Annotated in this window: 53 protein-coding genes and 1 tRNA gene (1 of these 54 running past the window's edge); 31 read left to right on the plus strand and 23 right to left on the minus strand. The window is 67.9% G+C overall.

Annotated features, from left to right (window positions below; all coding sequences use genetic code 11):
* Positions 1-98: 98 nt before the first annotated feature.
* Positions 99-1,520 carry a basic amino acid/polyamine antiporter gene (locus AC5P5S_RS03100; protein WP_012480928.1) on the plus strand — a complete coding sequence of 474 codons (1,422 nt, stop codon included), beginning with the start codon at positions 99-101 and terminating at the stop codon, positions 1,518-1,520.
* Positions 1,521-1,593: 73 nt separating this feature from the next.
* On the opposite strand, the gene AC5P5S_RS03105 is transcribed toward AC5P5S_RS03100, so the two are convergent.
* From AC5P5S_RS03105 to AC5P5S_RS03140, 8 genes are all read right to left on the minus strand, one after another.
* Positions 1,594-1,670 (minus strand) — tRNA-Asn (locus AC5P5S_RS03105).
* 22 nt (positions 1,671-1,692) lie between these two features.
* Positions 1,693-2,163 (minus strand): 23S rRNA (pseudouridine(1915)-N(3))-methyltransferase RlmH, encoded by a 471-nt coding sequence (rlmH, locus tag AC5P5S_RS03110; RefSeq protein WP_062606137.1) that lies wholly within the window; start codon positions 2,161-2,163, stop codon positions 1,693-1,695.
* 64 nt (positions 2,164-2,227) lie between these two features.
* Entirely contained in the window at positions 2,228-2,638 is a 411-nt protein-coding gene (rsfS, locus tag AC5P5S_RS03115; protein ID WP_005410536.1) for a ribosome silencing factor, read from the minus strand.
* 58 nt (positions 2,639-2,696) lie between these two features.
* Entirely contained in the window at positions 2,697-3,365 is a 669-nt protein-coding gene (gene nadD, locus AC5P5S_RS03120) for a nicotinate-nucleotide adenylyltransferase (protein WP_005410537.1), read from the minus strand.
* Complete coding sequence (gene holA, locus AC5P5S_RS03125; RefSeq protein WP_043034740.1) at positions 3,366-4,403, minus strand: DNA polymerase III subunit delta; 1,038 nt, start codon at positions 4,401-4,403, stop codon at positions 3,366-3,368.
* A 9-nt stretch (positions 4,404-4,412) separates the two neighbouring features.
* The gene (locus tag AC5P5S_RS03130; protein WP_005410539.1) at positions 4,413-4,997 is read right to left on the minus strand and encodes an LPS-assembly lipoprotein LptE; all 585 of its coding nucleotides are present in this window, start codon (positions 4,995-4,997) and stop codon (positions 4,413-4,415) included.
* Between the two features lie 136 nt (positions 4,998-5,133).
* Positions 5,134-7,776 (minus strand): leucine--tRNA ligase, encoded by a 2,643-nt coding sequence (leuS, locus tag AC5P5S_RS03135; RefSeq protein WP_012480931.1) that lies wholly within the window; start codon positions 7,774-7,776, stop codon positions 5,134-5,136.
* Between the two features lie 105 nt (positions 7,777-7,881).
* The gene (locus AC5P5S_RS03140; RefSeq protein WP_043034739.1) at positions 7,882-8,484 is read right to left on the minus strand and encodes a DUF998 domain-containing protein; all 603 of its coding nucleotides are present in this window, start codon (positions 8,482-8,484) and stop codon (positions 7,882-7,884) included.
* Positions 8,485-8,608: 124 nt separating this feature from the next.
* Between AC5P5S_RS03140 and trxA the strand changes: the two genes are divergently transcribed.
* The 4 genes from trxA to AC5P5S_RS03160 all read left to right on the plus strand — a co-directional run bounded on the left by trxA (position 8,609) and on the right by AC5P5S_RS03160 (position 13,423).
* Positions 8,609-9,466: a thioredoxin gene (gene trxA / locus AC5P5S_RS03145; RefSeq protein WP_005410542.1), complete on the plus strand. Its 858-nt coding sequence runs from the start codon at positions 8,609-8,611 to the stop codon at positions 9,464-9,466.
* 153 nt (positions 9,467-9,619) lie between these two features.
* Positions 9,620-11,275 (plus strand): FecR family protein, encoded by a 1,656-nt coding sequence (locus AC5P5S_RS03150; RefSeq protein WP_231336610.1) that lies wholly within the window; start codon positions 9,620-9,622, stop codon positions 11,273-11,275.
* Positions 11,272-12,897 (plus strand): CHASE2 domain-containing protein, encoded by a 1,626-nt coding sequence (locus AC5P5S_RS03155; RefSeq protein ID WP_111687533.1) that lies wholly within the window; start codon positions 11,272-11,274, stop codon positions 12,895-12,897. The genes AC5P5S_RS03150 and AC5P5S_RS03155 overlap by 4 nt, the downstream gene beginning before the upstream one ends.
* Positions 12,898-12,970: 73 nt before the next feature.
* The gene (locus tag AC5P5S_RS03160) at positions 12,971-13,423 is read left to right on the plus strand and encodes a DUF4442 domain-containing protein (protein WP_010482929.1); all 453 of its coding nucleotides are present in this window, start codon (positions 12,971-12,973) and stop codon (positions 13,421-13,423) included.
* A 7-nt stretch (positions 13,424-13,430) separates the two neighbouring features.
* On the opposite strand, the gene AC5P5S_RS03165 is transcribed toward AC5P5S_RS03160, so the two are convergent.
* The gene (locus AC5P5S_RS03165; protein ID WP_231336611.1) at positions 13,431-14,747 is read right to left on the minus strand and encodes a hypothetical protein; all 1,317 of its coding nucleotides are present in this window, start codon (positions 14,745-14,747) and stop codon (positions 13,431-13,433) included.
* Positions 14,748-14,823: 76 nt separating this feature from the next.
* On the opposite strand from AC5P5S_RS03165, the gene AC5P5S_RS03170 reads away from it, so the two are divergent.
* The 9 genes from AC5P5S_RS03170 to rnfB all read left to right on the plus strand — a co-directional run bounded on the left by AC5P5S_RS03170 (position 14,824) and on the right by rnfB (position 24,099).
* Positions 14,824-15,519: a DUF502 domain-containing protein gene (locus AC5P5S_RS03170; protein WP_005414135.1), complete on the plus strand. Its 696-nt coding sequence runs from the start codon at positions 14,824-14,826 to the stop codon at positions 15,517-15,519.
* Complete coding sequence (locus AC5P5S_RS03175) at positions 15,516-16,301, plus strand: queuosine precursor transporter (protein ID WP_005414136.1); 786 nt, start codon at positions 15,516-15,518, stop codon at positions 16,299-16,301. Before AC5P5S_RS03170 ends, AC5P5S_RS03175 begins: the two co-directional genes overlap by 4 nt.
* A 95-nt stretch (positions 16,302-16,396) precedes the next feature.
* On the plus strand, positions 16,397-18,337 hold the full coding sequence (locus AC5P5S_RS03180; protein WP_231336612.1) for a DUF885 domain-containing protein: 1,941 nt from the start codon (positions 16,397-16,399) through the stop codon (positions 18,335-18,337).
* 16 nt (positions 18,338-18,353) lie between these two features.
* Complete coding sequence (locus AC5P5S_RS03185; protein ID WP_149501275.1) at positions 18,354-19,424, plus strand: serine hydrolase domain-containing protein; 1,071 nt, start codon at positions 18,354-18,356, stop codon at positions 19,422-19,424.
* Entirely contained in the window at positions 19,421-19,825 is a 405-nt protein-coding gene (gloA2, locus tag AC5P5S_RS03190; protein WP_005414138.1) for an SMU1112c/YaeR family gloxylase I-like metalloprotein, read from the plus strand. Before AC5P5S_RS03185 ends, gloA2 begins: the two co-directional genes overlap by 4 nt.
* A 533-nt stretch (positions 19,826-20,358) precedes the next feature.
* Complete coding sequence (locus AC5P5S_RS03195; RefSeq protein ID WP_005410552.1) at positions 20,359-20,802, plus strand: DUF2147 domain-containing protein; 444 nt, start codon at positions 20,359-20,361, stop codon at positions 20,800-20,802.
* A gap of 102 nt (positions 20,803-20,904) precedes the next feature.
* On the plus strand, positions 20,905-22,992 hold the full coding sequence (gene metG / locus AC5P5S_RS03200; protein ID WP_087803631.1) for a methionine--tRNA ligase: 2,088 nt from the start codon (positions 20,905-20,907) through the stop codon (positions 22,990-22,992).
* 78 nt (positions 22,993-23,070) lie between these two features.
* Complete coding sequence (locus tag AC5P5S_RS03205; RefSeq protein WP_032965934.1) at positions 23,071-23,661, plus strand: HAD family hydrolase; 591 nt, start codon at positions 23,071-23,073, stop codon at positions 23,659-23,661.
* A gap of 24 nt (positions 23,662-23,685) precedes the next feature.
* A complete protein-coding gene (gene rnfB / locus AC5P5S_RS03210; protein ID WP_005410555.1) occupies positions 23,686-24,099 on the plus strand; it encodes an Rnf electron transport complex subunit RnfB in 414 nt (137 codons plus the stop codon).
* Between the two features lie 151 nt (positions 24,100-24,250).
* On the opposite strand, the gene AC5P5S_RS03215 is transcribed toward rnfB, so the two are convergent.
* On the minus strand, positions 24,251-24,598 hold the full coding sequence (locus AC5P5S_RS03215; protein ID WP_005410556.1) for a RidA family protein: 348 nt from the start codon (positions 24,596-24,598) through the stop codon (positions 24,251-24,253).
* Positions 24,599-24,790: 192 nt separating this feature from the next.
* Here AC5P5S_RS03215 and mprF point away from each other — a divergent pair, with 192 nt between their 5' ends.
* On the plus strand, positions 24,791-27,355 hold the full coding sequence (gene mprF, locus AC5P5S_RS03220) for a bifunctional lysylphosphatidylglycerol flippase/synthetase MprF (RefSeq protein WP_005414230.1): 2,565 nt from the start codon (positions 24,791-24,793) through the stop codon (positions 27,353-27,355).
* Positions 27,356-27,453: 98 nt separating this feature from the next.
* Here the strand turns inward: mprF and AC5P5S_RS03225 are convergent, their stop codons facing one another.
* The 4 genes from AC5P5S_RS03225 to AC5P5S_RS03240 all read right to left on the minus strand — a co-directional run bounded on the left by AC5P5S_RS03225 (position 27,454) and on the right by AC5P5S_RS03240 (position 30,318).
* A complete protein-coding gene (locus tag AC5P5S_RS03225; protein WP_223846435.1) occupies positions 27,454-28,800 on the minus strand; it encodes a virulence factor family protein in 1,347 nt (448 codons plus the stop codon).
* A gap of 78 nt (positions 28,801-28,878) precedes the next feature.
* The gene (locus AC5P5S_RS03230; protein WP_043035448.1) at positions 28,879-29,496 is read right to left on the minus strand and encodes a DUF998 domain-containing protein; all 618 of its coding nucleotides are present in this window, start codon (positions 29,494-29,496) and stop codon (positions 28,879-28,881) included.
* Positions 29,493-29,666 (minus strand): oxidoreductase-like domain-containing protein, encoded by a 174-nt coding sequence (locus AC5P5S_RS03235; RefSeq protein WP_081113745.1) that lies wholly within the window; start codon positions 29,664-29,666, stop codon positions 29,493-29,495. The genes AC5P5S_RS03230 and AC5P5S_RS03235 overlap by 4 nt, the downstream gene beginning before the upstream one ends.
* Positions 29,667-29,715: 49 nt before the next feature.
* Entirely contained in the window at positions 29,716-30,318 is a 603-nt protein-coding gene (locus AC5P5S_RS03240; RefSeq protein ID WP_005410561.1) for an HD domain-containing protein, read from the minus strand.
* A 240-nt stretch (positions 30,319-30,558) separates the two neighbouring features.
* On the opposite strand from AC5P5S_RS03240, the gene AC5P5S_RS03245 reads away from it, so the two are divergent.
* Positions 30,559-31,710, plus strand: coding sequence for a transglutaminase-like domain-containing protein (locus AC5P5S_RS03245; protein WP_231336613.1), 1,152 nt, complete (start codon positions 30,559-30,561; stop codon positions 31,708-31,710).
* Between the two features lie 6 nt (positions 31,711-31,716).
* Here AC5P5S_RS03245 and AC5P5S_RS03250 read toward each other — a convergent pair whose 3' ends face one another.
* Positions 31,717-32,052, minus strand: coding sequence for a zinc ribbon domain-containing protein YjdM (locus AC5P5S_RS03250; RefSeq protein WP_005414225.1), 336 nt, complete (start codon positions 32,050-32,052; stop codon positions 31,717-31,719).
* Between the two features lie 182 nt (positions 32,053-32,234).
* Between AC5P5S_RS03250 and AC5P5S_RS03255 the strand changes: the two genes are divergently transcribed.
* From AC5P5S_RS03255 to AC5P5S_RS03265, 3 genes are all read left to right on the plus strand, one after another.
* Complete coding sequence (locus AC5P5S_RS03255) at positions 32,235-33,596, plus strand: Hsp70 family protein (protein WP_062606120.1); 1,362 nt, start codon at positions 32,235-32,237, stop codon at positions 33,594-33,596.
* 229 nt (positions 33,597-33,825) lie between these two features.
* Positions 33,826-34,119 (plus strand): YkgJ family cysteine cluster protein, encoded by a 294-nt coding sequence (locus tag AC5P5S_RS03260; protein WP_081113744.1) that lies wholly within the window; start codon positions 33,826-33,828, stop codon positions 34,117-34,119.
* 11 nt (positions 34,120-34,130) lie between these two features.
* Entirely contained in the window at positions 34,131-34,313 is a 183-nt protein-coding gene (locus tag AC5P5S_RS03265; RefSeq protein WP_005410566.1) for a hypothetical protein, read from the plus strand.
* 49 nt (positions 34,314-34,362) lie between these two features.
* Here the strand turns inward: AC5P5S_RS03265 and AC5P5S_RS03270 are convergent, their stop codons facing one another.
* The 3 genes from AC5P5S_RS03270 to AC5P5S_RS03280 are packed head-to-tail and all read right to left on the minus strand — an operon-like array spanning position 34,363 to position 36,363.
* Positions 34,363-35,244 (minus strand): DUF4097 family beta strand repeat-containing protein, encoded by an 882-nt coding sequence (locus AC5P5S_RS03270; protein ID WP_005410567.1) that lies wholly within the window; start codon positions 35,242-35,244, stop codon positions 34,363-34,365.
* A 10-nt stretch (positions 35,245-35,254) separates the two neighbouring features.
* The gene (locus AC5P5S_RS03275) at positions 35,255-35,788 is read right to left on the minus strand and encodes a hypothetical protein (protein WP_062606116.1); all 534 of its coding nucleotides are present in this window, start codon (positions 35,786-35,788) and stop codon (positions 35,255-35,257) included.
* The gene (locus AC5P5S_RS03280; protein WP_005414221.1) at positions 35,785-36,363 is read right to left on the minus strand and encodes an RNA polymerase sigma factor; all 579 of its coding nucleotides are present in this window, start codon (positions 36,361-36,363) and stop codon (positions 35,785-35,787) included. The genes AC5P5S_RS03275 and AC5P5S_RS03280 overlap by 4 nt, the downstream gene beginning before the upstream one ends.
* Positions 36,364-36,489: 126 nt before the next feature.
* Between AC5P5S_RS03280 and AC5P5S_RS03285 the strand changes: the two genes are divergently transcribed.
* Both AC5P5S_RS03285 and AC5P5S_RS03290 read left to right on the plus strand, forming a co-directional pair.
* Entirely contained in the window at positions 36,490-36,669 is a 180-nt protein-coding gene (locus AC5P5S_RS03285) for a hypothetical protein (RefSeq protein WP_005410570.1), read from the plus strand.
* 36 nt (positions 36,670-36,705) lie between these two features.
* Positions 36,706-37,299 (plus strand): mechanosensitive ion channel family protein, encoded by a 594-nt coding sequence (locus AC5P5S_RS03290; protein ID WP_081113742.1) that lies wholly within the window; start codon positions 36,706-36,708, stop codon positions 37,297-37,299.
* A gap of 512 nt (positions 37,300-37,811) precedes the next feature.
* On the opposite strand, the gene AC5P5S_RS03295 is transcribed toward AC5P5S_RS03290, so the two are convergent.
* Positions 37,812-38,078, minus strand: a complete 267-nt coding sequence (locus AC5P5S_RS03295) for a DksA/TraR family C4-type zinc finger protein (RefSeq protein ID WP_005414219.1) — start codon at positions 38,076-38,078, stop codon at positions 37,812-37,814.
* 170 nt (positions 38,079-38,248) lie between these two features.
* Positions 38,249-38,806, minus strand: a complete 558-nt coding sequence (locus tag AC5P5S_RS03300; RefSeq protein ID WP_005410573.1) for a DUF2058 domain-containing protein — start codon at positions 38,804-38,806, stop codon at positions 38,249-38,251.
* A gap of 62 nt (positions 38,807-38,868) precedes the next feature.
* Between AC5P5S_RS03300 and AC5P5S_RS03305 the strand changes: the two genes are divergently transcribed.
* The 3 genes from AC5P5S_RS03305 to AC5P5S_RS03315 all read left to right on the plus strand — a co-directional run bounded on the left by AC5P5S_RS03305 (position 38,869) and on the right by AC5P5S_RS03315 (position 41,838).
* Positions 38,869-39,369 (plus strand): M48 metallopeptidase family protein, encoded by a 501-nt coding sequence (locus AC5P5S_RS03305; RefSeq protein ID WP_005414217.1) that lies wholly within the window; start codon positions 38,869-38,871, stop codon positions 39,367-39,369.
* A gap of 47 nt (positions 39,370-39,416) precedes the next feature.
* Positions 39,417-40,115: an RNA pseudouridine synthase gene (locus tag AC5P5S_RS03310; RefSeq protein ID WP_049396640.1), complete on the plus strand. Its 699-nt coding sequence runs from the start codon at positions 39,417-39,419 to the stop codon at positions 40,113-40,115.
* 130 nt (positions 40,116-40,245) lie between these two features.
* Complete coding sequence (locus AC5P5S_RS03315; protein ID WP_062607879.1) at positions 40,246-41,838, plus strand: phospholipase D-like domain-containing protein; 1,593 nt, start codon at positions 40,246-40,248, stop codon at positions 41,836-41,838.
* A gap of 3 nt (positions 41,839-41,841) precedes the next feature.
* On the opposite strand, the gene AC5P5S_RS03320 is transcribed toward AC5P5S_RS03315, so the two are convergent.
* Positions 41,842-42,918: an HDOD domain-containing protein gene (locus tag AC5P5S_RS03320; protein WP_062607881.1), complete on the minus strand. Its 1,077-nt coding sequence runs from the start codon at positions 42,916-42,918 to the stop codon at positions 41,842-41,844.
* A 278-nt stretch (positions 42,919-43,196) separates the two neighbouring features.
* Between AC5P5S_RS03320 and AC5P5S_RS03325 the strand changes: the two genes are divergently transcribed.
* Positions 43,197-44,294, plus strand: coding sequence for a Glu/Leu/Phe/Val dehydrogenase dimerization domain-containing protein (locus tag AC5P5S_RS03325; RefSeq protein WP_019662147.1), 1,098 nt, complete (start codon positions 43,197-43,199; stop codon positions 44,292-44,294).
* 44 nt (positions 44,295-44,338) lie between these two features.
* On the opposite strand, the gene AC5P5S_RS03330 is transcribed toward AC5P5S_RS03325, so the two are convergent.
* Positions 44,339-47,185 (minus strand): autotransporter serine protease, encoded by a 2,847-nt coding sequence (locus tag AC5P5S_RS03330; RefSeq protein WP_062607883.1) that lies wholly within the window; start codon positions 47,183-47,185, stop codon positions 44,339-44,341.
* A 183-nt stretch (positions 47,186-47,368) separates the two neighbouring features.
* Between AC5P5S_RS03330 and AC5P5S_RS03335 the strand changes: the two genes are divergently transcribed.
* From AC5P5S_RS03335 to AC5P5S_RS03345, 3 genes are all read left to right on the plus strand, one after another.
* Positions 47,369-48,544 (plus strand): thiolase family protein, encoded by a 1,176-nt coding sequence (locus AC5P5S_RS03335; protein WP_033834339.1) that lies wholly within the window; start codon positions 47,369-47,371, stop codon positions 48,542-48,544.
* Between the two features lie 124 nt (positions 48,545-48,668).
* Positions 48,669-49,010 carry a hypothetical protein gene (locus AC5P5S_RS03340; protein ID WP_005410581.1) on the plus strand — a complete coding sequence of 114 codons (342 nt, stop codon included), beginning with the start codon at positions 48,669-48,671 and terminating at the stop codon, positions 49,008-49,010.
* Positions 49,011-49,167: 157 nt separating this feature from the next.
* The gene (locus AC5P5S_RS03345; RefSeq protein WP_005410582.1) at positions 49,168-49,578 is read left to right on the plus strand and encodes a hypothetical protein; all 411 of its coding nucleotides are present in this window, start codon (positions 49,168-49,170) and stop codon (positions 49,576-49,578) included.
* A 236-nt stretch (positions 49,579-49,814) separates the two neighbouring features.
* On the opposite strand, the gene AC5P5S_RS03350 is transcribed toward AC5P5S_RS03345, so the two are convergent.
* Positions 49,815-51,452, minus strand: a complete 1,638-nt coding sequence (locus tag AC5P5S_RS03350; protein WP_012480962.1) for an acyl-CoA dehydrogenase family protein — start codon at positions 51,450-51,452, stop codon at positions 49,815-49,817.
* Between the two features lie 113 nt (positions 51,453-51,565).
* Between AC5P5S_RS03350 and AC5P5S_RS03355 the strand changes: the two genes are divergently transcribed.
* The 3 genes in view from AC5P5S_RS03355 to AC5P5S_RS03365 are tightly spaced (each overlapping or abutting the next) and all read left to right on the plus strand, a layout consistent with a single transcriptional unit that may run on beyond the window.
* Positions 51,566-52,564, plus strand: a complete 999-nt coding sequence (locus tag AC5P5S_RS03355; protein ID WP_005414211.1) for a ligase-associated DNA damage response exonuclease — start codon at positions 51,566-51,568, stop codon at positions 52,562-52,564.
* On the plus strand, positions 52,561-54,168 hold the full coding sequence (locus AC5P5S_RS03360; protein ID WP_062607886.1) for an ATP-dependent DNA ligase: 1,608 nt from the start codon (positions 52,561-52,563) through the stop codon (positions 54,166-54,168). Before AC5P5S_RS03355 ends, AC5P5S_RS03360 begins: the two co-directional genes overlap by 4 nt.
* Positions 54,165-55,486, plus strand: the 5' portion of a protein-coding gene (locus AC5P5S_RS03365) for a ligase-associated DNA damage response DEXH box helicase (protein ID WP_062607888.1). 1,138 nt of this gene lie beyond the right edge of the window; the window shows 1,322 of its 2,460 coding nt (coding positions 1-1,322); it begins with the start codon at positions 54,165-54,167; its stop codon lies off the right edge, out of view. The genes AC5P5S_RS03360 and AC5P5S_RS03365 overlap by 4 nt, the downstream gene beginning before the upstream one ends.

A 55,486-nucleotide genomic window follows, 5' to 3' on the forward strand; every position in this document is an offset into this window, starting at 1 on the left:
GGCATCTGCCCGGGCCTTCGTCGTTGCGGCCCCTTGCGTGCATGTTCACGGGCACACCGCTACCGTGGGTCGGCGTCATCAGCGCCGCAGGGGACATCATGGCCGCGACATCACAACGCCTCGGGCTGCCCGCGTTGACCGCACTGGTGGTCGGCTCGATGGTCGGTGCCGGCATCTTTTCATTGCCGCAGAACGTGGCGCGCAGCGCCGGTCCGGCGGCGGCGCTGCTCGGCTGGGCGGTCAGCGGCGCCGGCATGCTGATGCTGGCCTTCGTGTTCCAGGCCCTGGCCAACCGCCGGCCGGATCTCGATACCGGCATCTACGCATACGCGCGCGAAGGCTTCGGCAACTACATCGGCTTCTCCGCCGCGTGGGGCTACTGGGTTGCCTCGGTGCTCGGCAACGCCAGCTTCTTCGTGCTGATCTTCAGTGGCCTCGGCCACTTCATGCCGGTCTTCGGTGAAGGCAATACCCCGGCCGCCGTGGCCGCTTCGTCGCTACTTCTCTGGACCGTGCACCTGCTGGTGCTGCGCGGCCTGCGCACCGCCGCCATCGTCAACGGCCTGGTAACGGTGGCCAAGCTGCTGCCTATCACGTTGTTCCTGATCCTGGCCGCCGGTGCCTTCCGCATGGATGTGTTCCGCGCCGATTTCCTGGGCGCGCCCGCACTCGGCGATCTCGGCCAGCAGCTGCGCGGCATGATGCTGGTGACCGTGTGGGTATTCATCGGCATCGAAGGTGCCAGCATCTACTCGCGGCGTGCGGCCCGTCGCGCCGATGTCGGCCGCGCCACGGTGATCGGCTTCCTCGGCGTCTGGCTGCTGCTGGTGCTGGTCAGCCTGCTGTCGATGGGCGTGCTGTCGCAGGCCGAACTGGCGGGGTTGCCCAATCCGTCGATGGCTTACGTGCTGCGCGCCATCGTCGGCGAGTGGGGCGCGACGGTGATCATCGTCGGCTCGATCATTTCGGTACTCGGCGCGCTGCTGGCCTGGGTGCTGCTGTGTGCCGAAGTGCTGTACGCCGCCGCAGGCGACGGCACCATGCCGGCCTTCCTGGGACGCGAGAATGCGCGCGGCGTGCCCGCCAACGCGCTGTGGCTGAGCAATGGCTTGATCCAGCTGTTCCTGCTGCTGGTGCTGGTCAACTCCGGCAGCTACACGGGCCTGGTGCTGCTGGCGGCCTCGATGAGCCTGGTGCCCTACTTCCTGTCCACCGCGTTCGGCGTGCAGTTGGCGTGGCGCGGGGACGCCTATGCGGGTGAACCGGGCGTGCGCTGGCGTGACTTCGCGGTGGCGCTGCTGGCCAGTGCCTACGCGTTGTGGCTGGTGTATGCAGGAGGCCTCGACAACCTGCTGCTGTCGGTGCTGCTGTATGTGCCCGGCGTCGTGGTGTTCGCACTGACCCGGCTGCAACGCGGTGAGCAGGTATTCACGCGTTGGGAATGGGTGTTGTTCGGCGCCATTCTGGTGGTGGCCATCGCTACGCTGGTGGCGTTCTCCAGAGGTGAGCTGGCACTGTAGAGTCGAGTGCGGGCTCAGCTCTACAACAACGCAAAAAAAAGACCTGCATCTTGCGATGCAGGTCTCTTTAAGGTGGCGCCCGAAGTTGGACTCGAACCAACGACCCCCTGATTAACAGTCAAGTGCTCTAACCGGCTGAGCTATTCGGGCAGACGACTAGTATAACCACTCTTCACGCGCGATGGTAGGGGTGATTCGCAATCATTGCGGCGGCCCGGTACAACTGCTCGGCCACCACCAGGCGCACCAGCATGTGCGGCAGCGTCAATGGTCCAATCGACCACTTTTCGTCGGCCAGCGCGGAAACTTCCGGCGAATGCCCTTCCGGGCCACCGATCAGGAAGGCAAGGTCCCTGCCCTGCCCACGCCAATGCTCCAGCCGCTGCGCCAGCTGTTCGGAACTGAGCTGGCGGCCCGGCACATCCAGCGCCACCACATAGGCATTCTTCGGCAGTGCGGCGATCACGCGCTTGCCTTCGTCTTCGGTGGCGCGGCGCGCATCGCGGCCCTTGCCGCGCAGGCCGGGCTCGATTTCCACCAGATCGAACGGCAGCCAGTGCGACAGCCGCTTCTGATACTCGGCGAAGCCCTGCGCCACCCAGCTGGGTGCGCGTTCGCCGGTAGCAATCAGGCGGGCTTTCATCAACGGTCCTCCAAAACGTCGACGGCGCCATCGGCGCCGTCGAAGGGATGCATCAACGTGCGGCTCAGGCCACTTCGTCGTCGCTGGACGGCGGCTGGTCGCCAACGGTCCACAGGCGCTCCAGGGCATAGAACTCACGCACGCGCGGCAGCATCACATGCACGATCACGTCGCCCAGGTCGACCAGCACCCACTCGGCTTCGCGCTCGCCTTCAACACCCAGCGGCATCACGTCGAGATTCTTGGCAAAGCGCACGACTTCATCGGCGATCGACTTGACGTGGCGGGTCGAGGTGCCCGAAACGACGATCATGTAGTCGGCAACGCTGGACCGGCCGCGCACATCGATCTCGACCAGGTCCTTGGCCTTCAGGTCTTCGGTGGCTTGGCGGACGCTGGCCAGCAGTTCCGGCACGGACGGCGGCGGGCTGGGCAGATCGACCTTGATGGTCTGGGGCTGGGTCTGGTTGCTCAAAGTGGATCGACTCGATAAACGTGGGGGCGATTATACGGGCAAGCCGGGGCGGCGGCATTCACGGCGTAGGGGAGCGGTACAGGCCATGGGCGGCCACATAGTCGGCCACGGCCGGCGGCAGCAGCGCCCGCCAGGGGCCGCCGGCGGCGATCTGCGCACGCACGGCACTGGCCGATTCCTCGCGCAGCGGATGATGCAGGCGCAGGATGCGCCCGGCCGGACTGGCGAACAGGGCCTGCTCGTTGTCGGCCCAGCGCCCTTCCAGGGCGCGGCCAAGTTCGCCATCCACCGAGGCCTGAAGGGGACTGCCCGGGCGCTCGGCCACCACGAAATGGGCCAGCCCGAACAGTGCCTCCCATTCATGCCAGCGGGTCAGGCCCAGCAGGCTGTCGGCCCCCACCAGCCAGGCCAATGGCCGGCTGGGGCCCAACTCGCCGCGCAGTTCGCGCAGGGTGTCGACGGTATAGGACGGGCGACCGGGAAAGCGTATGGCGCGGTCCAGTTCACGGTGGTCCAGCAGCAGGCCTGGCTCATCGCCGATGGCCAGCGAGAGCATGGTGAAGCGCTGGTCAGCGGTTGCGCCCGGCACCGCGCGATGCGGCGGATCAGCCGCCGGCAGCATGCGTACAGCGACCTGCAGTTCGTCACGGGCAGCACGCGCGATGGCGAGGTGCCCGAGGTGCACCGGATCGAAGGTGCCCCCGTAATAGATCCGCAGGCTCATCACTCAGGCCCGCGCCAGCAGGCGCACGGCACGCGGTTCGGCCACGGCCACCAGCAGGCGCTCCAGCGCCAGCCAGGCATCACCGTCGGCGCGCCCCTTGGCGATGCGGTCGACCAGTCCGGCCTCGGCCACGAAACGCTCCCAGCGCTTGCCCTCGGGGTGCCGCTGCAGCGCACGCTTGTAGGGCGCTTGCCGCGATTCCCAGATGCCGCGCGATTTCATTTCGGCGGCCAGATTGCCGCCACGCGCCTGTACCCGGGCCAGGCCGGAACCAGCCAACAGCTCGCGGATCACCATTGGCATCAGTGCGGCCACCGCCTCGCCTTCGCCACGCAGGCCCGCCAGCATGCGCAGCACCGCCGGCGGCTGGCCGGAGAACGTGGCTTCCAGCAGCCGGAAAACGTCATAGCGGGCGGCGTCGGCCACCAGCGACTCCATCCGTTCCACGTCCAGCGGCTGGCCGTCGGCCAGCAACGCCAGCTTGTCGATTTCCTGCGCAGCGGCCAGCAGGTTGCCCTCGACCCGCTCGGCCAGGCGCTGCACGGCGGCCGGATCGGCACGCAGGCCCTTGCCACGCAGGCGGCGCTCGATCCAGTCCGGCAGTTCGTGCGGCTTGATCGCCCACGCCACCGACAGCACGCCGATGCGATTGACTGCCTCGGCCCACTTGCCCTGGTGGGCCTTGCTCCATTCGTTGGCGGTAATCATCAGCACCACGTCCGGCGCCGGGTTGGCGCAGAACTGGCTGATCACCTCGGCCCCGTCCTTGCCCGGCTTGCCGCTGGGCAGGCGCACCTCGACCAGGCGGCGGGCACTGAACAGGCTGGGCGCGTTGAAGCTGGCGTCGAGCTGGTTCCAGTCGAAATCACGCCCATCGGCGTCGAACACTTCCCGCTCGGCGATGCCGGCGGCGCGTGCGCGTGCACGGATGGCGTCGGCCGCCTCAAGCACGCGCAGGGTTTCCGGGCCGGCAATCAGGTAGACCGGCGCCAGCGGGGTGTCAGCGCCCTGGCTGGCCAGCTGCTCCGGACGCAGTTCCATCGTCGCGACTCAGTGCTTGGCTGCGGGAACCGGCTCGGCCGGCTCCGCCCCTTCGATCGGCTTGGCCTTCGGCGCCGTCAGGCTGCCGCCCTTCTCGATCTCGGCGCGCACCACGCTGTCGATGCGGCGGATGATCGACGCGGACATTTCCCGTCGCAGCTCATCGGCCAGGATTTCGCGTTCGGTGGTGGTACCGGTGGCGTCGGTCGGCGGCGACACGTAGTCGCGCGACAGTTCGATCACCTGCTGCGGCACCAGCTCGCTGCCATCCTCGCGACGGAAGATGAAGATCACCGCATAGCGCAGGCTGTACTCCTGCGCACGGCCCTGCGAGTCGATGGCGATCGGCAGGTCGCCCCAGCGTTCGGACAGCACCTGGAGCTGGGTACTGGGCCCCTTGCTGTCCTCGTCGGCCAGCTTGGCACCGGAAGCCAGCAGGCTGCGATTGAGCAGCTTGACCAGTTCGCTGTATGGCGCGGTGGAGACCACCTTCACCGGCGCCGTGTCGGTCGGCAGCATCAGCTTGTTGCGCAGATGGAAACCGCAGCCGGCAAGGCCGAGGACAAGAACGAGGGCAAGCAGGATTCGGGTCATGGAGACAGTCTGGCGGAGCCGGGCGATCACGGCAACACACAGCCTGCCCGAAGCCGCGTGAATGCAGGGCCATCAAGTGCATGGCCCCACACCGGGAAGGTACCGGCCACCGCGTGGGTGACCGGCCCAGGATGCATCAGGCAGCGACGATGTTCACGATCTTGCCCGGCACGATGATGATCTTGCGCACGGTCAGGCCTTCCATGAACTTGGCCGCATTCGGCTCGGCCAGAGCCAGTGCTTCGACCTGCTCGCGTGCAGCATCGGCGGCCACCTCGATGGTGCCACGCAGCTTGCCGTTGACCTGCACGGCCAGGGTCAGCGCGTCGCGCACCAGCGCACCGGCGTCGGCCTGCGGGAACGGCTGGTCTTCCAGCAGCGTCTCGCCATGGCCCAGCACCTGCCACAGGGCGTGGCTGGCATGCGGGGTGATCGGGTTCAGCAGCAGCACGATGGCCTGCAGCGCTTCCTGGCGCACCGCACGGCCCTGCTCGCTGCCGTCCTCGAACTTGGCCAGCGCGTTCATCAGTTCCATCACCGCCGCGATGGCGGTGTTGAAGCTGTGGCGACGGCCATAGTCGTCACCGACCTTGCCGATCGTCTCGTGGGTCTTGCGACGCAGTGCCTTCTGGTTGGCGTCCAGCGCGGCCACGTCCAGCGCCGGGGCGGCACCGTCGGCGGCGTGCTTCTGCACCTGGGCCCACAGGCGGCGCAGGAAGCGCGCCATGCCGTCCACGCCGGCTTCGTTCCACTCCAGCGACTGTTCCGGCGGGGCGGCGAACATCGAGAACAGGCGCACGGTGTCGGCACCGTACTTGTCGACCATCGCCTGCGGGTCCACGCCGTTGTTCTTCGACTTGGACATCTTTTCAGTGCCACCGACCACCACCGGCTGGCCGTCGGCGATCAGCGTGGCGCCAGTGATGCGGCCGCGCTCGTCGCGCTGCACTTCCACATCGGCCGGATTGATCCAGTCCTTCGAGCCGTCCGGGTTCGGGCGGTAGTAGGTCTCGGCGATCACCATGCCCTGGCACAGCAGGTTGCGTGCCGGTTCGTTGCTGTCCACCATCCGCGCGTCGCGCAGCAGCTTGTGGTAGAAGCGGAAATACATCAGGTGCAGGATCGCGTGCTCGATGCCGCCGATGTACTGGTCGACCGGCAACCAGTAATTGCCGCGCTTGTCGACCGCATCACGGGCACCCGGCGAGGTGTAGCGGGCGTAGTACCAGCTCGACTCCATGAAGGTGTCGAAGGTGTCGGTCTCGCGCTCGGCCGCGCCGCCGCATTCCGGGCAGGTGGTCTTGCGCCATTCCGGATCGGTCTTGATCGGCGAACCAGTCCCCGAGAACGCCACGTCCTCCGGCAGCACCACCGGCAGCTGCTCTTCCGGCACCGGCACCGCACCGCACTTGTCGCAGTAGATCACCGGAATCGGGCAACCCCAGTAGCGCTGGCGGCTCACGCCCCAGTCGCGCAGGCGATAGTTGACGCGGCGCTGGCCCTGGGCCTTGCGCTCGAAGCGTTCGGCCAGGGCTTCGAAGGCGCCCTGGAAATCCAGCCCATCGAATTCGGCCGAGTTGACCAGCTCGAAGGCACGGTTCTTGTCGCTGTACCAGTCCTGCCAGCGGGCACCATCCCAGGTGCGCTCGTCGTCGTTGCGCGGATCCTTCAGCGCGATCACCTGCTTGATCGGCAGGCCGTACTTGTTTGCCACTTCATTGTCGCGCTGGTCGTGGCCCGGAACAGCCATCACCGCACCGGTGCCGTAGCCCATCAGCACGAAGTTGGCGACCCACACCGGCACCTTTTCGCCGGTGACCGGATGGATGGCACGCAGGCCGGTGTCCATGCCGCGCTTTTCCTGGGTTTCCAGCTCGGCCTCGGACACGCCACCCTGCTTCATTTCCGACAGCAGCGCAGCCAGTTCCGGGTTGTTCTTCGCCGCATGCAGGGCCAGCGGATGTTCGGCGGCGATCGACACGAAGGTCACGCCCATCACGGTATCCGGTCGGGTGGTGAACACGCGCAGCGGATCCAGCGCAGTGCCGTCGACATCACGCACGTCGAACTGGATTTCCAGACCTTCGGAGCGGCCGATCCAGTTGCGCTGCATGGTCTTGACCGAATCCGGCCAGCCGTCCAGTTCATCCAGGCCGTCCAGCAGTTCCTGGGCGTAATCGGTGATGCGCAGGAACCACTGCGGGATCTCGCGCTTCTCGACCAGCGCCCCGGAACGCCAACCACGGCCATCGATGACCTGCTCGTTGGCCAGCACGGTCTGGTCGACCGGATCCCAGTTCACCACCGCATTGCGGCGGTAGGCCAGGCCCTTGCGCATCAGGCGCGTGAACATGCGCTGTTCGTGGACATAGTAGTCCGGGCGGCAGGTGGCGAATTCGCGCGACCAGTCCACCGCATAGCCCATGGCCTTGAACTGGCCACGCATGTGCTCGATGTTCTTGTAGGTCCAGGCCGCCGGTGCGGTCTTGTTCTTGATTGCCGCGTTCTCCGCCGGCAGGCCGAACGCGTCCCAGCCCATCGGCTGCAGCACGTTGTGGCCGGTCATGCGCTTGTAGCGGCTGATCACGTCGCCGATGGTGTAATTGCGCACGTGGCCCATGTGCAGCGCACCGGACGGGTACGGAAGCATCGACAGGCAGTAGTACTTCGGCTTGTCCGAAGTCTCGTCGACTTCGAAGGCACGGGTGGCGTCCCAGTACTTCTGGGCGGCGGATTCAACCTGCTGCGGGTCGTAGGCGTTGGTTTCAGCGCTGGTCATGGAACACGCGGATGCGGCGGCAAAGCGGTACAGCGTACCGCAGTGCGGCAAACGTCTCCAATCCTGCCCGCCGACCGCCGGCCCCGCCAGCGCCCGGAGCCGGTCTCAGCGCGGTCGCGACAGAGGCAGGGCCAGCGCCAGCCAGACCGCCCAGCAGGCGAATGCAAGCCGTTGTGCCAGCGGCGCCGGCAGCACGCCCTGCAGCGCAAAGGCAGCCAGCGCCGCCAGCACGCCACAGGCGAGCGCCACCCCGCCCAGGGCGCGGCCGTGCGTCTGGCGCAGCTGGGAGATGCCCAGCAACAGGGTGCCGGCGACGAAGCCCAGCACCCAGATCATCCAGGCACTGGCGTGCAGCTGGCTGGCCGGCCCGTGCAGATCGTCCACATCCAGCGGCATCAAGCCCATCGCGGTGAAGGCCAGTCCGCCCAGCAACAGCATCTGGCTGCCCACCCGCGGCGCCCAGCCAGCACCGGGCGGCAGCTGTCGGCGCAGGCACTCGGCCACGACCACCGCCAACAGGCCCGGCAGTACGAAGCCCAGCAGATTGAAGGCCAACGCGTGCGGCACGCCATGTGCGCCCAGCAGGGCCACCGGGTGCCGCGCCTGTGCATAACCTTCCAGGCCGGCGCCGAAGCCCAGCACCGCCAGCACGAACAGCAGTGCGGCGGCGGGGCCGGACAGACGCAACAGGGAAGACGGGGAGGTCATGCGGGCTCCAGGAGCAACGGCGGCGGGAACGACGCATTGTCGGGCATTTGCCGCAGTCCGGGTTGAGACTGGCATCGATCGTCACCATAGAATCGGTCTCCAGATGCCAATCGATGCCTCCCCCATGACCGAGACGACCTACGTATTCGACGCCACCACTGCGACCTTCGAGGCCGAAGTCCTGCAGAAGTCGCTGCAGACGCCGGTGCTGGTCGACTTCTGGGCCACGTGGTGCGGCCCCTGCAAGACCCTGGGGCCGATGCTGGAAAAACTGGCCGCCGAATACAACGGCGCCTTCGAGCTGGCCAAGGTCGATGTCGACAAGGAACAGCAGATCGCCGCCGCCTTCCAGATCCGCTCGGTGCCGACCGTGTTCCTGGTCAAGGGCGGCCAGCTGGTGGACGGTTTCCCCGGCGCCATCCCGGAAGGCCAGCTGCGTGAGTTCCTGGCCCAGCACGGCATCGTGCCGGCCGACGTCGGCGACACTGCCGCCGAGGACGAAGCGCCGTTGGATCCGCAGGCACAGGTGGATGTACTGCGTGCGCAGATCGCCGCCGAGCCGGACAAGGACGAGCTGAAGCTCGACCTGGCCCTGGCCCTGCTGCAGATCGGCGGCGTGGACGAAGCCGGCACGCTGATCGACGGCCTGCCCGCCAACCTGGCCACCGACGACCGCGCCGTGCGCGCCCGCGCCCGGCTGTCCTTTGCCGCCGCCCTGAAGGACGCCCCGGCCGCCGAGGTGCTGGACGCGCGCATCGCCGCCAACGGCAATGACCTCAAGGCCCGCCACCTGCGCGGCGTGCAGCTGCTGCTCGGCGGCCATGACGAGGCCGCGCTGGCGCAGTTCCTGGAAATGCTGCGGATCGACCGGAGTTTCGAGGAAGGCCTGCCGCGCAAGGCGCTGATCGATGCCTTCAATGTGATCTCCGACGAGGACCTGGTCGGCCAGTACCGCCGCAGGATGGCCTCCCTGCTGTTCTGAACGGAAGCCGGGTTCGTTCAGAATCCCTGCACTGGACGCGGGCAATAATGCGCACGATGGCGGCCGTACGGCCGCCACGATCCGTTCGGGGGGATGAGGTCGGGGCCATGGGGTCTTGCAGCTGCACCCCCGCATTGCCGGGATTGCAAAACTGTGACCTTCGTCCGCTCGCTGTTGTTTGCCATGCGCTTCCAGGGCGCCCTGCTCTGTGCCCTGCTTCTGCTGCCGGCCATCGCCGCCGCGCAGGACTGGAACTACCGGGTCCGCCCCGGCGACACCCTGTGGGATCTGGGTGGCGTGTATCTGAAACCCTCGGTGCGCTGGCAGCAGCTCCAGCAGCACAACCGAATCGACAACCCCTACCGGCTGCCGCCCGGCCAGCTGCTGCGTTTCCCCATCAGCTGGCTGCGCATCGAACCGGCACCGGCGCGGGTGCTCTCGGTCCGCGGCAAGGTCGAACTGTCCAGTGGAGACGGCAGCGCCAGCCGCGCCATCCAGGCCGGCGAGCAACTGCATATCGGAGACACCGTACAGACCGAGGGCGAATCCAGCGTCACGCTGGAATTTGCCGATGCGTCGCGCCTGCAGCTGCGTGAGTACTCGCGCCTGCGCCTGGACCAGCTCAGCCGCTACGGCCACACCGGCATGGTCGACACCCGCCTGCGCCTGCAGCAGGGCCGCGCCAGCAATCGGGTGACGCCCGCGCGCGGCCCGGCATCGCGTTACATCATCGATGCGCCCACCGCCACCAGCAGCGTGCGCGGCACCGTCTTCCGGGTCAGTGCCGGCGACGGTCGTGATGTCGCGGCCACCGAGGTCCTGCAGGGCAAGGTGCAGGTCGGCAACACCCATGGCCAGCGCATGGTCCAGCCCGGACAGGCCACCCGCAGCGCCAGCGCAGACGCCGCACCGGACGCAGTCTCCGCACTGCTGCCGGCACCGCAGCTGCGCAACGATGAACTGCGCCTGGCCCCGTTGCCGACGCTGCTGGCATGGACTCCGGTCGCCGGCGCCGCGCATTACCGCGTTGAAGTGGTGGAGGCAGCCACGCCGGAGATCCTGCTGTTCGCTGCCACCACCCCCGATACCCGCCTGGCCATCGGCGATCTGCCGCCGGGCCAGCTGCGCATCCTGCTGCGCGCGGTCGATGCGCAGGGTGTGGAAGGCATCGACGCCAGTGCCGACTTCGAACTCAGCGACCAGCCTCCACCGCCGCTGACCCTGGCCCCGCTGCATGGACAGACAATCAACAGCGACCGCCCGCGTTTCCGCTGGAGCCAGGCCCCCGGTGCGCGCAGCAGCGTGCTGCAGATCGCGGCTGATTCCAGCTTCGTACAGCCACTGCAGGAACAGACCAGCACCGGCACCGACCTGCGCCTGGCGCAGCCATTGCCGCCGGGTCACTACTTCTGGCGGATCGCCTCCCGCAGTGCCGATGGGCACCAGGGGCGCTATGGCCAGGCCCTGCCACTGCAGCTGAGCAACGAGCCGGTGGATCCTGCGCTGCAACCGCCCGAGGCCGCGCACGGTGAACTGACCCTGCGTTGGCAGGCCGGCAGCGAAGGCCAGCGCTATCGCGTGCAGGTCGACCGCCGCGGCGACTTCAAGGCCCCCCTGGTCGACGAAACCGTGGCCGAACCGCAGGTCAGCTTCAAGCGTCCGTGGCGCGGCACCCTGCATGTGCGCGTGCAGTACATCGACGATGACGGCCATGCCGGCGAGTTCTCGCCTGCCCAGCAGATCGCCCTGCCGTGTCGCCTCTGCTATGGCACCGGCGGCGGTGCCCTGCTGCTGTGGCTGCTGTTGTGAGGCGCTCACCGCTGCCGTGGTCGAAGCGGATCCTGCTGGCCATGCTGGCCGGGATACTGACCCTCGTCGCCAGCCAGGGCCAATGGCTGTGGCGGCAGGACGAGGCCACCTACGACGCGATGGTCGGCAACTGGGACTATCGACCCGACCCGAGCGTGCTGATCGTGGCCATCGACGAAGGCAGCCTGCAACGCATCGGCCAATGGCCGTGGCCACGCTCGGTCCACGCCCGGTTGCTGGATCGCCTGACCGATGCCGGTGCCGAACGGGTCGCGCTGGATCTGATGCTGTCCGAGCCGGACCGCCGCGACAGCCGCCAGGACGAGGCGCTGGCCGCGGCCATCCGTCGCAATGGCCGGGTGGTGCTGCCGGTGCTGGCCGCACCGGCAGCCGGTGATCGCATGGCCGAGGAAATGCTGCCGGTTCCACAGATCGCGGCCAGTGCCGCCGCCATCGGCCACACCGACGTCGAGGTGGACAGCGACGGCGTCGCCCGCGGCATCTACCTGCATGCGGGCATCGGCAAGGCGCATTGGCCGGCGCTCGGGCTGGCCCTGACCGGCCTGCCCGCGGGCGCGGTGCGCGGGCTGCCCGACCCTGATCCCGAGGTGGGCTCGCCCTATCAATGGCGGCGCAACGACTACGTGCGGGTGCGCTATGCCGGACCTCCCGAGCAGTTGCCGCAGGTTTCCTACGCAGACGTACTCGATGGCCACGTGGACATGGCGATGCTGCATGGCCGCCGCATCATCGTAGGCATGACCGCCAGCGGCATCGCGCCGCGCCTGCTGACCCCGACCACCCGCGAGTTCTGGATGAGCGGCAGCGAGTACCAGGCCAACATCGCCTCGATGCTGCTGCAGCACAAGCAGATCGAGGTGCTGCCCCGCTTCTGGCAGCACACCATCAGCGCGGTGCTGGTGGCGCTGTGCGTGATCCTGCTCGGCCTGCGCCTGCCGTGGCTGGCGGCGCTGTGTTCGCTGCCGCTTGCTCCTCTGCTGAGCTGGTTGCTGTTGCGCACCAGCAACCTCTGGTGGGCGCCAGCCACCGCCCTGCTGGGCGTCCTGCTGGTCCTGCTGGCCTGGGCGACCTGGCGGATTTCGGCCTGGCACCGGCAGGCCAACCGCGACGCACTGACCGGCCTTGGCAATCGCCTGCGCTTCGAACAGGCGTTGCAGCAGGAATGCGACGCCGCACGACGCAACGGCAAGCCACTGAGCCTGGCGCTGATCGATGTCGACCACTTCAAGCGCCACAACGACCGCCATGGCCACCAGGTCGGCGACCGCGTGCTGCGGGACGTCGCCCGGTTGATCGGCGCGCATGCGCGGCGTCCGCGCGACATGGCCGCGCGTTACGGTGGCGATGAATTCGCGCTGGTATTGCCCGATACCCCGGCCGAAGGCGCGCGGCTTGTGATCCAGGACCTGATCGACTGCGTACGTGCATTGCCGGTACACGGTGACGGCAGCGACGATCGGGTGACGCTCACCATCGGCGTGTTTACCCGGGTACCGGAAGGCGAGCTGCAACCGCATCATTTCGTCGAAGGGGCCGACACCGCGCTGTACCAGGCCAAAGCGAATGGACGCGACGGGTATGTGATCGACGGCGGCGCGTGACCGGTGCCACCGGGTGCAACATACGCATGCGAATGGTTAGACTGGACGCCTCGCCCAGCGCCCCCGGATCCGCATGAACGCCCGTCTGTTCCGCTTCGGCATCAACCTCTGGCCGCCCTTCCTGTTCACCGGCATCCACGTCACCCGCATCACCCCCGACTACCGGCAGATTGATGTCGAGCTGCGCCTGCGGCCATGGAACCGCAACTACGTCGGCACCCACTTCGGCGGCAGCCTGTTCGCGATGACCGATCCGTTCTGGATGCTCGGCCTGCTGCACATCCTCGGCCGCGACTACTACGTGTGGGACCGCGCCGGCGCCATCGACTTCCTCAAGCCGGGCCGTGGCATCGTGCGGACGTCGTTCCGCATCGACGACGCGCTGCTGGATGAACTGCGCGCCGAAGCGGCCAGTGGCGAGAAGGTGCTGCGCTGGTTCAGCAACGACGTGATCGATGAAAGCGGCGAAGTGGTCGCACAGGTCCGCAAGCAGGTGTACCTGCGCCTGAAGCCGCACGCGCGCTGAGCGCGCCTCAATCGCGCGCCAACGCAGTCGAAGCTGGCTCCGCCTGCAGCGGCACCGACAGCCACGGGCTTTCGTCGTTGCTGCGGGACGGCGAGCGGCGCGGCACCTGCAGATGGCGGCCATCCGCCGACAAGCGCGGCACCCGCACCGGCGAGGCGAACTGCGCCGGCAACCGCTGCAGGGCATCCACCGGATCCCCCGGCTGCTGCCGCAGCCAGCGCTGTGCACCCAGCAGGCGCAGCATCGCCGCGGCGTCCTGGGTGCGCGACGAATAGGCCGGATAGACCGGACCCGCAATGTCGGTCAACAGGCAACCCATGACGTTCGACAGGCAACCAAAGTCACGCTGCGGCGGCGCCGGTACCGGCAACGGACGGTCCGCCTCCAGCGCAGCGGTCGCCGTCGCGCCACAGGCCCAACCGAGATTGCCGGCCGCACGGGCCAGGGTGCTGCTGCGGTCCAGTACCAGCGCGCCGCCGAATTCCCGCGCCGAGGTCTCGATCGCCACCCGGTTCATCGCATACTCGCCCTGCATCGCACGGCACAGGCTCTGCTCGTCGGCCCGCATCGGCTGCATGGCCTGTTCGCATTCGGCCGGCAGCGGGTGATCGGCAGGCAGTTCGACCAGCATGTCGGCCAGCAGCTGCGCGTTGGCCTGTACCAGGCTGGCGCCGATGATGCTTTCGACCAGATAGCTGCCACCGGGCACCAGCCGCCGGCCCAGCTGCACTCCCCGGCAGCTGCCGCGCAGGGCACCGTCGATGTCACCCTGTACGAACGCCAGCGCGCGTGCGCTGGTGGCATCGACCACCAGCCCGTAGGTCGGCATCGGCACCAGGATGCCCTCGCCCTTCGGCTGGAACGGCGATACGAAGTAGTCTGCTTCGGCGAGCTGATCCAGCCGCGCGTGCAACTGCTGGTGCCCGGCATGGGCCTCCACGAAGCGTTGCGGGTCCGCGCGGACCTGGGCGAGGCAGCCGCGGGCGGCCGGCCCGCAACTGGCACCGGGCCGCGAGCGCAGCTCGGCATGGTTGGCCACCAGGTGTGTCTGGCCGCCGCTGCTGCCCCGCAGGTCGGCCTCCCAACGGCGCACGTCCTCGGCCAACGCCTGCTCGCGCTGGCGGGCATCCAGATCGTCGAACGGCAGCGTCCACAACAGGGCATAACCGTTGCGCCCGCTCGCCGGCAGCCGCGCTTCCAGCCGTTGCTGCGCCTGCAACTGCGATTCCGGCACCGGCCACATGCGTGAGGCGCACCACACCACGATGGTCAACAGCAGCAGGCCCGCCAGGGTCCAGCCCAGTCCGCGCAGAATCTTCAACACAGCTTCCCTTCCATGGCTCGTTGCCGCAGTCGATCCACCAGCGTAATCGACCGGCAGTGACCGCTACAATGCGCACATGTCGCTCGAAGCCCCCGCCCTGGTCCCCCGCCCCTCCCTGCAGCGCCTGTTCCTGACCGGCCTGCTGACCCTGCTGCCGATCTGGCTGACCTGGGTCGTGGTCAAGTTCGTGTTCGTGTTGCTGTCGGGCATTTCCAGCCCGCTGGTGGTGCCGCTGTCCGAGCAGATCGCGACAAGCTTCCCGCACTACCTCGGCTGGGTCCGCGCCGAATGGATCCAGGACACCATCGCCCTGCTGGCCACCCTGCTGGTGATCCTGGCGGTGGGCGTGGCCAGCCGCCGCGTGCTCGGCCAGCGCCTGCTGCGCTGGGTGGGCGCGGTCATCAAGCGCATTCCGCTGGCCAGCATCATCTACGACAGCGCAAAGAAGCTGCTGGACATGCTGCAGACCGAACCGGGCAGCACCCAGCGCGTGGTGCTGATCGACTTCCCGCACCGCGACATGAAATCGGTCGGACTGGTCACCCGCGTGATCAAGGAACACGGCACCGACCGTGAGCTGGCCGCGGTGTATGTACCGACCACGCCGAACCCGACCTCGGGCTACCTGGAAATCGTGCCGGTGGAACTGCTGACCCCGACTGACTGGACCGTCGACCAGGCCATGAGCTTCATCATTTCCGGCGGCGCCGTCGCACCGTCCAGCGTGCCGTTCACCCGCGCCGGCGAACGCACCGGCGAACGCACCGAATGACCCCGGCGCCGATCGAGCGCCCGCTGCAGGACCGCGCGGTCCTGCTGTTCATCGTGCTGGCCGCGTTCTTCTGCGGCAATGCGGTGCTGGCCGAGCTGATCGGGGTGAAGATCTTCGCGCTGGAAGACACCCTGGGCATCGCCCCGCTGAACTGGAACCTGTTCGGCCAGACCGGCTCGCTCAGCTTCACCGCCGGTACCCTGCTGTGGCCGGTGGTGTTCATCATGACCGACACCATCAACGAGTTTTTCGGCAAGCGCGGCGTGCGCTTCATCTCGTGGCTGGCGGTGGTGCTGATCGGCTACGGCTTCCTGTTCGCCTTCGCGGCCATTTCGCTGGCGCCGGCCAGCTGGTGGGTCACGTCGATGGATGGCCACGGTGTGCCCGACTACCAGGCCGCGTTCGCAGCCGTGTTCGGCCAGGGCATGTGGACCATCGCCGGTTCGCTGGTGGCCTTCCTGCTCGGCCAGCTGATCGACGTGGCGGTGTTCCATCGCATCCGCCAGGCCACCGGCGAACGCCACGTGTGGCTGCGTGCGACCGGATCGACCGCGATCTCGCAGGTGGTGGACAGCTTCGTGGTGATCTGGATCGCCTTCGTGCTGGGCCCGCAGCACTGGCCGACCTCGCTGTTCCTTGCGGTCGCCAGCGTCAACTACGTGTACAAGATGGGCTTTGCGATTGCCCTGATTCCGTTGCTGTACCTGATGCGGCGTGCCATCACCCGCTATCTGGGCGCCGATCGCGCGGCGGCACTGCGCGCCGCTGCTGCGGCTGACTGAAGCCCCAGCGCCACCAAGCTGACTGCGTCTTCACGCTGGCCGTACGCGCGCGGATCGTGCAAGCTCCACGATCTGTGTTCCACGGAAGCTTCTTGATGCCGTATTCCCCCCGCGTCCTGGCCGCTGCCATTGCCGCGTTGTTCCTGTTCAGTGCCGTGCCGTCGGCCGAAGCAGCGAAGAAGAAGGCCAGCCGCCCTGCCGCTGCGCAGACCCGCCAGGCCGCCAAGCCCAAGGCCAGGCCCGCCCGGGCCACCGCACCGGCCCGTGGCAGTTCGGCGCGCCGCGCTGCGCCGCGTCCGGTCGCACCGGCCCGTGCCGTGCCCAAGCAGGTGCAGCTGGAACGGCTGTACGACGAGTACTGGGATGCCTCGATGCGGTTGAACCCGCTGCAGGCCACGTTCCAGGGCGAACCGCGCTACAACGACCAGCTGCCCAACATCCTGTCCGCCGCCTGGCGCCAGCAGTCGCACGACTTCACCACGCAGTGGCTGGGCAAGGTCGAAAAACTCGGCAGCGATGGTCTGCAGGGCCAGGACCTGCTCAGTTACGAGATCTTCGTACGTGACGCGCGCGCCTCGCTGGCTGCCGAGCGCTACCCGAGCTGGATGATGCCGATCAGCCAGTACTACAACATCGGCAGCATCATGGCGATCCTCGGCTCCGGCGCGGGCGCGCAGCCGTTCAACACCGTGCAGGACTATGACACCTGGTCGCGCCGCTCGCTCGGCATTCCCGAACTGTTCGACCAGGCCATCGACAACATGCGCCAGGGCATGAAGGCCGGCGTGGTGCAGCCGCGTGACCTGATGGAGAAGGTGCTGCCGCAGCTGGATGCGGTGATCAAGCCGACCGCTGAAGAGAGCATCTTCTGGTCGCCGATCCGCACCATGCCGAACACGATTGCGGCCGAAGACAAGGCGCGCATCAGTGCCGAGTACAAGCGCATGATCGAACTGCGCATCATGCCCGCCTACCGCGCCCTGCGCGGCTTCATCGCCACCGAGTACCTGCCGGCCACGCGCGCCAGCAGCGGCATGGGCGCGCTGCCCGACGGCCAGGCCTGGTACGCCAACCTGATCGTGCAGACCACCGCCAGCGACCAGACCGCCACGCAGCTGCACGCGCTGGGCGAGCAACGCGTGCAGGAACTGCAGGCACAGATCGCCACGGTGATGAAGGACGCCAAGCTGCGTGGCACGCCGGCAAAGCTGCTGCGCAGCATGCGCAACGATCGCCAGTTCCAGTACAGCGATGCCAATGCACTGATCAGCCGCTACCGCCAGGTGCAGCAGCAGGTCAACGCGCGCCTGCCGCAGGTGCTCGATACGCTGCCGAAGTCCGCGCTGGAAGTACGCGCGGTGGAACCGGAACGGGCGCTGACCGCCGCCGCTGCCGCCTACCAGCCGTCGCCGCCCGGGCAGCCCGGCGTGCTGTACATCAACACCCGCGACCTGCCCAGCCGCAAGCGCTGGAGCGTGCCGGTGCAGTACCTGCATGAAGCGATTCCCGGCCATCACGTGCAACTGGGCCTGCAGCAGGAGCTGGCCAAGCTGCCGCGCTTCCGTCGCCTCGGTGGCGATCTTGCGTTCGTCGAAGGCTGGGGCCTGTACGCCGAAACGCTGGGTGAAGACCTCGGCGTCTACACCGATCCCTACGACCGTATCGGCTACCTGTACTCACGCCTGCTGCGCGCCGCGCGCGTCGTCGCCGACACCGGCGTCAATGCACAGGGCTGGAGCAAGCAGCAGGCCGTGGCCTACCTGCAGAAGACGGTGGACATGAGCAGCGATGACGCCAACGCCGAAGTCGAGCGGATCATGGCCCAGCCCGGCCAGGCACTGTCGAACGTCGCCGGCCTGACCACCATCGTTGCCCTGCGCGACAAGGCCAAGGCACGCCAGGGCGCAGCCTTCGATCTGCGCCGCTTCCATGCAGAACTGCTGAAAGACGGCTCGATGCCTCTGGACGTGCTGGACCGCAAGATGGAGCGCTGGATGGCACAGCCGGCCAGCGCTACGCCCACACCTTCGCCCTGACGCTTCCGGAGCCACCATGCGCCCTGCCGTCGCCCTGTTCGCCGCCGTGCTGGGCCTGCTGCCTCTGACGGGCGCCGCCGCACCGGTGCTGACCCCACCGGATGCCGGTATCGACGGCCTGATGCAGGCCTACGATGGCCAGGTGCCCGGCGCCGCAGTGCTGGTGCTGCATGACGGGCAGCCGGTGTTCCGCCGTGGCTACGGCCTTGCGGTGGTCGAAGACGGCACCCCGGTCACAGCCGCCAGCAACTTCCGGCTGGCCTCGGTCAGCAAGCAGTTCACCGCTGCGACGGTGCTGCTGCTGGTGGAAGACGGCCGGCTCGGGCTGGACCAGCCGGCCCGGCAGTGGCTGCCCGAGCTGCCACCGGCTGCAGCGGGCATCACCCTCCGCCACCTGCTCTCGCATACCAGCGGCCTGCTCGACTACGAAGACCTGATGGACCCGGCAGACACGCGGCAGGTACACGATGCCGATGTGCTGGCCCTGCTGTCGCGCCAGGACCGGCTGAACTTCGCGCCGGGCACGCAGTACCGCTACAGCAACAGCGGCTATGCACTGCTGGCACTGATCGTGGGCCGCGCATCCGGCCAGGATTTCGCCGCCTTCCTGCAACAACGCATCTTCCGCCCACTGGGCATGACGCATACCGTGGCCCACCAGGACGGCGTGGACACGGTCGCCGCACGCGCCTATGGCTACAGCCGGATCGATGGCCGCTGGCAGCGCACCGACCAGAGCACTACCAGCGCCGTACTGGGAGACGGCGGGATCTACTCCTCGCTGGACGACCTGGCCCGCTGGGATGCGGCGCTGTACGACGACCGCCTGCTGTCGAAGGCCTCGCGCCGCGCGATGTTCAGCCCGGCGACGACCACATCGGAACCGGACGTGCCGCATTACGGCTTCGGCTGGCGGCTGAATGGTCCGGTGCAATGGCACAGCGGCGAGAGCATCGGCTTCCGCAACGTGATCGTGCGCCACCCGGAGAAGCACCTGACCGTGATCGTGCTGACCAACCGCAACGACCCCGAACCCTATCCGCTGGCGCAGAAGATCGCCCAGCGCTGGCTGGACACCCTGCAATGACCCCCGGTTCTGACGCCCTGCTGGGCATCCACCACGCCGCACTGATCTGCAGCGACTACGCACGCTCGAAGGACTTCTACGTGCGCATCCTCGGCCTGCGCGTGCTGGCGGAGAACCACCGCGCCGCACGCGATTCCTGGAAGCTGGACCTGGCCCTGCCCGACGGCGGCCAGCTGGAACTGTTCTCCTTCCCCTCGCCGCCGCCCCGTCCCAGCCGCCCAGAGGCCCAGGGTCTGCGCCACCTCGCGTTCCGGGTGGCTGCACTGGAACCCTTCATCCAGCGCCTGGCCGCGCATGGTGTCGCCTGCGAACCGATCCGCGTGGACGAATACACCGGCCGCCGTTTCACCTTCTTCGCCGACCCCGACGACCTGCCGCTGGAGCTGTACGAAGTCGGTTGAGCGTTTTTCAATCGTGATTCATCCATGCATGGCATGGATCTACTGTGTCGACCAAGGTCGACACCTACCCACAACCCGATACCGACAGATCTCCGGAAACTGTCGAAGGCGGGGTGGGTCCGGTTGCGGGGGCGTGAGCCGCATGGGCCCGAGGCATGCCTCGGGCGGGTTGGGCAGGACACCCAACCCCGGTCTTGCCGTGTGCGCAGGACTGCGCCCACGAGCAAGCGGCGACCGAGCTTACATGGGTGAGGGCGCTTTGCTTGCGAAGCACTGCTTCGCAAGCGCCCGAACGCACAGCCGCCAGCGGCTGGGCCGGGCCCCGGAGGGGGACTTGCAGCGGCCCCCGCAACCGGACCCACCCCGCCATCCCACGGATAGCCGCCTTTGCTTTTGAGGTTGCCGGCCAGCGGCCGGCACTACCGCGGGTGCAGGGCGCAGCCCTGCAAAGCCCCCCTTCCCCATACCCCGCCGAATGGGTATACAGTCGACCCGTACCGGCATCGTGCCGGAATGAACCCTGGGAGGGGACCATGCGCAAGACCTTCAAGACCCTGCTGCTGGCACTGCCGCTGTGCCTGGCCGCGCTCTCGGCGCAGGCCGCCGATGGCGCCGCCGGCCGCTGGAAGACCATCGACGACAAGACCGGCAAGGTGAAGTCGATCGTCGAGATCACCCAGGCCGCCAACGGCACCCTGACCGGCAAGGTGGTCGACATCCTGCACTCGGACAAGGGCCCCAACCCGGTCTGTGACGGCTGTGAAGGCGCCAACAGGAACAAGCCGGTGAAGGGCATGACCATCCTCTGGAACCTGAAGGCCGACGGCGCCAACAAGTGGTCCGGTGGCACCATCCTCGACCCGGCCAACGGCAAGACCTACAAGTCGAAGATGGAACTGCAGCCCGGCGGCACCCGGCTGGACGTGTCCGGCTGCATCGCCTTCATCTGCCGCGCGCAGACCTGGCAGCGCGAATAAGCGCCCCGGCCCCCGCTTCATCCCCGTGACCCGGCCTCGGCCGGGTCACCTCGTTGCGGGCATGCGATACTCTGCGGTTCCCCTCGGCTTCACCCCGCGACCATGACCCGTACCGCGCTCGTCACCACCGCCCTGCCCTACGCCAACGGCCCGCTGCACCTGGGCCACCTGGTCGGCTACATCCAGGCCGACATCTGGGTGCGTGCGCGGCGAATGAGTGGCGGCAAGGCCTGGTTTGTCTGCGCCGACGATACCCATGGCACGCCGATCATGCTGGCCGCGGAAAAGGCCGGGGTCACCCCGGAAACCTTCATCGCCAACATTCAGGCCAGCCACGAACGTGACTTCGCCGCCTTCGGCGTGGCCTTCGACCACTACGACTCGACCAATTCGGCAGCCAACAAGGCGCTGACCGAGCAGTTCTACCTGAAGCTGGAAGCGGCCGGCCACATCAGCCGCCGTTCGGTGGCGCAGTTCTACGACCCGGCCAAGGGCATGTTCCTGCCCGACCGCTACGTCAAGGGCATCTGCCCGAACTGCGGCAGCCCCGACCAATACGGCGACAACTGCGAAGTGTGCGGCGCTACCTATGCGCCGACCGACTTGAAGGAACCGCATTCGGTCATCTCCGGTGCCACGCCGGAAATGCGCGATTCGGAGCACTTCTTCTTCGAGGTGGGCCACTTCGACGCGTTCCTGCGCGAATGGCTGGCCGGCGACGTCGCCCTGCCGGGCGTGAAGGCCAAGCTGGGTGAGTGGCTCAATGCCGAAGGTGGCCTGCGCGCGTGGGACATCTCGCGCGATGCGCCGTACTTCGGCTTCCAGATTCCCGGCCAGCCGGGCAAGTACTTCTATGTCTGGCTGGACGCGCCGATCGGCTACCTGTCCAGCTTCCAGACCCTGTGCGGCAGGATCGGCGAGGACTTCGAAGCGCACCTGCGCGCCGGTACCAGCACCGAGCTGCACCACTTCATCGGCAAGGACATCGTCAACTTCCACGGCCTGTTCTGGCCGGCGGTGCTGCACGGCACTGGTCACCGCGCGCCGACCCGCCTGCACGTCAACGGCTACCTGACCGTGGACGGCGCCAAGATGAGCAAGTCGCGCGGCACCTTCGTGATGGCGCGTACCTTCCTCGATGCCGGCCTGGAACCGGAAGCACTGCGCTACTACTACGCCGCCAAGTCCGGCGGTGGCGTCGACGATCTCGACCTGAACCTGGGTGACTTCATCGCCCGCGTCAACGCCGACCTGGTCGGCAAGTTCGTCAACCTGGCCAGCCGCTGCGCCGGCTTCATCAGCAAGCGTTTCGACGGCCAGCTGGCCGCGCAGCTGCCCGATGCGGCGCAGTACCAGCGCTTCGTCGACGGCCTGGCGCCGATCCGTGAAGCCTACGAGCGCAACGACCCGGCCGCGGCGATCCGCCTGACCATGGCCCTGGCCGACGAAGCCAACCGCTACATCGACGACGTCAAGCCGTGGGTCATCGCCAAGCAGGAAGGCGCCGACGCGCAGCTGCAGGCCGTGTGCAGCCAGGGCCTGAACCTGTTCCGCGTACTGGTCACCGCCCTGAAGCCGGTGCTGCCGGCCACCGCCGCGCAGGCCGAAGCCTTCCTGGCCGCGCCGGTGAACGACTGGACCGAACTGGCACAGCCGCTGCTGGGCCACCGCATCACCGACTACACCCCGCTGTTCACCCGTATCGACCCGAAGAAGATTGACGCCATGATCGACGCCTCCAAGGACACCCTGCAGCCGGCCGCGGCCGCCGCTGCCGCCCCCGCCGCCAGGACCGAAGCGGCCAAGCCGGCTGCACCGGCACCGGCCAAGGACGACGCAAAGAGCGCCGATGCTCCGGCCTACATCGGCATCGACGATTTCGCCAAGCTCGACCTGCGCATCGGCAAGGTGCTGGTCTGTGAGTTCGTGGAAGGGTCGGACAAGCTGCTGCGCTTCGAACTGGATGCAGGTGAACTGGGCAAGCGCCAGATCTTCTCCGGTATCCGCGCCAGCTACGGCGAGCCGGAGAAGCTGGTCGGCCGCAGCGTGGTGTTCATCGCCAACCTGGCCCCGCGCAAGATGCGCTTCGGCCTGAGCGAAGGCATGATCCTGTCGGCCGGTTTCGACGGCGGTGCGCTGGCGTTGCTGGACGCCGACAGCGGCGCGCAGCCGGGCATGCCGGTCCGCTGATGCCCGCAGCGGGCGTGGCCTCGGCCGCGCCCGCCGGCAGCACCGGCCACCGGAGGCAACGCGATGGGAGGCAACGGAATGGAACTGGCGCTGTTCGACTTCGACCACACCGTGACCACCTGCGATACCTATGGCCGTTTCCTGCGCCGCGTGGCCACCGCCGAACAGCTGGCGCAGGCGTGGTGGAAGGTCGGCCCGTGGCTGCTCGCGTACAAGCTGAAGCTGATCTCGGCCGAACGCATCCGCGCGCGCGTCACCCGCCTGACCTTCAGCGACCGCCACAGTGACGACATCACCACCCTGGCCGCCGGCTTCTCGCGTGAGTTCCTGCCCGATGTGGTGCGCCCGGAAATGCTGGAGCAGATCCGCTGGCACAAGGAACAGCAGCACACCGTGGTGATCGTGTCCGGCTCGCTGGACCTGTATCTGCGGCCGTGGTGCGAGCAGCTGGGCCTGCAGTTGATCTGCAACCGGCTGGAATGTCAGGACGGACGCCTGACCGGCCGTTACGCCGGTGGCGACTGTGGCCCGCGCAAGGTCGAGCACATCCGTCGCCAGTTCGATCTGTCGCGTTACGTGCGCATCCATGCCTACGGTGACAGTTCCGAAGACAAGCCGATGCTGGCGCTGGCCCACGAGCGCTGGTTCCGCGGCAAACCCCTGAAGTAACCCGACGCGCAGCCTTCGCCACGCATGAGCCTGATCCCGCCCCTGACCGAACGCCTCGACCGCCTGCTGCCGCAGACCCAATGCGGGCAATGCGGCTACGACGGTTGCCGACCGTACGCGCAGGCGATGGCGCGCGGCGAGGCAGGCGTCGACCGCTGCCCACCCGGTGGCGATGCCGGTGCACGCGCGCTGGCCCAGGTTCTGCGCGTACCGGCGATTCCTTTTGATCGTTCGCGCGGCGAGCACAAGGCGCCGCAGGTGGCGTTGATCGTGGAAGCCGACTGCATCGGCTGCACCAAGTGCATCCAGGCCTGCCCGGTGGACGCCATCATCGGCGGCGCCAAGTACATGCACACGGTGATCGCCGATCTGTGCACCGGCTGTGAGCTGTGCATCCCGCCGTGCCCGGTCGACTGCATCGAGCTGGTGCCGGCATAGCCACCAGACCAACCGGCGGTGGAGCGGCGGGGTAGAGTCGGCTGTTAGTCGACTGCTCTTCGTTCCGGCGGCGCAAAACCCCGCGCTGCGCGCGACAGTCGACTAACAGTCGACTCTACCCCCCCTCCACTGCTGGGAGGTGACCTTGCCGTTACGGCACTGCCGCCGTCACCACGATCTCGACCTTCCAGTCGGCGTGGGCCAGCTTGGCCTCGACCGTGGCGCGCGCCGGGGTCGCACCTTCCACCACCCACTCATCCCATGCCTTGTTCATGCCGTCAAAGTCGGCCATGTCGGCCAGGAACACTTCGGCGCGCAGCACGTGCTGGCGATCACTGGCCACCAGCGCCAGCAGCTTGTCGATCTCGGCCAGCACCTGCCGGGTCTGCCCGGTGATGTCCTGGCTGGTGTCTTCCGGAATCTGGCCGGAAAGGTAGGCGACCTTGTTGTACACGGTCATTTCGGACATGCGCGGTCCGACGTCGTAACGCTCCATCATGGGCGTGGCTCCTGCGGGTGATCAGGCCTGCATTGTCCTCCAAACCGGTCAACGATGGGTGCAGGGCAGCCATCCACACACGGTCACTACCGGCTTCCGACAGCGACGCTGGTCAAATGCCAGCGACAGGCGCACGATGCGCCACGGCTGCATTGACACCGCCCTCGCCCTCCCTGACGCACCCTTGCGCCGATGACCGAAACCACCGACCCCGCCACCGCTCCCTCCACCCCGGCATGGAAGCGGGTCCTCACCATCGTCATCCCGCTGCTGATCCTTGCGTTGGCGCTGCACGGCCTGGCCAACGAGTTCGATGAGAACGGCTACCGCGCCATCCGCCATGCCTTCCACCAGCTCAGTGGCACGCAGATCGCGCTTACTGTCGTGCTGGGCCTGGCCAGCTATGCCTGCCTGATCGGCTTTGATGCCATCGGCCTGCGCCGCAGCGGCATCCGCGTGCATCCGGCGCGCATCGGCATCACCGCGTTCCTGGCACACACGCTCGGCCAGACCGTGGGCTTTGCCGCGCTCACCGGCGGTGCGGTGCGCCTGCGCGGCTACCGTACCGCCGGCCTCGACCTGGCGCAGATCGGCCAGGTCGTGCTGATGAGCACGCTCGGCTTCGTGTTCGGTGCGTGGCTGCTGATCAGCGTGGCGCTGTGCATGGAACCGGCGGCAGCGGCGCTTGCCCTGCCGCTGGACCCGGATGCGGTCCGCGTGGTCGGCATCGTCGCGCTGCTGGCCTATGCGGCCACCCTGCTGCTGGTCGGCCGCGATGGACGCCAGTTCAGCGTGTTCGGCCATGCGCTGTGGCTGCCCGACCGGCGCACGATGATCGGGGTGACCGTGCTCAGCGTGATCGAGCTGGTGCTGGCCAGTGCCGCGTTCTATGTGCTGCTTCCGGACTCGACGCCGACCGGCCTGCCCGGCTTCGTCGGCCTGTACCTGGTCGCGGTGCTGGCCGGCCTGGTTTCGACCGTGCCCGCCGGCCTCGGCGTGTTCGAATGGAGCCTGCTGAAGCTGCTGCCACAGGTGGCACCGGCTGCGGTGCTGGCGGCGGCGTTGATCTACCGCGTCACCTACTACGTGCTGCCCCTGCTGCTGGCCACCCTGCTCGCGCTTGCACCCGCGCTGCGCCAGCCGCTGCAGGCCAGTGCCGGGGCAACCCGTGCCGGCTGGAACGCGCTGCGCCCATGGTTGCCGCAGATCATCGCGCTGGCGGTGTTCAGCATCGGTGCTGCGCTGGTCATCGACGGCACGTTGCCCACGCCGCGCCGTCACCTGGTCAACGCATCACTGCCGATCCTGGAAACGTCCCATCTGATCGGCAGCCTCAGCGGCGTCGCCCTGCTGCTGATCGGCCAGGGCCTGGCCCGGCGCAGCCATGCCGCATGGATGCTGGCGATGGCCGTGTGCGTGATCACCCCGTTGCCACTGTGGCTGCGCGGTGGCCAACCGTTGATCGCGGTCTCCGCCCTGCTGGTGGCGATGGCGCTGTGGGCCGCACGCCGCGAGTTCTACCGCCAGGGCGCGCTGCTCGATGAAGCATGGTCGTGGCCATGGCTGCGCAACCTCGGCCTGGTACTGGTGGCGGTCACCTGGCTGTTGTTCTTCACCTACAGCCATGTCGAGTACCAGAACGAGCTGTGGTGGCAGTTTGCGATATCCGGCAACGCACCGCGTGCGCTGCGTGCGCTGCTGGTGGTGGCGATCGCGCTTGTGATGTTCGGCCTGGCGCGGCTGCTGCACAGTACGCGCAGCCCGCTGCCAGCCGCCGACGAGGCCACGCTGCAATCATTGGCGCCGGTACTGGCCGGTGCCACCGATACCCAGGCCTGCCTGGTACTGACCGCCGACAAGGCGGTGCTGCGCGATGATGCGAAACAGGGCTTCGTGATGATGCAGCGCTACGGCGGTTCGCTGATCGCGATGGGCGATCCGGTCGGCCCGCCTGATGTGGCGCGCGCGCTGATATGGCGCTTCCGCGAGGAAGCTGACCGGCTCGGCCTGCGCCCGGTGTTCTACCAGGTGGGCGAGACCTACTGGCAGACCTATCTCGACCTGGGCCTGGGCCTGGTCAAGCTGGGCGAGGAAGCGATCGTGCCATTGCACGACTTCGGCCTGGAAGGCCGCGAACGCGCCGATCTGCGCCAGGCCTGGAACCGTGGCAAGCGCGGGGGCCTTTCGTTCCGCGTGGCACCGGTGGAAGAGATTCCCAGCCTGCTTCCCCGCCTGCACGCGATCTCCAACGCGTGGCTGGAAGACAAGGCCGGCGACGAGAAGGGTTTCTCACTGGGCAGCTACGATCCGGATTACCTGGCGCGCTTCCCGGTGGCACTGGTCGAAGCCGAGGGCCAGATCGTGGCATTCGCCAACCTGTGGCAGGCACCGGCCGGTGCCGAGCTGTCGGTGGACCTCATGCGCCACGTCAACGAGGCACCGAAGGGCACGATGGACTTCCTGTTCATCGAGCTGTTCCTGTGGGGCCGCGCTCAAGGCTATGCGCGCTTCTCGCTGGGCATGGCGCCGCTGTCCGGGCTGGCCCAGCATCGCCTTGCTGGTCGCTGGAACCGACTGGCCGGCCTGCTCGCGCGGCATGGCGAACGCTTCTATGGCTTCAGTGGCCTGCGCCGCTTCAAGTCGAAGTTCGACCCGCAGTGGCGACCGCGCTATCTGGCAGCACCCGGCGGCATGCATCTGCCGGCCGCGTTGCTGGATGCCACGCGCCTGATCTCTCTGGACCCGCGGCGTAACTGAAGCCCTGAGCCGCCGGGCATGGCCCGGCGCTGCAAACCACCCGGTAGGTGTCGACCTTGGTCGACACGGCGGCGACAGCGTTCGGGCGTGGCCCGGCGCTACGCCCCGCCCTTGAGGATCACTTCGGCCAATCGGTCGTAATCACCATTGAAGTGATGGTCGCCCGGCAGCTTCACCTTCTGCACGCCGTCGTTGGCCGGCAGGCCGGGGCACAGCGCGTCGTCATCCTTGTCGCCATACACGCAGAGGGTCTTCGCCGCCGGCAGCTTCGCCACTTCCGGCGCGATCGGCAGACCATCGCCGCCACCACCCAGCCAGTTGCTGACGTGGAATTCAAAGTCGGCCTTCCTGCCTACCGACAACAGCACGATACGATCCAGCGCTGCGCGGGTATCGGCATCGAGCTGGTTGATGGTGGCCGGCAGCACGTCGGCACCCTGCGAGAAACCGATCAGCATCACCTTGTCGCGATGCCACTGCTGGCGGTAGTGATCGATGATCTTCTGCAGGTCAGTGGCAAATCCCTTCGGCGTGCGTTCGCTCCAGAAGTAGCGCAGTGAGTCGATGCCGACCACGGCCACGCCATGCTCGTTGAGCGACGATGCCACGTCCTTGTCCAGGCCGGCCCAGCCGCCATCGCCGGAAACGAACACGGCCAGCGTGTCGCCATTACCGGCAGCGGGTACTTCCACTATCGGCAGGCCCTTCAGCGCGGCTGGTGGCGGTGCCAGGCTGACGCCGGCCTGCGCGCCGATCACCCGCGCCGCCGCCACCAGGCCGGGTGAAGCATCACCGCGCGCGGTGCGCTTGAACTCGCGTGCCATCGCCACCTGCTGCACGAAGCGGCTGGCCTCGCCAACCTTGCAGCCATGGTCGCCGGCGGCGCTCAGCCACGGGGAATTCAACTCGGCAGGCTGCAGCTTGTTGTGCTTCACGCCATCGCCGCAGACCATGCGCTCGTGGCTGCGATCCGGGCAGAAGCCAGTGGTCAGCAGGCCGGCGAACACTTGGGTGTCGGCCTGTGCGGCCAGCGTGTAGGCCATCTCGGCGCCTTCACCATCACCACCGACCAGCGGCAGGTGGTAGCCAGGCAGGTGCAGGGAGGCCTGCAACCAGCGCGAGAAGTTCTCGACGTCGCCGGAACCGAACGAACAGGTCGGATTCCCCTCGCGCTTGAGCACGCTGCGCAGATGCGCGATGTCCACGGCAGCGACCATCGCGCCATCGGCACGCAGGGCCTCGATCGGAAGGCGGCTGGTATCACCACCGGCGGTGGGTTCATGGAACCAGATCACCACACGCTGCGGCGTGCCAGCCGGCATGTGCACCGGAATCTGCTCGAACCGCCCGTGGCTGAACTGCTGCACGTTGGCCGCCGCCATTGCCGGCAGTGCTGCCAACGCCAGAACCACACCCATTGCCCTGCCCAGCCCTGCACGCTTCATGTCGCATCCCCGATGGAATGCGCACACGATACGCCGCCGCCGCGTGCACGGCACGTACCGGCGCAGGCCGTTGGGGATTCAGTGGGCTACGGCCCGACGGCTGCGCCGGTACAGGGCCATCGCCAGATACAGCAGCCAGCCAACGATCACCGCGATCACCACTTTCTGTCCCAGCCCACGCGGTGGTCCACCACGCCACAGCACATGCAGCCACAGCAGCACGAAGGCCAGCCATGCCCAGCCCCAGAGCAGGCCCGCGGCGGACTGCCAACCCGGTTCGCGGCGCAGGTACCAGGCCTGCAGCAGCATGCCGACGCTGGCACACAGGAACGCGGTGTTGGCTGCCAGTCCATGGATGAACGGTGCAAGCAGCGGGGTCGCTTCAGGCAGCCAGCTGTCACCGATGGCGACCGTCGCCAGCCCCAGCGCAGAGACAGTGAACAACAGCGGCGCCGCCGCACTGCGGCGCGGCCCGATGCTGCCGCGATACAGCGCAATGCCAAGCGCCGCAATGGCCAGCGCCAGCAGGCAGTAGGCAGCGCGCAATGCCAGGCCCCACGGCCCGTGCAGGTACAGGCTCAAGGTTGCCCGCACCCAGTCCAGATCACTGCGCGCGACCTGGGTCCACAGCGCGGTGGTCACGAACAGCAGCAGCGCCACCAGTGCCAGCACCGCCGCCGGACGCGCACGGCTCATGGCGTTGCCTCCGGATGCCGCGTCTTCCACTCGGCCAGCGCCTTGCGATAGCGCTGCAGCTCATCGGCATACAGATCCAGCACGCACAGCGGACAGCCGCTGCCACAGCACTCGTTGGGACCGGGCTCTTCGGGGGGCAGCGGGCGGGGGTCGGGATCAAGGACGGACACAGTGGGAAGCGACAATCGGTGAGAGCAGGCCCAAGTGTACCGGTCCAGCTCAGCGGGCCAGCTGTCGACGCAGGTTTTCCCGAGCCGCCGCATCCAGACGCTGGTGGAAGAAGTCACTGAGGAAGATGCGCGGCGCCCGCAGCAGCCCCTGCAGGAAACGGCGACGCCCGGCGCGGTACAGGAAGCCCGGCACGACCCCTTTGTACTCTTCGGCCACGCCACGATCGTAGGCAGCGAACACCGGCTCGGGCGCGGCCAGGATCGCCATGTCGCAGTCCAGGAACAGCGCGGCCTCGGCATCAACGTCGTCCGGGCCCAGATCGCCATGGCGGGCTGTCAGCAGGATCAACTGCTCGACCCGCGCGGCGTCGACGCCGGCCAGTTCCGGGGCCCGTGCGATTGCCTGCAGGGCCAGCGCCGCCGAACGCGCTTCGTTGTCCTTGCGGCCCGCCACATAGATCGCGTCGTGGTAGAGCACGGCCAGGTACACCTCGGCGGGCCTCTGCCAGCCCGGGCCGTCAGCCACGTCCTGGCAGTGCTGCAGCACCGCGCGTACGTGTCCGAAGTGGTGGTAGGCGCGGGGCGGCGTTGCGTAGCTGTCCTGCAGCGCCTGCCACTGCGCAGGAGCCAGCGTCAGCGGAGAGAAATCCATACCCGGATCATCCCGCCTGCGCAGCCCCGCGGCAAGCTGATGGTTTTTTCACCACATACTCACAACGCTTGCCCGGTGAGGCCTGGACGCGGTTGTCCACAGCTTTGTCGAGCGCTGGTCCACATCGGTTGTGGATGAAACGCCGTACCGGCCACGCGCCGACCAACGGTCACTGCAGCGCGGCGCCGCCGGGTCTACACTCGCTGCAGGCGGGAGCGCCCGCCGCTGCCGGGAACTGTCATGTACCGCCCTGCCGCCCGCATCTTCGTCGTGGTCCTGGCCGCTTTGATGGCCGCGCCGCTCTGCGCACAGAACCACCCGCGCACCGATGCACTCCCGCCCATCGGAAGCGTCACCCCGGTGGAGGTCCCCTCACCGGAACAGGTCTTCGCGATTCCTCCCGCAATGCGCGCGATGCTGCAGGCGCAGGTGATCGACCGCAGTTCATCGCGCGAGCAGCGGCTGCAGGCACTGGTGGAAATGATCTTCGGCCGCCAGGGGCTGGACCTGCAGTACGACGCGAACGCGACCTACACCGTGGACGAAGTCTGGCAGCAGCGCCGCGCCAACTGCCTCGCCTTCACGCTGATGTTCGTGGCACTGGCGCGCGAGGCTGGCATCCAGGCCCGCGTCCAGGAAGTCGGCCAGGTCGTGTCCTGGTACCAGGACCAGGACGCCGGCGTGGTCTACAGTGTGGGCCACGTCAACGCGGGCGTGGAGATCGCGGGGCGTTACGCCACGGTCGACCTCGATCGCAACGTACTCTACGACCGCCACGGCCCGCAGCCGGTCAGCCGCGCGCGTGCACTGGCCCATTTCTACAACAATCGAGGTGCCGAACGCATGGCCGAAGGAGACCTCGTCGGCGCCCGCGCGTTCTTCGATGCCTCGGTCGTGCAGGATCGCGCATTCCCCTCGGTCTGGAACAACCTGGGTGTGCTCGACAACCGTGAGGGCAACACCGATGCGGCGCGGCAGGCACTGGACCGCGCCCTGCGCCTGGACGGTCGCCAGGATGCGGCGCTGACCAATGCCAGCGCGCTGTATCGGCAGCTTGGGCTGGATGCGCAGGCCAAGGCCCTGGAGCGACGCTTGAAGTCGGTGCAGCGTGAGGACCCGTTTGCGCAGTACATGCTGGGCACGCAGGCCGAGCAGGCCGGAAAGCTGGCCGAAGCCATCCGCTATTACCGGCAGGCCGTGCGCCTGTATGACACCGCGCACCAGTTCCACTTCGGGCTGGCGCGCGTGTATTTCCTGTCCGGGCAGCTTGAACGCGCCGACCGTGAACTGACCCGCGCGCAGCTTCTGGGTGGTGCAACGGAGCAGGCACGCTACCAGGCCAAGCTCGACAGCCTGGCCCGCTGGCGCGCGCAGCAGCAGGCCAGGCGCTGAGACCGATCAGGCCTTCTTGAGGAAGCAGGTCTTCAGGACCAGGCCCTTGATCTTGTCCGAGTTGCCTTCGATGTGCTCGGCATCATCTTCGACCAGGCGGATGTTGCGGATCACGGTGCCCTGCTTCAGCGGGATCGAAGACCCCTTCACCTTCAGGTCCTTGATCACGGTGACGGTGTCGCCGGCCTGCAGGGTATTGCCGTTGCTGTCACGCACGACCAGGGTCGAACCGGCACTTTCCTCGGCGGTCCATTCGAAACCGCAATCGGCGCAGATCCACAGCGCGCCATCGGCATAGGTGTTTTCCAGGGTGCACTGCGGGCAGGCGGGAACAGACGACATCGGCAAGTACCTCAAAGTGAATCAACAGCCGCCATTGTAACCGCCCGGTCCGGGGCCCCGGCTCCCTGGCAGGTGCCCGGCCGCCGCCATGACCGCGGCTGGAGCAGCCGTGACGCTGGAACTTGCAGTCGGCGACGAACTGCAGCAGAGTGCGCGGCCCCTGACCGCCCCCGGAACTCCCCATGCGCCTCGGCATCGACTTCGGTACCAGCAACTCCGCCGCCGCCATCGTGCATGAGGGGAAACTGCTGCCGATCCGTTTCGGTGACGCCGAACAGTTCCGCACCAGCGTGTACTTCCCCGGCGTGGTGCCCGACCCGGACGACTTCCAGCTCGACGACGGCCAGGAACACCAGCTGCAGCAGATGATCGATAGCGCCGCGCGTGCAGCCCGTGCCGCCGGCCAGGAACGCACCCCGCAGGCGCTGCGCCGTGAAGCCCTGCGCGCCCTGCGCCGTGAATGGATGGAGGCCCGCGCCGGCAAGGAACGCAGCGCCAGCGACCTGCTGCAGAACGCGGTCTACGGCGACGACGCGCTGGAAGCCTATTTCGAGGAACACGAAGGCAACCTGGTGCAGAGCCCGAAGTCGATGCTGGGCTACAACCTGCACCCACGCGCGAAGCAGACCATCACCGGCATCGCCGCGCACATCCTCGAACACATCCGCCTGACCGCCAGCGCCCAGCTTGGCCAGCCGCTGCGTGCCGCTCTGCTCGGCCGCCCGGTGCAGTTCCGCAGCTCGATCGGCGCGGCCGGCAATGACCAGGCACTGGATATCCTGCGCGAGGCCGCCACCCAGGCCGGCTTCGACCAGATCGATTTCCTCGAAGAACCCGCCGCGGCGGCCATGCACTACCACGCCGAAAGCCGCGAGCGGCACCAGGCGGTGATCGTCGACATCGGCGGCGGTACCACCGATATCGCGCATGCCGAAGTCGGTGGCGACGACGCCCCGCGTATCCACCGCGCGTGGGGTATCGCCCGCGGCGGTACCGACATTGATCTGGCGCTGAGCCTGTCCAGCTACATGCCGCTGTTCGGCCGCGGCATCACCCGCGTGCCCGCCCACCACTATGTGGAAGCAGCCACCGTGCAGGACATGACGCGCCAGCGCGACTTCCGCCAGCACAAATACGATCACGTCGACGAGCCGTGGGGCGGGCGCCTGCAGGCCCTGCAGGACTCCGGCAATACCGCCCGCCTGTACCGCGATGTCGAACGCGCCAAGATCGCCCTCAGCGCCGCCAGCGAGCACCGCAGCACGCTGGACTACATCGCCCGCGACCTGCATGCCGACAGCAGCGCCGATGGCCTGGCCGCCGCCGCCCACGGCTACCTGGAGCAGATCCGGGAACTGCTGGCCCAGGTCCGCAGCGACATCGGGGGCGACCCGGATGCGGTGTTCCTGACCGGCGGCATGTCCCGTGCCGGCTACCTGCGCCAGGCCGTGGCCGAGGCCTTCCCGGGGGCCCGCATGGTCCACGGCGAGCCCTCGCTGGGCGTGGTCCAGGGCCTGGCATTGGCGGCAGCCAGCCAGGATTAACAAAACGTTACGCGGTCTAAGTTACTCTTGGTCGGCTAGAACCCCGCTGCACCTTCCACCGGCCACGCCGGTGTGTGTCCACGGTGCAGCCTGGCCCGCGCTGCGGGCCTAGCGGCCATGCCTTCCTGGCTCGTTCATGGTCCGCGCAGCACCTGAGCCGCCATCGAGACCCGCTTTGGGCACCCGCCAGGCCCCTGTGGCCTTACAACCTGACGCAGCACCTGCACCCATCGACTGCCGCCGTTGTGACGCGGTCTGTTGCCGGCTGCCCGTGCTGCTGCAGCCCGGCGACCACGTGCCTGGCCAGTTCCTGTCACGCGACACCCACGGCCGTACCGTGATGGCGCGCAACGAGGAAGGCTGGTGCGCGGCGATCGATCCCTATCACCTGCGCTGCACGATCTATTCGCAGCGCCCGGCGATCTGCCGCCAGTTTTCGATGGGCGGCGATGACTGCCGCCGCGAGCGGCAGGACTACCTGCGCCAGGCCGACGCCTGGGCGCTTTCCTCCCCTTCCACCTGACAGGAGCAACCATGCCCCGCAAGGCAAAGACCCCCGCGAAGGCCAGCAACAGCATCCGCAGCGAACGCAAGGGCGCGGCCGCCAGCACCGTGGTCAGCAGCGATTCGATCGCTTCGGACCTGGCAGCGTTCCGCAAGGCCGGTGGCAAGATCGAAGTCCTCGGCACCACCTGGGCGCTGAAGAAAGCCAGCTGACCCAGTACCGACCGCGGCGGCGCTGCCGCCGCGGCCTGCCGGACCGTGCTCAGCGATCCAGGCGTACCCGCACACTGCCCGAATGCGACTGGATGCGGATGTCTCCATCGCCGCCCCCCAGACGCGTATCGAGATGGCTGCCCGGCCCATAGCGCGGCCGCTCCACCTGACCGGCGTCGCTGTTGATCGAGCCGCTGAAGCTGTTCACCGACAGCTGTGCCGACACCGTACGTGGCAGGCTCAGCGTGACCGAGGCACTGACCGATTCGACATTGATGCGGCCGCCGGGCGCCAACCCGGCCGCTGCCAGATCGATGCTGCCAGAGACGGTTTCCACCGCCAGTCGCTGCACGCGCCCGGCGTCGACCTCGACCCGTCCGGACACCGTCTGCGCACCGATATCACCGGACACGCCACCGCCGGCCTCGATGCGGCCACTGACGGTGTTCACATCCAGCTTCGGCGTCTGCAGGCGTGCGCTGACGCTGCCACTGACCGTGTTGAGCTTGCTGTCGCCACTGCGGCCAGCCGCGCTCAGGCTGCCGCTGACCGTGTCGGCCTGCAGCCGTCGCACATCGATACCACTGATGTCCTGGCTGGCGCTGACCGTGCTCAGCAGCAGCTCCACCGATCGCGGCACGTTCAGCACCAGCGTTGCACCACCGCTGTTGCTGCGGCGCGGATATTCGATCTCCCAGCGCACACGGTTGGCGCTTTTTTCCTGGCGCAACTGCAGGCCGTCGCTGAGCGTGCCGGTGAGCTGCACGTCATTGCGGTCCCAGCCACGCACGGTCACCTTGCCGGCCACGTTGCTCAGCTCGATGCGACCGCCCGCAGCCAAGGTGTGGCGCTCGTCGATGCGGGTGTCGGCCAGTGCCACGGCAGGGGTCAGCAGCAGCGCGACGCAGCAGGAAATCAGGGTTCGGGTCATGGGGGTCTCCTCAGGTCGTCAAGCCGGACTCGGCGGCATAGGCCGCCTGCCGGGTCAGTTCCAGCCGCAGCGCATAGGTGCGCTTGAGCTGGCCAAGCAGGTGCGGCGCACGCGGGTCCTGCGCCAGGGCGGCACGGATCTGCGCCGCGCTTTCATCCAGTTCATGCAGGGCCGGCTGCCATTCCGGCGCCCGTCCATCGGGCAGCGCGGCCACGGCCTGCTGGTACTGCTCGGTCATCGCCGCGGCCTGCAGCTGCAGGGCGGACGGCGCCGGCGTATCCGGCTGCGCATGCCGCCACGGCGCCACCGCATACAGTGCCAGGCTGGCAGCCACGGCAGCGCCGGCCGGCCACCACCAGCGGCGCCGCGAACGCACCGGCAGGACCACCACGTTGTCCGTTGGCGCGGGTGCTGCCTGCGATTCACGCGGCGGCAGTCGGGCGGACAGGCGTGCCCAGCCATCGGCGGGTACATCGCGTTCGTTCGGCAGCGCGCGCAGCCGGGCCAGCAGGTCGTGATCGGAATCGTGTTCGTGTGTACTCATGTCATGTCTCCCAGCCGTGCGCGCAACAGGCCGCGCGCACGATGCAGCTGTGCCTTGGAACTGCCGACAGCCATCTGCAGCTGCTCGGCGATTTCCTGGTGTTTCCAGCCTTCGATATCGTGCAGCACCAGTACCGCACGCGCCCGTGGTGGCAGTGTCGACAATGCGCGCTCCAGGTCACGCTCGGTACCCGCGCAACGGTCATGCACCGCCAGTTCCTGCAGGCCGCCATCGACATCCTCCAGACTGTCGTGATCCTGCCCTGCGGCGCGACCACGCAGTTCCATCAGTGCGGCGTTGACCCCCAGCCGATGCAGCCAGGTGGACAGGCTGCTCTCGAAACGGAACCCTGGCAGGGCTTTCCAGGCCTGCAGGAAGGCCTCCTGCAGCGCATCCTCGGCACGTGCCTGCTGGCCGCCACACAACCGCCACAGGACAGCGAATACACGCGGCGCGTGACGCCGGTACAGCAGTTCGTAGGCAGCGGTGTCGCCGGCGGCCGCCGCCCGCACCAGGGCGGGTTCGTCGACGGCGTCGTTGGCGGCAGGCAGCGCGGGCATGGTGGTGTCGAGCATATCGCTTGGATGCGGCGACCCGGGAAAAGGTTTAGAGCCGATCGACGGCCGATGCCATGCAACCTTTTCGACGGCTGCTGCATCCATGGAAGGTCCTTCGCGAATCTGCCGTCCGGGAGTCCTGCCATGTCCAGCCCTTCCTGCGCCGCCCTGCTGGTGATCGCTGCCTGCGTCCTGCTGCAGGCGCTGGGCCTGTCACTGCAGCTGCGCCCCGACAACGGCCGCGCCTGCCTGCAGCAGCACCGCCAGGAGCTGGTCTGCCTGGCCTGGACCCCGGCGGTCGAATCCCCCGCACGCGCCGGGTAACATCGAGGGCCGTTATTGCCACCCGTCGTCGCCCCCATGATGTTGTCGCTGAAGGATCACCTGCCGGCCTGGACCTACCCTTGGCTCCACGACGCGGGTATCGCCGTGAAGATCCTGCTCACCCTGCTGGCCGCGTGGCTGCTGCGGGTGCTGGCACGGCGCTTGATCCGCCGCTTCGCCGAGCACTACACGCTGCCACCGGAAATGGTGATGGGCGCGCGCCGGATCACCAGTTTCGTGGTCTATTTCAGCGCAGTGCTGTACATCCTCAGCCTGCTCGGCGCGTCGCCGTCGGTACTGTGGACCGCGTTCACCGGCTTCGCGGCGGTGGGTGCGGTGGCCTTCTTCGCGGCCTGGAGCGTGCTCTCCAACATCTTCTGCACGCTGCTGATCTTCACCACGCGCCCGTTCCGCCTGCATGACTACATCGAGGTGCTGGAGAACGGCGAGAAACCGGGCCTGAAGGGGCGGGTGATCGACGTGAACCTGATCTACACCACGCTGCAGGAGACCGGCGACGGCCACGAGGGCACGGTGCTGCAGCTGCCGAACAACCTGTTCTTCCAGCGCACGGTGCGGCGCTGGCGCGACCCGGCACAGGCCCCCGGCAGCATCCAGGGCGACGGCTGAGGGAGGTTCTTCTTTGCAGGGCTGCACCCTGCACCTGCAGAGGCCGAAGCCGAAGCAAGATCAAGAGCGGCATTCCGTGGGATGGCGGGGCGGTGTGGGTGGTCAGGACACGCCGTAAACCCGTCCATGGGGGCTCGATGGCGCCATCCATGGCGCCAACGGTCCTGCCCACCCACACCGCCCCACCTCTGACAGATTCCGCGCGCTGTTGGTGGGTGCCGACCGTTGGTCGGCACATCTGTCAGATATCCATAGTCAAAATTGAATCCGACCCCTTGCCGACCAACGGTCGGCATCAGCAGCGGGTTCCAACAGATCGCGGAAATCTGTCAGAGGCGGGGCGGTGTCGGAGTGCGGGGTGTCCGCGGCATGGATGCCGCGGCCAAGCCCCCATGGACGGGTTCACGGCGTCCCCGCACTCCGACACCGCCCTGCCAACCCACGGAATGCCAGCCTTTGATGTTGACGTTGCTTCTGCAGGTGCAGGGCGCAGCCCTGCAATAAAACACCCCTTACCTCAGCTGGCTGTCCTTGCTGCCACGCCGGTTGTACCCGGCATGCGCCTGCTCTTCGTCGTCGTGCGCCTGCTGGCACGCCACGCACAGCCGTACCCCGGGCACGGCCTGGCGCCGCGCCAACGGAATCGGCGCGTCGCATTCCTCACAGTGTTCCAGACCAGGGCCCTGCCGCAGCTGGCGCCGCGCGCGGGCAATCGCATCGTCGACGGTGGCGTCGATCTGGTCCTGGACCGCGCCGTCTCCCGCCCAACCGGTGGCCATGGCCATCCTCCGCAGGTGTGTCGCCTGATATGGGGACGATACACCCGCGCACAAAGGAGCAGACCTGTGTTGAGCCGAGCCATGCCCGGCTGATCTTCAGCAATCTGAGCAGAACGTGGAGGGCTTCAATCAGGTCGATCGCGACTTAATCCCCTCCGTCCCCTTTTTGCTTACCAGACCAGGTCGTCGGGCACCTGGAACTGCGCGTAGTAGGCGTCGTCCTCGGCGTTGCCGGTGGAGATCTCCGCGGTCGAGCCCGGCTGGCCGTGGTCGACGATGATCGCTTCCGGGGCGCGCTCACGCACCTTCTCGGCAGCAGCACGTGGCAGCAGCGCGTAACCGTCGCCGTGGGCAACGATGACCAGCACGCCCACCGACAGCGCCTTGCGCAGCTTGGGGTCGATCAGCAGGGTGCGGATCGCCGCGCCATCGCTGAAGCGGTACTCGTCATCGCCCTTGTGGGGCACGGCATGGGCCGCGATGATCTGCTTCGCCTGCGCCTTCTGTTCAGCCTGCCTGGCCTGCGCATTGCGCTCGGCGGCCAGCGCGCGGTCGCGCTCGATCTTCTCGGCGCGGACGCGTTCAGCCTCGCGCTGGACCTCGGCCGAGGTCGATTCGGCCTTGCCCTGGCGGGCCTTGGCCTGCTCGCGCGCGGCGGCGCTGGCCTGCGACTTCTTGGCCAGGCCGGCCTTGAGCAATTGTTCCTGCAGCGCGTTGGGCTTTGCCATGGTCGGTGCGTACCGCGTGTAATCTTGGATGCCCCATTCTACCGACGCCCCGCCGCCCCTGCATGGCAGTCCTGAAGTACCTCACCGGCTATCCCGAACCCCTGGTCGCCCAGGTCAGCGAACTGCTGGCGCAGGGCAAGCTCGGCCCCTGGCTGCAGCAGCGCTACCCCGACCCGCATGAAGTGCGCAGCGACCGCCAGCTGTACGACTACACCCAGGAGCTGAAGGACCGCTACCTGCGCAAGTCGGTGCCGCTCAACAAGGTCTGCTACGACAACACGCTGGAAGTGATCAAGCACGCGCTGGGCACTCATACCGCCATTTCCCGCGTGCACGGCGGCCGCCTCAAGGCCAGCCGCGAGATCCGCATCGCCACCGTGTTCCGCCAGGCACCAGCAGCGTTCCTGCGCATGATCGTGGTGCATGAGCTGGCCCACCTGAAGGAAGCCGACCACAACAAGGCCTTCTACCAGCTGTGCCAGCACATGGAGCCGGAGTACCTGCAGCTGGAGTTCGATACCCGTCTGTACCTGACGGAGCTGGCCAACCGCGGCCAGCGCTGACCGGCCGCAGCAGCTACACTGCGCGCCCCCTGCCCGACCTTTCCGCCATGGAACCGATCCGTCTCGACAAACGCCTGTCCGCCCTGCTCGGCATCCCGCGCGGCGAAGCGCGACGCTACATCGAAGGCGGCTGGGTCACGGTCAACGGCGACGTGGTGGAGCAGCCGCAGCGCCTGGTCGATGACAGCGCGGTGATCGTTGTGGCCGAGCAGGCCAGCGATGAAAAGGCCGAGCGGGTCAGCATGCTGTTGAACAAGCCGGCCGGCGTTGCCGCTGAGACCCTGTGCGCGCTGGTCAGCAGTGACAGCCGCAGCGAACTCGATGCCAGCGACATCCGTCCGCTGCAGCGTCACTTCCATGGCCTGCAGCTGGCCGCCTCGCTTCCGGCCAGCGACAGCGGCCTGGTGGTGGTCAGCCAGGATCCGGCCACGCTGGCCCATCTGCAGCGCAATCTTGGCCGCACCGAACAGGAATACCTGATCGAAGTGGCCGAAGGCGGCCCGGAGCGTGGGCCATGGCTGATGGCGCGTCTGCAGCAGGAGGCCGGCGGCGGCAAGGTCAGCTGGCAGAGCGAACAACGCCTGCGCTTTGCCGGCAAGGGGCTTACCGCCAAGGGCCTGCGTGCAGCGGTGACAGCCGCCGGGCTGCAGGTGACCGGGGTGCGCCGCCTGCGTATCGGACGCGTGGCGCTGGGGCCGCTGCCGCCGGGGCAGTGGCGCTACCTGGGCAGCGACGAGCGGTTCTGAGGTGTGCGGGTCAGAGCCCTTTCCTGTGGAAAGGGATCCGACCCCATCGGTGACGCCCCCTCGGGGTGGGATTCCGTGCCGAAGGCAAGGGCTCTGACCCCCTGCCGATCCTGCAGGCATTCCTTCACGCATGGCGTGGCTCTACCATCGGGGCATGAGCCTGCCCAAGCCGCTGTGGCGACGCCTGCTGCGCATCGCTGCAATCATTCTCGCCGTGCTGGTGCTGCTGGTGCTGTCCGGCCTGCTGCTGGCCGACCACCTCACGCCGCAGACGCATGGCGCGCCTTCGCATGTGCTGCCACTGCAGCCGGCGCAGACCCGCATCGACCAGCAGATCGTGCCATTGCAGGAGGCCCATCCCGGCCAGTCCGGCGTGGCCTTCCTCAGTGATGGCATGGATGCCTTCGCCGCACGCGCGATGATCACCACGCACGCAGGCCGCAGCCTGGACCTGCAGTACTACATCTGGCACGACGACCTGATCGGCCACCTGATGGCCAAGGCGCTGTACGACGCCGCCGAGCGCGGTGTGCGCGTGCGCATCCTGCTTGACGACATGAACGCCAAGGACAAGGACGCGCTGATGATGGCGCTGGACCGGCACCCGAACATTGAAATCCGCCTCTACAACCCGTTCCGAAACCGCAGCGGCATCGCGCGCACGCTGGAACTGGTGCAGCGCGCTTTCAGCGTGAACCACCGCATGCACAACAAGAGTTGGATTGCCGACGGCCGAGTCGCGATCGTCGGTGGCCGCAACATCGGCGAGGAGTACTTCAGCGCACGCACCGATGTAAATTTCCAGGACCTGGATCTGCTGGTTGCCGGCCCCGCCGTGGAGCAGGCCAACCGCATCTTCGACGACTACTGGAACAGTGAAGCGGCCATACCGGTATCGGCGCTTGCCTTCCATACCGATGCACAGCTGCGCCTGCTGGTCCGCGAATCGGATCACGAAGCGCAGCGCGACGTGGCCCGGCCCTACCTTGCGCGCGTGGCCGAATCGCGCAAACGGCAGCGCCCAAGCCCTGAGCCGCTACATTGGAGCGGTGCAGTGCGCATCGTGTCGGACCCGCCGATGAAGCACCGCAAGGACGATCGCGCTGCCTGGCTGGTGTCGACCCTGATCAGTGAGCTGCAGGCCGCCCGGCACAAGGTCCTGTTGATCTCGCCCTACTTCGTACCCGGCAACGAAGGCCTGGATGGCTTTTCGGCCATGGCCGGGCGGGGCGTGCAGGTCGGCGTGGTCACCAACTCACTGGCCGCCAATGACGTTGCCGCCGTGCACGGTGGCTACATGGGCTACCGCGTGCCATTGCTCGAAGCTGGCGTCCACGTGTACGAACTGAAAGCGCAGGGGCAGTCCGCCGATGCCGGCGTGTTCGGCAGCAGCGGCGCGAGCCTGCATACCAAGGCGTTCCTGGTCGACGACCGCCGCGGTTTCGTCGGTTCGTTCAACCTCGACCCGCGCTCGGCCTATCTGAACACTGAAATGGGCGTGCTGTTCGACGATCCGGTACTGGGCGCGCAGCTGCGGGACGAGTACCTGCGCCTGGCCGATCCCAGGCACAGCTGGTGGCTGGCGCTGGACGACCGTCACCGGTTGCGCTGGCTGGAGCGTGAACCACCACCACACTGGGTGGAGGCCGAGCCAGGGGCAACGGCGCGCAAGCGCTGGTTGTCGCGGGTGATCAGCTGGCTGCCGGTGGAATCGCAGCTGTAACGCTCAGGGCGCCGGACCCGCCTCTTCCTGTCCAGCGTCATCGCGTGTTTCCACGCTGCGCCCGTGCAGGCGCCGCCAGATCCAGCGCAGGGCATGCGGCGGCGCCGAAGGCAACTGTTCGAGCAGGGCCAGCATGCGGCTCTGGCTGGCATGTCCATGCCGGCACAGCAGGCTGGCCGCTGCGGCCGCATTGGCCAGGCGCAGGCTGTCAGCCAGCGGGCCATCCGCCTCGGGCGCCAGTGCCTGGTGCACCGGCTCGGGCAGCTCCCAGGCCGCAGCCACGCGTTGCGCCAACGGCAGCGACCACTGCTGGAGCAGCTGCAGCGCCAGCGCCGGCTCCACCGTCTCATCGCGTGCCTGCGCTTCCTGCAGCAGCTGGCGCATCACCAGTGCGGCCCCCAGCCCCTGTACCAGGCCCAGCCACTGCGCGGCGAAGGCATCGCCGAAGGTGACCGTGCGCGCATGGTCAGCGGCTGCGCGCGAAGCCAGCAGTGCGTGCTCCCAGATGATCGTGCTGAACTGCGGAAACACCTCGCACTGCACCTGCATCACCGGCTGCACCAGCACCGCGCTGATGATCTGTCGCACGCCTTCGGTACCGACCAGCGTCACCGCCCGCTGCAGGCTTTCCACTGGGCGCTCGTGCACCTTGTAGGCCGGGCTGTTGGCGATGCGCAGCAGGTTGCCGGTCAGCACCGGGTCCTGGCCGATGATCGCCGCCATCACCCGCGCCGATGCCGCATCGTCGTTGACCGTCTGGATCAGCTGCGGCAGCAGCTGCGGGCGGCGCGGCAACTGACGGGCCGCCCAGTCCCGGTCCTGCAGCGCGCGCGCCACCGCCTCGCCCAGCCCCGCGGCCTGCACCGGCGTGGATTCACCGGCCAGGCGCGGGTACAGGGCCAGCGCATGCAGGCCGCGCTGCAGATGTGCAGCGATCTCGGCCGAAGGCAGCGCCTCACCCTGCAGGCTGGCCGCAGCCGCCGCCACCGCCTGCCGCGACACCGCCGCCAACCGGGACGGCGCGGCCCCGGTCGAGCGCGCCAGCCAGCCGCGCAGCGATCGCCACCAGGCCGGCGTCATCGCCGCTCGCCCTCTCGTTGTGGTGCCCTTGCCGTCACTGACCGCCCTGCCTCTTCACGCGAATCCGGCCACCCGCCGTCGTCGCAGCATCGGCCGCACTTTCATCTTCTTTAACCGGAAGGCCGCCGATGTCGACGGCACCGGCCGGGGGAATGGACTAGAATGGCGCCGCGCGACCCGTCCCCCTGCACCGACGACGTCGCTTTTTTTGTTTTGGGACCCTACCGTTCACTGGCCGTTCGCTGCAGTTCGCCGCTGATCGCGCCATCGGAGACGCCATGCTATTCGAAACCCTCGCCACCACCGGCCACGAACAGGTGGTGTTCTGCCACAACCACGACGCCGGCCTGAAGGCGATCATCGCCATCCACAACACCACCCTTGGCCCGGCCCTGGGCGGCGTGCGCATGCGCCCCTACGCCAGCACCGACGAGGCGCTGGCCGATGCGCTGCGGCTGAGCCGGACGATGACCTACAAGAATGCACTTGCCGGCCTCAACGTAGGTGGCGGCAAGGCGGTGATCATCGGCGACCCCAAAGCGGACAAGACCGAGGTGCTGTTCCGTGCCTTCGGCCGCTATGTCGATTCCCTGGGCGGGCGCTACATCACTGCCGAGGACGTCGGCACCGACGTCAACGACATGGAGAACATCTACCTGGAAAGCCAGTTCGTGACCGGCGTGCACCAGGTCCATGGTGGCTCCGGCGATCCCGCCCCGTTCACCGCCTACGGTGCGCTGCAGGCACTGATGGCATCGATGCGCTTCAAGTTCGGCCATGAGGAAGTGGGCAAGACCAGCATCGCAGTGCAGGGCCTGGGCCACATCGGCATGGAACTGGTGAAGCTGCTGCGCGACCGCGGCGCCAAGCTCTACGTCACCGACCTGGACAGCGCGCTGGTTGATCGCGCGGTCAGCGATTTCGGCGCCGAAGCAGTCAAGCCGGACGAGATCCATGAAGTGAACGCCGACGTGTTCGCACCGTGCGCGCTGGAAGGCGCGATCAACGCCGACACCCTGCCGCGGATCAAGGCGAAGATCATCTGCGGCACCGCCAACAACCAGCTGTCGAGCCTGGAGATCGGCGACGAGCTGCATGCGCGCGGCATCCTGTATGCACCGGACTATGCGGTCAATGCCGGTGGCGTGATGAACGTGTCGCTGGAGATCGACGGATACAACCGCGAACGCGCGATGCGCCTGATCCGCAGCATCTACCACAACCTCACCCGCATCTTCGAACTGTCGCAGCGCGAGAACATCGCGCCGCAGCGTGCCGCCGACCGCATCGCCGAGAGCCGCATCCTGTCGATCGGCAAGCTGAAGATGCCGCTGGGCCGCAGCACCCCGCGCCTGGGCAACCTGCGCGGCGGCTGAGCCAGCCGACGTCGCGCCGGGCAGGACCCGGCGCGACCTGTCCTTCAGAAGCCGGTGCTGTAGCGCAGGGCTGCCTGCCGCGCACCTTCGCCACCGACGCGCTGGTCGAAGCCCAGGCTCAGGCGGCCAGTGCGGCCCCACCACGATTCCAGCGCCACGCCGATCAGCGCACTGCCGCGCGGCGCGTTCCAGCCCGCCAGCGGTGCCCAGGCATCGACGCCGACGAAACTGGCCTGCCAGTCCGCATCCGCACCATCAAGCCGTTGCTGCCATTCGGCATGCCCACGCAGCGTCCAACGCCCCCAGCCACGCTCGCCGCGGATACCGGCCAGCATCTGGCTGCGCTGCACGCGATTGGCATCACCCCGCAGGCCGAAACCGAAGCCGCCGAGCTCATTGAAGGCGTCGGTATCCACGCGCGTGGTGCTGGCGCCGACGTAGGGCGTCAATGATGCGCCCGCACGCCCCAGCCGGTACCCGCCCTCCACGCTGGCACTGCTGAAACGGCCGCCATACCGCGCAGAGACGCCATAGGCGCCCGCACCGAGCAGCAGCTGACGATCCAGCGCGCGGGTGAACTGGCCGCTGCCGACCTGGGCCAGCGCGTAGCCACGCCCCAGATTCCAGCCCGCGTACAGCTGCGCCTGCGCCTGGCGATCACGCCCACGATCGCCGCCGAAACTGCTGCCACCATTACTTCGGGTCTCGCCAAACGCCACGCCCATCAGACCGTTGCTGCCCAGTGGCAGATCCTGGCCGGCCATCCAGCCCCGGCTGTCGGCAGCGTTGCCGGCGAAGCTGCCCTGCCCCGCCTCACCCAGCGCGCTCTGCCAGCTCCCGCGCAGGCGCGGGGTGGCCTGTACACGATCGAAGCGCTCGGCAATCGCACGCCGCGACATGTCGATGCTGTCGAAGGTGGCGGCCTCGGCGCGGGCATGCGCCTGGCCGGACAGGCTCTGCAGGCTGTCGGCCAGGCCCTGCTGGCCGCCTCCGGCCCACTGCAGCGCACCGGCTGCCGTACCGAAGGGCGATCCCTGCAGGCCGGTGTTGCCGTCGAGCACTGCGAATGCGCCTTCCAGGCGCTGCGCTGCGGCCTGTGCGGAGGCGCTCAGGCCACTGGCTGCGGCGGTGACGCTGACCTGGTTCACGTTCAACCAGGCGTTGTTGCTGTCGTAGCCATACGTGGGTGCCACCAGGGTCAGCCCCTGCAGGCCGGTGGAAGTGGCTTGGGTACTGAAGGTGCCGTTCAGGCCACCCGCGGCGTGGATGAGGTCCTGGCGCGTTCCGTTCTGCGGTACATAGCCGGAGACAAAGCCGTGCACACGCACCCCGCCATTGATCGTTGCGTTGCCGGTGACCTGAAGTGCGTTGGCACCGAGCGCGATCATCAGCTGCGCGCCGGGCTGCTGGGTGTAGTTGCCCTCGATGGTGCCGGTGGTATTGCCGGTGGTGAGGAACACGCTGCCGCCGTTGACCACATTGCCGATCACCCGCGGCGTGCCACCGTTGAACTGCAGACCGGTGGAATCCGGGTCGGGCTGGGCGAGGATCGTCACATTTGAACGGATCACGCCACCGTTCTGCAGCGTCAGGATGCCGCGCTCGATGCGGGTGGCGCCGGAATAGCTGTTGTTGCCGGCCAGTACCAGCTTGCCTCCGCCCTGCTTGACCAGGCCACCGCTGCCGGTGATGTCGTTGCTCCACATCGAGTTGGTCGAGCCGGCATCAACGTTGGCAACCACATCGCCCCAGTCGAAGCGGCCGGGACCGTTGATCGCGCGACCGATGTCGAGCAGGCCATAGCCGAACACCGGATCCACGCCGGGCGCACCGATGTCCTTGGCAGTGCCCAGCAGGGTCTGCCTCACCAGATCGTTGTTGAAGTAGGGGAAGCGCTGCCAGACCAGCGCCGCCGCACCGGAGACCAGCGGCGCGGCGAACGAGGTGCCGTAGTTCCAGTAGTAGCTGCCACCGTTGGCATCCGGGTAGACCGCGCTGCCCGGCGCTGCCAGGCAGTAGCGGGCCGCCTGGCCGCAGGCATTCGAATAGCTGGCCAGCGCGCCCGGCGTAAACGGGTCCACCGCCGTGGCCACCAGCCAGCCGCGCTCCAGATCGGCCGCCGGAAGCGTGCCTGCCACGCCCTTCTGGCTGGGCAGCGCGGCCAGGCTGCTCGGCTCGCTGCGGCCGTCATTGCCGGCGGCGAACACCACCAGGCCACCGTGGTTGATCACGAACGGCCGGTATTCGGCGGCTACCTGCGCGGTGGTCGGCAGATCGGTCCAGTACAGGCCGCCCCACGAGTTGTTCATCACCTTCACGTTGTAGCTGATCAGGTCCTGGTGGACCTGGGCCACGCCCAGCGGCCCACTGAAGGCATTGCCCTGGCCACTGCCGTCATCGGTCGGCGGCTTGTCGGAAATGATCCTTGCCGAGACGATCTGGGCGCCTGGCGCGATACCGCCCGGCCAGGTCCCCACTGCTGCGCCGGCAGCGAGGCTGGCCACGGCGGTGCCATGCCCGACCACGTCATCAACCGCCAGGTTGTTCCTGGCGGGATCGATGTAATTGAAGTTGGCCAGCACGCGACCATTCAAGGCCACCGCGTTGCGCTGCACGCCCGAATCGACGATGCCGATGCGCACGCCCTGCCCGGTCAGGCCGGCGGCCTGTGCGGCGCGCGCGTTGGTGACTGAAAGATGCGCATCAAAGGCCGGCTCCTGCGGCTTGGCCGGCGGTGGTGTCGTCGGCGGAGGCGTGGTTGGAGGTGTCGGCGTGGTCGGGGGCGGGTCGACGCGCACGTTGCTGCCGCCTCCGCCGCCTCCACCACAGGCCGTCAGCGCCATCGCCAGCGCGGTTGCCAGCACAGACCTCACCATCATCGTTCGCTCCATCGATTCCTTCCCGTGAACGTTGGCCTGCCTTCATCCCGGCAGGCGTTCGGCGCCGCACAGCGGCAGCCCTCCCCGACCCTCTATACTTGGGCCGACCCCCACGCAGTCTGCCGGGAAACCGGGGCGCATCCAACGGCCTCCGGTCTCCTTTCCGAACATTGCTTACGCATCAACGAGATTGCCATGTCCAACATCGTCATCGCCGCCGCCAAGCGTACCGCCATCGGCTCCTTCCTCGGCCAGTTCAACGGCGTGCCGACCCCGACCCTCGGCGCCGCAGCCATCGCCGCCGCGCTGGAACAATCGGGTGTCCCGGCCAGCGACGTTTCCGAAGTCCTGATGGGCTGCGTGCTGCCGGCCAACCTCGGCCAGGCGCCCGCCCGCCAGGCGGCGATCGCCGCCGGCATTCCGCTGTCGGCCGGTGCCACCACGCTGAACAAGGTGTGCGGCTCGGGCATGAAGACCATCATGCTCGGCCATGACCTGATCAAGGCCGGCTCGGCCAGCATCGTGGTCGCCGGCGGCATGGAATCGATGTCCAACGCCCCGCACATGCTGCCGAACTCCCGTACCGGCAACCGTTTCGGCAACTTCCAGGCGGTCGACCACATGGCCCACGATGGCCTGGTCAACGCCTATGACGGCAAGGCCATGGGCGAATTCGCCGAGTGCGCGGTGGACAAGTACCAGTTCAGCCGCGAAGAGCAGGACGCCTATGCGATCGAGTCGGTCAAGCGCGCGCAGGCTGCCCAGGCCAATGGTGCGTTCGCCGACGAGATCGTCGCGGTGAAGGTCGCCACCCGCAAGGGTGACGTCGAGGTCGCCACCGACGAGCAGCCGGGGCGCTCGGACATCGCCAAGATCCCGACCCTGCGTCCGGCCTTCAAGAAGGACGGCAGCGTGACCGCCGCCAGTTCCTCCAGCATCTCCGACGGTGCCGCCGCGGTGGTGCTGCTGACCGAAGAGGATGCCGCCGCGCGAGGCATCACGCCACTGGCCCGCATCGTCGGCCACGCCACCCACTCGCAGGAACCGGAGTGGTTCACCACCGCGCCGATCGGCGCGCTGCACAAGCTGCTGGGCAAGACCGGCTGGTCGCTGGACCAAGTCGATCTGTTCGAAATCAACGAAGCCTTTGCCGTGGTGGCGATGGCCCCGATGCGCGAACTGGGCATCCCTCACGACAAGCTCAACGTGAATGGCGGCGCCTGCGCACTGGGTCACCCCATCGGTGCCTCCGGCGCACGTCTTGTGGTGACGCTGGTCAACGCTCTGCGCACGCGTGGTGGGAAGCGCGGCATTGCCACCCTCTGCATCGGCGGCGGCGAAGCAACGGCAATCGCCATCGAATTGATTTAAAAAGATTTAACGATGATTTCGCAAAAATGAATGCGGGATCGCTTGACACCCAATCTTGGCTTGTCATCATGTTGTCGGCGCGCAGCATGCGCGTTGCCTAATTCTAACGACGAGGATTTACACAATGAGCATCAACAAGCTGCTGGTCGCGATGTCCCTGGCTCTGGCCCTGGCCGCCTGCTCGAAGCAGGAAGCTGCCCAGGACGCCGCTGCTTCGGCCAACGAAGCCGCCACCGAAGCCCAGGCTGCTGCCGACCAGGCCGCCGCTGCTGGCGCCCAGACCGCCGACGCTGCCCAGCAGGCCGCTGACACCGCCGCCACCGCTGCTGACGCCGCCACCGACGCCGCTGCCCAGACCGCCGGTGCTGCCACCGACGCTGCTGCCGGCGCTGCTGCTGACGCTGCCAAGGCTGCTGAAGGCACCGCTGAGAAGGCCAAGGACGCTGCTGAAGAAGCCAAGAAGTAATAACTTCTTTCTTCACGCTGTTCTGGAAAAGCCGCTGGTTCGCCAGCGGCTTTTTCTTTGCGTGGATGCCGGCGATCAAGCCCCTGCATCGCGACCCGGTCTTCACAACGGCATGAATAGGCTGGCGTCCCCATCCATTGCAGTGCCGGAGACCGCCATGAAGATTCGTCCGATCACCACCACCCTGCTGGCCGCCTCCCTGCTGCTGGCCCTGGCCGCCTGCAAGGGCCCGGAAGCCGAACAGGCCAAGCAGGACGCGCAGCAGGCGGCCGACAGCGCCGGCGCTGCCGCCCGCGACGCCGTCGACAAGGCTGCTGCCGCCACCCGCGAAGCCGCCGACAAGACCGCCGCCGCTTCCGAGCAGGCCGCCGCCGATACCCAGCAGGCGCTGGACAAGGCCGCAGACGCCACTGCCAACGCCGCCGACAAGGCCAAGGACGCCGCAACCGACGCCGCCGCGCACGCCAGCGACGCCACCGCCGACGCCGCGCAGAAGGTCGCCGACAAGGCCCGCGATGTCGCCAATGACGCCAAGGCCAACGCCGCCAAGGAAGAAGCCAAGCACTAAGCCCTACCGGCAGCCGAGCACCGGCTCGGTTCCACAGGAAAAGCCGCGGCACTGCCGCGGCTTTTCTGCTTTTCGCTCCCTGCTTCTTCTGTTGATTCCGTGGTGTGCGCCCACGGAAAGTGTCCAAGGACGCGCGGGTAGGTTGCGCAGGGGCGTAAGCGCCATGGATGGCGCGCCCGAGCCTTATCTGATGAAAATCTGTCAGCGTAGGTGTCGAGAGCCGGCGTGGGCCGCCCCTACGGCAGCGCGCGCGCCAGCATCGCCGTCAGCTCCAGCCCCGCCGGCAGCGTCCCGAACGCCAGTCCATGCTCCCCTTCCAGCCGGCTACGCACGAACGCCTCCGCCATCGGACTGCGCGCACGCAGCAGCAGCGCCGCCTGCAGCAGCAGCGCAGTGCGCTCGCAGAACAGCCGCGCCTGCGCTTCCTCCGGTGGCGGCGCCGCTGCCCAACGCTGCAATGCCGCTGCATAGCGCGCATCACGGTCAGCCACCGACGCCAGCTCACCGCGCAACGCCGCCATCGCCTCCGGTTCACGCGCCAGCGCACGCAGCACATCCAGGCACTGGATGTTGCCGCTGCCCTCCCAGATCGAATTCAACGGTGCCTGCCGGTACAGGCGGGGCAGCATCGACTCCTCCACGTAGCCGGCACCGCCCAGGCATTCCTGCGCTTCATTGACGAAGGCCGGCGCACGCTTGCACAGCCAGTACTTGCCCAGCGCCGTCCCCAACCGCGCCATCGCCGCTTCATTGGCATCCACACCGGCACGATCCACCGCGCGTGCGATGCGCATCGCCAACACCGTGGCCGCTTCCGACTCCAGCGCCAGATCAGCCAGCACGTTGGTCATCAGCGAGTGCTCCACCAGCAGCTTGCCGAAGGTGCGCCGATGGCGTGCATGATGCAGCGCCTGCGCCAGCGCCATGCGCATCTCCGCGGCCGCACCCAGCATGCAGTCCAGGCGGGTCATCATCACCATGCCGATGATGGTCGCCACGCCACGCCCTTCTTCGCCCACGCGCCATGCCTGCGCGCCACAGAACTCGACCTCGCTGGACGCATTGGACCAGTCACCCAGCTTGTCCTTCAGCCGCATCAGCCTGAATGCATTGCGGTCGCCATCGGCCAGCCGGCGCGGCATCAGCAGGCAGGTCAGCCCGCCCGGCGCCTGCGCCAGCACCAGGAAGCCATCGCACATCGGCGCGGAAAAGAACCACTTGTGGCCGACCAGGCGGTAACGTTCGCCATCGATCGGCTCGGCGCGCGTGCTGTTCGCACGTACATCCGAGCCGCCCTGCTTCTCGGTCATGCCCATGCCCAGCGTGATGCCGTTTTTGTCCGCCACCGGCACGTCGCGCGGGTCATAGACCGGCGCGGCGGCCTTGCGCGCCCATTCGGCCAGGTGCGGCTGCGACTGCAGCACTGCCACCGCCGCATGGGTCATGGTCAAGGGGCAACTGGTGCCGGCTTCGGCCTGGTGGTGCAGGTAGCTCAGCGCCGCACGCGCGACGTGTGCGCCGGGCTGCGGCTCGTGCCAGGACAAACCCGCCACGCCATGCTGCTTCGCTGCGGACATCAGCTGGTGGTACGCAGGGTGGAACTCGACCGTATCAATGCGGTGGCCCTGCGCATCGTGCGTACGCAGCCGCGGGCGATCACGGTTGGCATCGAAGCCAAGCCGGTACAACTCGTCGCCGGCCAGGGCCCCGTACACGGCCAGGCGTGGCGCTAAGGCACCGGCACCCTCGCGATGCACCGCCTCCGCCAACGCCACATCGTCGGTCCACAGCTGGCGGCCCGCGAACGGTGGCGGCTGGTTCAGCACCACATGGGTTTCAAACGGCGCGTTGCTGCTGAAGCTGGGTCCACTCATCCGGTCCATCCTGGCGGCAAGAGGTATGCGGTCCGATTGTGCCGCATGCCCCGCCAAGCCCGTGTTCAGGCCGGTTCTCACCGCCTGCACGAAGCGCAGGCCACAGTGGCCGCATGGAAGGCAATGACGATCTGGTGGTGCTGCGTCCGGAGGGGCTGTACTGCGCCGCGGGAGATTTCCACATCGATCCCTGGCGCCCGGTGCCGCGCGCGGTCATCACCCATGGCCACGGCGACCACGCGCGCCCGGGCATGGGCGAATACCACTGCAGCGAAGGAAGCCTGCCGATCCTGCGCTGGCGGCTGGGCGATGTTGGCGTGCAGGCGCACGCCGAGGGGGTGCCGTTCCGCTTGGGCCGGGTGCAGGTATCGCTGCATCCGGCCGGTCATGTGCTCGGTTCGTCGCAGGTGCGCATCGACGATGGTGAACGGGTGTGGGTGGCGTCCGGCGACTACAAGCGCCAACCCGACCCGACCTGCACGCCCTTCGAAGTGGTGCCCTGCGATACGTTCATCACCGAAGCGACGTTCGCGCTGCCGATCTATCGCTGGCCGGACACCCCGGCGGTCGCCGCAGAGATCGTGGCGTGGCGCCGCGAATGCGAACAACGTGGCGAAGCGGCGATCCTGCTGTGCTATGCACTCGGCAAGGCGCAGCGGGTGCTGGCCGAGTTGTTGCCACTGGACGACCGCCCCGCGTGGCTGCACGGCGCCATCGCCAATGGCGTGTCGGTCTACCGGCAGGCCAACATCCCGATGCTGGAGACGCTCACCGTCGCCGAACAGGGGCGTCAACCCGATGCCGCCGGCCAGTTGATCCTGGCCCCACCCTCGGCCGCAGGCACGCCGTGGATGCGCCGCTTCGGGCCGCATCAACTGGGGTTCGCCTCGGGGTGGATGCAGCTGCGCGGCAACCGGCGACGCCGCAACGTCGACCGGGGCTTCGTCATTTCCGATCACGCTGATTGGCCCGCGCTGCTGCAGACCATCGAACAGACCGGCGCGCAGCGGGTCATCGCCACCCATGGCAATACCGATGCATTGATTCCGTTCCTGCGCGAGCGCGGCGTGGCGGCTGAAGCCTTTCGCACCGACTTCGGGAGCGAGGAATGAAGGCCTTCGCCGCGCTCTACCAGCGCCTGGACCGCAGTACTGCGACGCTGGACAAGCGCGCCGCACTGGTCGACTACTTCCGCCACGCAGCGGCGCACGATGCGGCGTGGGCGCTGTATCTGCTCAGCGGCGGCAAGGTCGGCGGCGCACGCCGCAGGATCGCCGCCAGTGGTGAGCTGCGCATCTGGATTGCCGAGGAATCCGGACTGCCCGCCTGGCTGGTGGAAGACAGCTACGCTCAGGTCGGCGATCTGGCCGAAACACTGACACTGCTGCTGGATGACCCCTTGCATCCCGCCGCCGACCGGCCGTTGTCGGACTGGATCGAACAGCATCTGCTGGCGGTGGCCAACCAGCCCGAAGTGGTGCGCCGTGCGGCGGTCGTCGCCGGCTGGCGGCAGCTGTGCAGCGGCGAGCGCCTGGTGTTCAACAAGCTGCTCACCGGCGCGCTGCGCGTGGGTGTCTCGCAACGGCTGGTGCAGCAGGCGCTGGCAGAATGGTCCGGCCTGGACATCGCGCGCATCGCCCAGCGCATGCTCGGCGAGTGGGTGCCCTCTCCCGCGTTGCTGGGGCAGCTGCTGTCGCCGGATGAACTGCCACTGGACCGGCAGCAGCCGTACCCGTTCTTCCTGGCCTCACCGCTGGAGGGCGAACCGGGCGAACGGCTGGGTCCGGTCGAAGACTGGCTGCTGGAGTGGAAGTGGGATGGAATCCGTCTGCAGCTGCTGCGCCGACGCGGTGAAGTGGCGCTGTGGTCACGTGGCGAGGAACGGCTGGATGGCCGCTTCCCGGAAATTGAACAGGCCACGATGGCGCTGCCCGACGGCTGCGTGCTGGACGGAGAACTGCTGGCCTGGGACGAGAGCGACGACCTGCCGCGCGCCTTCACCGCGCTGCAGACCCGCATCCAGCGTCGCAAGCCCGGTGCAGCGACCTTGCGCAACACCCCGGTACGCTTGCTTGCCTACGACCTGCTTGAACGCGATGGCGAGGATCTGCGCGGGCTGCCACTGCAGCAACGGCGTGCACAGTTGGCCGAGGTCATCGGTGCCCTGGGCGACACACGCATCCAGCTGTCGCCCGACGTACCCGCTGGAGACTGGCTGCAGGCGGCCACGTTGCGGGAGGCCGCCCGTGAGCGGGGCGTCGAAGGGTTGATGCTGAAACGCCGGACGTCCGCCTACCAGTCAGGGCGACGGCGCGGCGACTGGTGGAAATGGAAGGTCGACCCCCTGACCATTGATGCCGTGCTGCTGTACGCGCAGGCCGGCCATGGACGGCGCAGCACGCTGTACACCGATTACACCTTCGGCGTCTGGGACGGCGATACGCTGGTGCCGGTGGCCAAGGCCTATTCGGGCCTGGATGACAAGGAAATCCTGGCCCTCGATCGCTGGATCCGCGCCAACACCCGTGAACGGTTTGGCCCGGTGCGCAGCGTGCGTGCCGAACAGGTGTTTGAACTGGGCTTCGAGGCAGTCAACCGCAGCAGCCGGCACAAATCCGGCATCGCCGTGCGCTTTCCCCGCATCCTGCGCTGGCGCCACGACAAGCCCGCCGCCGAAGCCGACCAGCTGGCCACGCTGCAGGCGCTGGCGCGATGAACCGCCGCCAGGCGTTGCGCCGGCTGGAAGACTGGTTCGCTGCGCGCGGCTGGCGCTCACTGCCGTTCCAGCGCGCGATGTGGCGGCACTATCTGGCAGGCGACTCCGGGCTGCTGCACACCCCCACCGGCAGCGGCAAGACGCTGGCCATGTTCGGCGGCCCGCTGCTGCAGGCGATGCTCGATCCACCGTCGGCACCGCGCCGGGCCAGCACGGTGCGGCCGCTGCAGGTGCTGTGGGTGACGCCGCTGCGGGCATTGGCCAGTGATACCGCACGTGCGCTGCAGGCAGTGGTCGACGGGCTGGGCTTGGGCTGGCGGGTCGGCCTGCGCAGCGGCGATGCCAGCAACCGCGAGCGCCGGCAGGCCCGCGAAGGCCGCGTCGACGTGCTGGTGACCACGCCGGAATCGCTGGCACTGCTGCTGAGCTATCCCGACACACTGCCACGCATGCGCCAGCTGCGCTGCGTGGTGGTGGACGAATGGCATGAACTGCTGGGCAACAAGCGCGGCGTCCTGCTGCAGCTGAACCTGGCGGTGCTGCGAGACGCCGCTCCTTCCCTGCAGCTTTGGGGACTGTCGGCCACGCTGGGCAACCTGCCGCAGGCCCGCGACGTGCTGCTGCCTGGCCAACAGGATGCACCAATCGTACAGGGCGTTCGTCCGCGCGCGATCAGCGTGCGCAGCCTGCTGCCGGAACCGGGTGAACGTTTCCCTTGGGCGGGGCATCTCGGCCTGGCGCAGCTGCCGCGCGTGCTGGACGCGCTGATGGCCGTACGCAGCAGCCTGCTGTTCACCAACACCCGCGCGCAGGCCGAGCTGTGGCACCAGGCGCTGGCGGCGGTATGGCCGGAAGACGCGGACACGCTGGCACTGCATCATGGCTCGCTGGATCCAGCACTGCGGCAGCAGGTGGAAGACGGCCTGCGCGCAGGCGCGTTGCGCTGCGTGGTGGCGACCTCCAGCCTCGATCTCGGCGTGGATTTCCCGGAGGTTGAACAGGTACTGCAGCTGGGCAGCCCCAAGGGCGTGGCGCGGCTGCGCCAGCGCGCCGGGCGCGCACGCCATCGTCCCGGCGCCGGGGGGGCCATCGTCTGCATACCCAGCCACGCACTGGAACTGGCCGAATATGCAGCGGTGCGCCGCGCACTGCACGAAGGCGTGGTCGAAGCGCGTCGACCGCCGACGTTGTCACTGGACGTGCTGGCACAGCATGCGGTCAGCCGCGCCCTCGCTGGCGGCTTTGACAGTGATGCGCTGCTGGCGCAGGTGCGTCGCACCCATGCCTTCGCCACGCTGGGCGATGAACAATGGCGGGC

Source organism: Stenotrophomonas sp. YJH_SMC_54, assembly GCF_059368435.1.

What these genes read in the sequence shown, in the direction of transcription:
- AC5P5S_RS03100 (WP_012480928.1), top strand. Translation starts at nt 99, where the DNA reads ATGGCCGCGACATCACAACGCCTCGGGCTGCCCGCGTTGACCGCACTG.
- rlmH (WP_062606137.1), bottom strand. Translation starts at nt 2,163, where the DNA reads ATGAAAGCCCGCCTGATTGCTACCGGCGAACGCGCACCCAGCTGGGTG.
- holA (WP_043034740.1), bottom strand. Translation starts at nt 4,403, where the DNA reads ATGGAACTGCGTCCGGAGCAGCTGGCCAGCCAGGGCGCTGACACCCCG.
- AC5P5S_RS03130 (WP_005410539.1), bottom strand. Translation starts at nt 4,997, where the DNA reads ATGACCCGAATCCTGCTTGCCCTCGTTCTTGTCCTCGGCCTTGCCGGC.
- leuS (WP_012480931.1), bottom strand. Translation starts at nt 7,776, where the DNA reads ATGACCAGCGCTGAAACCAACGCCTACGACCCGCAGCAGGTTGAATCC.
- AC5P5S_RS03140 (WP_043034739.1), bottom strand. Translation starts at nt 8,484, where the DNA reads ATGACCTCCCCGTCTTCCCTGTTGCGTCTGTCCGGCCCCGCCGCCGCA.
- trxA (WP_005410542.1), top strand. Translation starts at nt 8,609, where the DNA reads ATGACCGAGACGACCTACGTATTCGACGCCACCACTGCGACCTTCGAG.
- AC5P5S_RS03160 (WP_010482929.1), top strand. Translation starts at nt 12,971, where the DNA reads ATGAACGCCCGTCTGTTCCGCTTCGGCATCAACCTCTGGCCGCCCTTC.
- AC5P5S_RS03170 (WP_005414135.1), top strand. Translation starts at nt 14,824, where the DNA reads ATGTCGCTCGAAGCCCCCGCCCTGGTCCCCCGCCCCTCCCTGCAGCGC.
- AC5P5S_RS03175 (WP_005414136.1), top strand. Translation starts at nt 15,516, where the DNA reads ATGACCCCGGCGCCGATCGAGCGCCCGCTGCAGGACCGCGCGGTCCTG.
- AC5P5S_RS03180 (WP_231336612.1), top strand. Translation starts at nt 16,397, where the DNA reads ATGCCGTATTCCCCCCGCGTCCTGGCCGCTGCCATTGCCGCGTTGTTC.
- AC5P5S_RS03185 (WP_149501275.1), top strand. Translation starts at nt 18,354, where the DNA reads ATGCGCCCTGCCGTCGCCCTGTTCGCCGCCGTGCTGGGCCTGCTGCCT.
- gloA2 (WP_005414138.1), top strand. Translation starts at nt 19,421, where the DNA reads ATGACCCCCGGTTCTGACGCCCTGCTGGGCATCCACCACGCCGCACTG.
- AC5P5S_RS03195 (WP_005410552.1), top strand. Translation starts at nt 20,359, where the DNA reads ATGCGCAAGACCTTCAAGACCCTGCTGCTGGCACTGCCGCTGTGCCTG.
- metG (WP_087803631.1), top strand. Translation starts at nt 20,905, where the DNA reads ATGACCCGTACCGCGCTCGTCACCACCGCCCTGCCCTACGCCAACGGC.
- AC5P5S_RS03205 (WP_032965934.1), top strand. Translation starts at nt 23,071, where the DNA reads ATGGAACTGGCGCTGTTCGACTTCGACCACACCGTGACCACCTGCGAT.
- rnfB (WP_005410555.1), top strand. Translation starts at nt 23,686, where the DNA reads ATGAGCCTGATCCCGCCCCTGACCGAACGCCTCGACCGCCTGCTGCCG.
- AC5P5S_RS03215 (WP_005410556.1), bottom strand. Translation starts at nt 24,598, where the DNA reads ATGATGGAGCGTTACGACGTCGGACCGCGCATGTCCGAAATGACCGTG.
- mprF (WP_005414230.1), top strand. Translation starts at nt 24,791, where the DNA reads ATGACCGAAACCACCGACCCCGCCACCGCTCCCTCCACCCCGGCATGG.
- AC5P5S_RS03225 (WP_223846435.1), bottom strand. Translation starts at nt 28,800, where the DNA reads ATGAAGCGTGCAGGGCTGGGCAGGGCAATGGGTGTGGTTCTGGCGTTG.
- AC5P5S_RS03230 (WP_043035448.1), bottom strand. Translation starts at nt 29,496, where the DNA reads ATGAGCCGTGCGCGTCCGGCGGCGGTGCTGGCACTGGTGGCGCTGCTG.
- AC5P5S_RS03240 (WP_005410561.1), bottom strand. Translation starts at nt 30,318, where the DNA reads ATGGATTTCTCTCCGCTGACGCTGGCTCCTGCGCAGTGGCAGGCGCTG.
- AC5P5S_RS03245 (WP_231336613.1), top strand. Translation starts at nt 30,559, where the DNA reads ATGTACCGCCCTGCCGCCCGCATCTTCGTCGTGGTCCTGGCCGCTTTG.
- AC5P5S_RS03250 (WP_005414225.1), bottom strand. Translation starts at nt 32,052, where the DNA reads ATGTCGTCTGTTCCCGCCTGCCCGCAGTGCACCCTGGAAAACACCTAT.
- AC5P5S_RS03255 (WP_062606120.1), top strand. Translation starts at nt 32,235, where the DNA reads ATGCGCCTCGGCATCGACTTCGGTACCAGCAACTCCGCCGCCGCCATC.
- AC5P5S_RS03265 (WP_005410566.1), top strand. Translation starts at nt 34,131, where the DNA reads ATGCCCCGCAAGGCAAAGACCCCCGCGAAGGCCAGCAACAGCATCCGC.
- AC5P5S_RS03270 (WP_005410567.1), bottom strand. Translation starts at nt 35,244, where the DNA reads ATGACCCGAACCCTGATTTCCTGCTGCGTCGCGCTGCTGCTGACCCCT.
- AC5P5S_RS03275 (WP_062606116.1), bottom strand. Translation starts at nt 35,788, where the DNA reads ATGAGTACACACGAACACGATTCCGATCACGACCTGCTGGCCCGGCTG.
- AC5P5S_RS03280 (WP_005414221.1), bottom strand. Translation starts at nt 36,363, where the DNA reads ATGCTCGACACCACCATGCCCGCGCTGCCTGCCGCCAACGACGCCGTC.
- AC5P5S_RS03285 (WP_005410570.1), top strand. Translation starts at nt 36,490, where the DNA reads ATGTCCAGCCCTTCCTGCGCCGCCCTGCTGGTGATCGCTGCCTGCGTC.
- AC5P5S_RS03290 (WP_081113742.1), top strand. Translation starts at nt 36,706, where the DNA reads ATGATGTTGTCGCTGAAGGATCACCTGCCGGCCTGGACCTACCCTTGG.
- AC5P5S_RS03295 (WP_005414219.1), bottom strand. Translation starts at nt 38,078, where the DNA reads ATGGCCACCGGTTGGGCGGGAGACGGCGCGGTCCAGGACCAGATCGAC.
- AC5P5S_RS03300 (WP_005410573.1), bottom strand. Translation starts at nt 38,806, where the DNA reads ATGGCAAAGCCCAACGCGCTGCAGGAACAATTGCTCAAGGCCGGCCTG.
- AC5P5S_RS03305 (WP_005414217.1), top strand. Translation starts at nt 38,869, where the DNA reads ATGGCAGTCCTGAAGTACCTCACCGGCTATCCCGAACCCCTGGTCGCC.
- AC5P5S_RS03310 (WP_049396640.1), top strand. Translation starts at nt 39,417, where the DNA reads ATGGAACCGATCCGTCTCGACAAACGCCTGTCCGCCCTGCTCGGCATC.
- AC5P5S_RS03315 (WP_062607879.1), top strand. Translation starts at nt 40,246, where the DNA reads ATGGCGTGGCTCTACCATCGGGGCATGAGCCTGCCCAAGCCGCTGTGG.
- AC5P5S_RS03320 (WP_062607881.1), bottom strand. Translation starts at nt 42,918, where the DNA reads ATGACGCCGGCCTGGTGGCGATCGCTGCGCGGCTGGCTGGCGCGCTCG.
- AC5P5S_RS03325 (WP_019662147.1), top strand. Translation starts at nt 43,197, where the DNA reads ATGCTATTCGAAACCCTCGCCACCACCGGCCACGAACAGGTGGTGTTC.
- AC5P5S_RS03330 (WP_062607883.1), bottom strand. Translation starts at nt 47,185, where the DNA reads ATGGAGCGAACGATGATGGTGAGGTCTGTGCTGGCAACCGCGCTGGCG.
- AC5P5S_RS03335 (WP_033834339.1), top strand. Translation starts at nt 47,369, where the DNA reads ATGTCCAACATCGTCATCGCCGCCGCCAAGCGTACCGCCATCGGCTCC.
- AC5P5S_RS03340 (WP_005410581.1), top strand. Translation starts at nt 48,669, where the DNA reads ATGAGCATCAACAAGCTGCTGGTCGCGATGTCCCTGGCTCTGGCCCTG.
- AC5P5S_RS03345 (WP_005410582.1), top strand. Translation starts at nt 49,168, where the DNA reads ATGAAGATTCGTCCGATCACCACCACCCTGCTGGCCGCCTCCCTGCTG.
- AC5P5S_RS03350 (WP_012480962.1), bottom strand. Translation starts at nt 51,452, where the DNA reads ATGAGTGGACCCAGCTTCAGCAGCAACGCGCCGTTTGAAACCCATGTG.
- AC5P5S_RS03355 (WP_005414211.1), top strand. Translation starts at nt 51,566, where the DNA reads ATGGAAGGCAATGACGATCTGGTGGTGCTGCGTCCGGAGGGGCTGTAC.
- AC5P5S_RS03360 (WP_062607886.1), top strand. Translation starts at nt 52,561, where the DNA reads ATGAAGGCCTTCGCCGCGCTCTACCAGCGCCTGGACCGCAGTACTGCG.